This is a genomic window from Pseudomonas sp. BMS12, assembly GCF_001592875.1.
In the GTDB taxonomy this organism is placed as follows: domain Bacteria; phylum Pseudomonadota; class Gammaproteobacteria; order Pseudomonadales; family Pseudomonadaceae; genus Aquipseudomonas.
The window spans coordinates 1-55,015 of sequence record NZ_LSOF01000009.1 but is presented as its reverse complement, the minus strand read 5'-3'; the positions used below and the strand labels follow the sequence as shown (position 1 = coordinate 55,015).

The window sequence follows — 55,015 nt, the reverse complement described above, 5'->3', positions numbered from 1 at the left end:
ACCATTACTTCGACCATGTCCAGGTGCACTTCGCCGCGCTGGTTGAAGTCCAGCAGGCGACCCGGGGTGGCCACGAGGATGTCGCAGTAGCGCGACTCCAGCTGCTTGAGCTGCTTGTCGAAGTCCATACCGCCGACGAACTGCATGACGTTCAGGCCGGTGTACTTGGTGAGATCCTGGGCATCCTTGGCGATCTGCACCACCAGTTCGCGGGTCGGCGCGATGATCAGCGCCCGTGGCTCGCCCATGTAGCGCTCTTTCGGCACCTGGGTCTGCAGCAACTGGGTGATGGTCGAGATCAGGAAGGCGGCAGTCTTGCCGGTACCGGTCTGGGCGCGGCCGATGGCGTCCTTGCCCTTGAGTGTATGGCCGAGGACCTGTGCCTGGATGGGGGTGCAGTAGGGGAAGCCCAGATCGTGGATGGCATGCATCAGCTCTGGCGCCAGGCGGAAGTCGTGGAAGCGGGTCTTGCCTTCCTGCGGCTCGACCACGAAGTCTTCCAGTTTCCAGGTGTCCACCGGCTTGGCCGGGCGTTCGCGACGTGGTTTGTCGGCGCGCGGCTTCTTCGCCTCGGTTGCCACTTGAGCGTCGGGCTTGGCCGCTTTGGCCTTGGATTCGCGGGTGGCGCTAGGTCTGGCGCTGGCGGGGCTGCTGCTGGCGGGCTGTTCGGCTTCGCCCTTGCTGAATATTTTCTTGAGTGCTTTGAGCACGGCCGTCTCGTATTGGTCAAGGAATGAACGGTCGCCAGTGTAAAGCAAGAAGCCCCCGTGGCGAAGTGCCCGGGGGCTTGACACGGCGCTTACTCGGGCAGGCTGGCCAAGAGCAGGCGGCGCACGTTGCCACCCATGATCGCGGCGATTTCCGCCGGGCTGAAGCCGGCGCGTTGCAGCCCTTCGGTGAGCTGGGCCAAGCCGCTGGTGTCGAAGGGGGTGTGCACGGTGCCGTCGAAGTCCGACCCCAGGGCCACGTGCTCGACGCCGACCTTATCCACCGTGTAGCGAATGGCGCGGACGATGGCGCCTACTGAGGTTTCGCAGACGGCGGCGTCCCAGTAGCCGATGCCGATCACGCCGCCAGTCGCGGCGATGCGCTTGAGGTGCTCGTCGGTAAGGTTGCGCGGGCCGGGGCAGGTGCCAGCGACGCCGGTGTGGGAGACCAGCAACGGGCGCTTGGCGATAGCCAATACATCGTCGATCAGCGCCTTGGAGGCGTGAGCCAGGTCGACCAGCATGTGCTTCTCTTCCAGGCGAGCGATGACCTGGCGGCCCAGCGGAGTCAGCCCACCTTTGGCCAGACCGTGGGCGGAGCCTCCGACCTCGTTGTCGAAGAAGTGGGTGAGGCCGGCAATGCGAAAGCCGGCGTCGTACAGGCGGTCGATATTCTCCAGCTTGCCTTCGATGGGGTGCAGGCCTTCGGTGGCGAGCAGTGCGGCGACTCGCTGCGGGTCGCGCTGCCAGGTGTCGAGGAACTTCTGCAATTCACCACGGCTGCGCACCAGCACCAGCCGGCCATCGCTGTTGGCGACTGCATGCTGGAGTTTTCCGGCCTGGTAGAGGGCGCGTTCGAGCAGGCTGCTCCAGGTCGCACGCGGCCAGCGCTGGGCCATGGCCAGCAGGGTGATGTTGTCCGTGTCGGCGCCATTGCTCTCGTAGTTGAGGCCGCGCGGGGTCTTGGTTACGGTGGAGAACACCTGCAGGCCAACATGGCCTTCGAGCAGGCGCGGCAGGTCGGAGTGGCCATAGTCGTGGCGCTGCAGCAGGTCACGTTGCCAGAGCAGGGCATCGTCGTGCAGGTCGGCGACGAACAGGCTCTGGTGCAGCGTCTCGGCGGCGTCGCTAGCCCGGTAGGGTGGTGCATGGGCGACGCTGTTCATCTGGCGATCCACCAGGGTGGGGAGGCCGAAGAAGACTGCGGCGACAATGAGGATGAGCAGCAGGGCGAGCAACAGCTTGCGCATGAGGGCGTCCGTTCTTTGTTGTTATGCGGGCGACTCTAGCAAGTCGAGGTAGCGGCTGGCGATATGGCGGTTCAGCCGAACAGGCGGTTGCGCCCTTGCTGCTTGGCCTTGTACAGCGCGGCGTCGGCCCTGGCGATCAGGCTTTCCAGGCTGTCCTTGGTCTGCATCTGGGCCAGGCCGATGGAGACGGTGACACCCGGCAGGATGCCCATCGGCGAGTAGAAGCTGCTGACCTGTTCCAGGCTGCTACGCAGGCGTTCGCCGATATGGCGTGCCTCGTCGTTGTCGATCTCTGGCAGCAGGATGACGAACTCCTCGCCACCGAAGCGCACCAGGCTGTCTTTGGGGCGCAGCTGCTTGCGCAACGTATGTGCCACCAGACACAGCGCATAGTCGCCGGCCAGATGCCCGTGCTGGTCGTTGTAGGCCTTGAAGTGATCGACGTCCAGCATGAGCATGCCCAGCGGCTGCTGATTGAAGGCGCAGCGGGTGCTCTCGCGCTCGTAGACGTGTTCCAGCCAGCGCCGATTGAAGCAACCGGTGAGGGTGTCGACATTGGCATTCTGTTCGCTGTCGAGGATGATCCGGTTGCCCTGGCGTACCCGGTCGCAGAGCAGTTCCAGCAGGTTCTGCATCATTTCCGGGGATTGCTGAAACAGTTTGACCAGTGACTCGCGATGCAGGCGCAGCACCTGCGACGGCTGGGTCGCCACCACGTAGGCGGAGGGGCGTTCGTTGTCGATGAAGCTGATTTCGCCGGCGCAGTCGCCCGGTTGCAGGGTGCTGACCGGCTGGTTGTCGAGGGAGCCGAGGTAGACCTTCAGCTCGCCTTCGAGCAGCAGATAGAGATGCTGGTTGCGATTGAAAGGGGAGAGCAGGATTTCGCCGGACTCCAGCTCACAGGCACGGAATTCCTGCAACAGGAGTTGAAGGCTGTTGGCGGCGACGTTCTGGAACAGTCGCAGATGGCGGATCTGTTGTAGATCCTGCGGTGTCTGAGCGTTCTTCATCGTATGGGGGAATACGTTGGTGAACGATCTGGAATGGCTGGCATCGCGGAACACTCCCTGTCGTGGGGCGAACACCTCTACCGACCTTATGCCTGGCTACATTGCAGAAGCAATCCTCGGGCCTGGTCTGCCCGACCAGTGGTCGGATCACTCGACTCGAATAGAAGTGGCCGCCGTCTCCTTGACGCCAGCCCCTCTATTTAGCGGCTTGTGGGGCTAATCAGTCGGTTGCTTGACGACTCAGGCGCTGGCCTAGCCAGGCACCGATATCCTGGATTTCGTCCATCACGACTTCATGTCCCATGGAGTATTCCCGCCACTCGACCGTTACGCCGCGTTCGGCCAGGCAATCGTGGGCGTTGCGGCCCATGAAACGCGGTACCACCTCGTCCTGGCTGCCATGCAGACAGAGCACGGGTAGCTGACGGCGCACCTCGTCCAGTTGCAGGTCGTCCGCGAAAGTGGGGGCATAGGTCGACAGAGCGAGCACGCCGCCCAGTGGGCCTTGCCAGCGCAGAAAAGCGGTATGGAACACCACGGCGCCACCCTGGGAAAAGCCGGCGAGAAAGATACGGGCCGGGTCGATTCCGCCGTCGCGCTGCTGCTCGATCAGGTCCATCACGGTTTGCGCCGAAGTCTCCAGTTGTGCCTGGTCGATCGCGCGGGCCGGGCTCATCGCGAGGATGTCGTACCAGCTCGGCATCTCCCAGCCGCCGTTGATGGTCACCGCTCGGCTCGGCGCCTGAGGCAACACGAAACGGGTGCTCGGCAGGTTTTGCTGAAGCATCTCGGCCACGGGCTGGAAGTCGTAACGGTCGGCCCCCAGGCCGTGTAACCAGATGACGCAGGAATCGGCACTGAGAGGGGGCTCAAGTATCAGGGGGGATTGCATATGTGCTCCATTGTGGTGCGTCGTGATCAGTCGGGAGTAGGTGGGGTGCTGACTGTTCGCGGGATAACTTAAGAAGATGTCGCGCTGGTGGAAGTTTACCTATTGACCTGCCGATAAAGCGCTCTTGGTGCGAAGCTGGTACGGGCCTTGCTGTGACTACCGGGTCCGGCGGGGGCCGCCTGGGGCGGAAAGCCGGACATCTGCAGCGTCTCAAAGCCGTAAGACCTACGGTGAGGAGCGAGTCGTTCGCCGGTCAGCGGATCGGCATCTAGACTCTCTTCAGGTTCACTCCCCGGTCGACCCCGTCATGGTGGCGGGATCGAACGTGCCCCACAAGGGTACGGCGGCAGGACCGAGACCCGACCAAACAAGAACACTTGGAGGTTTTGATGAAGATGGTGAAATCCACCCTGGCGGTATTGACCACGGCCGCAGTGCTGGGTGTGAGCGGTTTCGCTCAGGCCGGTGCGACCCTGGATGCGGTGCAGAAGAAAGGCTTCGTGCAGTGCGGTATCAGTGATGGTTTGCCTGGCTTCTCCTACGCCGATGCCAAGGGCAACTACATGGGGATCGACGTGGATGTCTGCCGCGCCGTGGCTGCCGCCGTGTTCGGTGATGCCTCCAAGGTGAAATACAGCCCGCTGACTGCCAAGGAGCGCTTCACTGCGCTGCAATCCGGCGAAGTCGACATGCTGTCGCGCAACACCACCTGGACCAGCTCGCGTGACGCGGCCATGGGCCTGAACTTCACCGGCGTGACCTACTACGACGGTCAAGGCTTCCTGGTGAACAAGAAGCTCGGCGTTTCCAGCGCCAAGGAACTGGACGGCGCCACCGTGTGCATCCAGGCCGGTACCACCACCGAGCTGAACCTGGCCGACTACTTCCGCGCCAACGGTCTGAAATACACCCCCATCACTTATGACACCTCCGACGAGAGCGCCAAGTCGCTGGAGTCCGGGCGTTGCGACGTGCTGACCTCCGACCAGTCTCAGCTGTATGCCCAGCGCATCAAGCTGGCCGCGCCGAACGACTACGTCGTACTGCCAGAAGTGATCTCCAAGGAGCCGCTCGGCCCATCCGTACGCCAGGGTGACGAAGAGTGGTTCGACATCGTGCGCTGGAGCCTGTTCGCCATGCTCAACGCCGAGGAACTGGGTATCACTTCGGCCAATGTCGAAGAGATGGCCAAATCCACCAAGAACCCGGACGTGGCTCGTCTGCTGGGCGCCGAAGGCGACTACGGCAAGGATCTGAAGCTGCCGAAGGACTGGGCGGTCAAGATCGTCAAACAAGTCGGTAACTACGCAGAAATCTTCGATCGCAACGTCGGTGCCGGCAGCGAGCTGAAGATCGAGCGTGGTCTCAATGCCCTGTGGAACAAGGGTGGTCTGCAATACGCGCCGCCGGTGCGTTGACCTCCTGACCATCGCTCCGTTACGGGGCGATGGTGTTCCTGATTCCATGAACCCCGCGTCGCCCACAAGGGACGCGGGGCTTCCATGAGGGCCGTTATGCAAACTCCCGCGAATACTTCGCGCCCACGAGGCTCGGTCTGGACCGATCCGCAGGTGCGCGCTTGGGCTTTCCAGATCCTCGCCGTCATCGCCGTCGTGGCGCTCGGCTGGTACCTGTTCCACAACACTCAGCACAACCTGGCGCAGCGCGGCATCCTGTCGGGCTTCGGTTTTCTCGACAACAGCGCCGGCTTCGGTATTTCCCAGCATCTGATCGACTACAAGGAGAGCGATACCTACGGGCGCGTCTTCGTCATCGGGTTGCTCAACACCCTGTTGGTCTCGGTCATCGGCATCTTCTTGGCCACCATTCTCGGCTTTATCCTCGGCGTTGCCCGGCTATCTCCCAACTGGCTGGTCAGCAAGCTGGCCACCGTCTACATCGAGACCTTCCGTAACATCCCGCCGCTGCTGCAGATATTCTTCTGGTACTTCGCGGTGTTCCTGCCGCTGCCTGGCCCGCGGCAGAGCATGAGCCTGGGGGATGTCTTCTTCCTCAGTAATCGCGGCCTGAACATGCCGTCGCCGACCATGGCCGAGGGCTTCTGGCCCTTCCTGATTGCCGTGGTTGTGGCCCTGGCGGCCATCTTCTACCTGGCCCGCTGGGCCAGCCACCGCTTCGAGGCCACCGGGCGTACCTTCCCCACGCTGATCAGCAGCCTGATCCTGATCGTTGCCCTGCCAGCCTTGGCGATTCTGCTGTTCGGCCAGCCCTTCACCTGGGACATGCCGGAGCTCAAGGGTTTCAACTTCCGTGGCGGCTGGGTGATGATCCCCGAGCTGATGGCGCTGACCCTGGCACTGACCATCTACACCGCAGCCTTCATCGCCGAGAACGTGCGCTCTGGCATCCAGGCGGTCAGCCATGGCCAGACCGAGGCGGCGCGCTCGCTCGGCCTGCCTGCCGGCAAGACCCTGCGTCTGGTGATCATTCCCCAGGCCCTGCGGGTGATCATTCCGCCTTTGACCAGCCAGTACCTGAACCTGGCAAAGAACTCCTCGCTGGCCGCCGGTATCGGTTATCCGGACATGGTTTCGCTGTTTGCCGGCACCACCCTCAACCAGACCGGCCAGGCCATCGAGACCATCGCCATCACCATGAGTGTGTACCTGGCCATCAGCATCAGCATTTCTATGTTGATGAACTGGTACAACAAGCGCATCGCGCTGATCGAGCGGTAAGGAGAGGCGCATGCAAGTACATCAATTCCGACCCGATCTACCGCCGCCAGCCTTGAGCGTCGGTGTGCTCGGCTGGCTGCGAGCCAACCTGTTCTCCAACTGGTTCAATACGCTGCTGACCCTGTTCGCCGCCTATCTGGTCTGGCTGATCGTGCCGCCGCTGCTGCAGTGGGCCATCTTCCAGGCCGACTGGCACGGCACCACCCGTGCCGACTGCACCAGCGACGGCGCCTGCTGGGTGTTCATCAAACAGCGCTTCAGCCAGTTCATCTATGGCTTCTACCCGGAGGCACTGCGCTGGCGGGTCGACCTGACGGTGTGGTTGGCGATTATCGGCGCCTCCCCGCTGTTCGTGCCGATGATGCCGCGCAAGGCCGTCTACGGTCTGGCGTTCCTGGTGATCTATCCGCTGCTGGCCTTCTGGCTGCTGCACGGTGGCACCCTCGGCCTGCAAGAAGTGTCGACCAGCCGCTGGGGTGGTCTGATGCTGACTCTGGTGATCGCCGCTGTCGGCATTGCCGGGGCCTTGCCGCTGGGTATCCTGCTGGCACTGGGGCGGCGCTCCGACATGCCGGCGATCCGCGTCATCTGTGTGACCTTCATCGAGTTCTGGCGTGGTGTGCCACTGATCACCGTGCTGTTCATGTCCTCGGTGATGCTGCCGCTGTTCCTGCCGGAAGGGTTGTCCTTCGACAAGCTGCTGCGCGCCTTGATCGGGGTGATCCTGTTCCAGTCCGCCTATATCGCCGAAGTGGTACGGGGCGGTCTGCAGGCGATTCCCAAGGGGCAGTACGAAGCGGCCGCTGCGATGGGGCTTGGCTACTGGCGAATGATGGGCCTCGTGGTCCTGCCGCAGGCCATGAAGCTGGTCATCCCCGGGATCGTCAACACCTTCATCGCCCTGTTCAAGGACACCAGCCTGGTGATCATCATCGGCCTGTTCGATCTGCTCAACAGCATCAAGCAAGCCACCACGGATCCGGCCTGGCTGGGCATGGCCACCGAGGGCTATGTGTTCGCTGCTCTGGTGTTCTGGATCTTCTGTTTCGGCATGTCCCGCTATTCCATGCGCCTGGAGCGCAAGCTGGACACCGGCCACAAGCGTTAGGAGTGACTCATGACTGAAGCAAACAAGCAGGCTAGCGCCGAGCCGATCATCCAGATGCAGGGTGTAAACAAGTGGTACGGCCAGTTCCACGTGCTCAAGGACATCAACCTCGACGTGCAACCGGGCGAGCGCATCGTGCTCTGCGGTCCGTCTGGTTCGGGCAAGTCCACCACTATCCGTTGCATCAACCGCCTGGAGGAACATCAACAGGGGCGCATCGTGGTCGATGGCACCGAGCTGACCCATGACCTCAAGCACATCGAGGCGGTGCGCAGTGAGGTGGGCATGGTGTTCCAGCACTTCAACCTGTTCCCGCACCTGACCGTACTGCAGAACTGCACCCTGGCGCCGATGTGGGTGCGCAAGATGCCCAAGCGCAAGGCCGAGGAAATCGCCATGCACTTCCTTGAGCGCGTGCGCATTCCCGAACAGGCGCACAAGTACCCGGGCCAGCTCTCCGGCGGCCAGCAGCAGCGCGTGGCCATCGCCCGTGCCCTGTGCATGAAGCCGAAGATCATGCTGTTCGACGAACCCACCTCGGCGCTCGATCCCGAGATGGTCAAGGAAGTGCTGGACACCATGATCGGCCTGGCTGAAGACGGCATGACCATGCTCTGCGTAACCCACGAGATGGGCTTCGCCCGCACTGTGGCGAATCGGGTGATCTTCATGGACCGTGGCGAAGTCGTCGAGCAGAACGAGCCCAACGCCTTCTTCGACAATCCACAGAACGAACGGACCCAGCTGTTCCTCGGGCAGATCCTGCACTGAGGCCGGGTGTAGTGAAAAAGGAGCCTGCGGGCTCCTTTTTTGTTTCTCTGGATCAACGGCTGATTAGAACGGCGCCGGGCTCTCGAAGCGCAGGCGCTCGCCAGTCTGCGGGTGGGTCAGGCTGAGCATGCTGGCGTGCAGGCATAGGCGCGGCCAGGCGGCCAGGGCCTGTTCGTGGGCGTACAGGCCGTCACCCAGCAACGGATGTCCGATGGACAGCATGTGCACGCGCAACTGGTGCGAGCGACCGGTGATCGGCGTGAGTTCGACTCGGCAGTAGTCGCCGCAACGCTCCAGCACACGCCAGAAGGTCAGAGCGTGCTTGCCCAGTTCGTGGTCGACCACATGGCGTGGCTTGGTTGGCGGGTCGTAGCGCAATGGCAGGTCGATGCTGCCGCTGTCCAGCTCGGGCTGGCCCCAGCACAGGGCGGTGTAGGCCTTCTCGGTTTCGCGGTCGTGGAACTGGCGGGACAGCTCGCGGTGGCTGTCGGCATCGCGAGCGAGGACGATGATGCCGCTGGTTTCCCAGTCCAGGCGGTGGACGATGCGCGCTTCCGGGTAGCCATTTTCCTGCAGACGGGTCACCAGGCAGTCGCGGTTGTCCTCGGCACGGCCAGGCACCGAGAGCAGCAGGGTAGGTTTGTTGATCACCAGCAGGGCGGCGTCCTGGTGGATGATTTGCACATTTGACAGCGGCATGGCGTTTCCACAAATGACAACGGCGGCCATGGCCGCCGTTGCTTACCCCGAGCGAATCAACGATCCGGCAGGGTGATGTTGAGTTCCAGAATCGAGCAGCTGCCCTGGTTTTCCAGCGCGACCTGCACCTGATCCTGCTCGATGTTGACGTACTTGCGAATCACCTCGACCAGCTCTTTCTGCAGGGCCGGCAGGTAGTCCGGCTGGCTGCGCTGGCCGCGCTCATGGGCGACGATGATCGACAGACGCTCTTTCGCGATCGAAGCAGGGGTTTCCTTTTTACGTTCGCGAAAGAAGTCGAAAATATTCATTAGCGCGCTCCAAACAGGCGTTGCATGAGTCCCTTCTTTTGCACGTCGAGGAAGCGGTGGGGCACTTCCTTGCCCAGCAGACGGTCGACGGCGTCGCCATAGGCCTGGCCTGCGTCGCTCTGATCGTCGAGGATGACCGGCACGCCTTGGTTGGAGGCCTTGAGCACCGCCTGGGATTCCGGAATCACGCCGAGCAGGTTGATGGCGAGGATTTCCTCGACGTCTTCCACGCCGAGCATTTCACCCTTGGTGACGCGCTCCGGGTTGTAGCGGGTCAGCAGCAGACGCTCCTTGATGGGTTCCTGGCCTTGTTCGGCGCGACGCGACTTGCTGGCCAGCAGGCCGAGCATGCGGTCGGAGTCGCGTACCGAAGACACTTCCGGGTTGGTCACGACGATGGCTTCGTCGGCGTAGTACATGGCCAGGTGGGCACCGGTCTCGATGCCGGCCGGAGAGTCGCAGATCACGTATTCGAAGTTCTGTGCCAGCTCGTCGATGACCTTGCCGACGCCTTCCTTGGTCAGGGCGTCTTTGTCGCGGGTCTGGCTGGCGGCCAGGACGTAGAGGTTTTCCAGGCGTTTGTCCTTGATCAGGGCCTGGGTCAGGGTTGCTTCGCCGTTGATCACGTTGACGAAGTCGTAAACCACACGACGTTCGCAGCCCATGATCAGGTCGAGGTTACGCAGGCCGACGTCGAAGTCGACGATCACAGTCTTGTGGCCGCGCAGGGCCAGGCCGGTACCGATGGCAGCGCTGGTGGTGGTTTTGCCCACGCCGCCTTTGCCGGAAGTGACTACGAGGATCTTGGCCAAGGTGATTTACCCCAAATATATGAAAAATCAGGCAATCAAGAGCCGATAAGACTGGCTTCCTGATGCCCTTTTTGGTCCCTGAAAATTGGCCGCAGTATCCGTTAAAGGCGGGTGATGTTCAACACGTCACCCGACAGGCTGACCAGCACCGATTGCCCCCAGAGCGGATCGCGGCGCAGGTCTTCGGCGGTCTTGTACTGACCGGCCACCGACAGCATTTCGGCGCCCATTTGTTGGCAGAAAATCCGTGCCTTGGCATCGCCTTTGACGCCGGCCAGGGCACGGCCGCGCAGGGGGCCGTACACATGGATATTGCCATCGGCGAGAAGTTCCGCCCCAGCACTGACCGGTGCCATGACCACCAGGTCGCCGCCCTGGGCGTAGATCTGCTGGCCACCGCGTACCGGGCTGGTGATGATCTTGGTCGGTTTGGCCGTCGGCTCGGCAGGTTTTTCCGGCTTCTTGCGCGCTTCCACCGGCTCGACCAGTTTCTCTCTTGCGCCGGAGGGCGGCAGCACCGGAATGTCCAGTGCTTCGGCAGCAGCGATGTCTTCCTCGCGGCTGGCACGAATGGCCAGGGTGCGCAGGCCGTGCTCGCGGCAGACTTCCATCAGCTTGCTCAGGTCGAGCTCGCCTTCGCCTTCCGGCAGTTTGTCCAGGGCCAGCACCAGGGGGATGTTCTGGAAGAAATTCGGCGCCTGGGCGACTTTTTCGGCCAGTTGCCGGTCCAGCCGCTCCAGGTCGTTGTGCGCCAGTTCCAGCACGGTGATGGCGAGCATGCTGCCCTTGAGCTGGAACACGGGATCTTGGTCGAGGAGGTCGGCTTGGCTCATGGTCTGCCCACTGCATTGAATGGGCACGACTTATAGCGAGAAGGGGGCAGCGCCGCAAGCTGAGAGGAGTTCTGTAGAATGCCGGGCTTTATTGCTTGCCCGGAATCATTCATGGATCGTCCGCAATTTCGCGCCTATTTTCTTCATCCGCGTTTCTGGCCCCTGTGGCTGGGCCTGGGGTTGCTGTGGCTGGTGGTACAGCTGCCTTACCCGGTGCTGCTGGTGCTGGGGCGCAGCCTGGGGGCTTTGATGTACCGGGTGGCCGGGTCGCGGCGGCGGATTGCCGCGCGCAACCTGCAGTTGTGCTTCCCGCAGCTGTCGGCTGCCGAGCGGGAGAAGCTGCTCAAGGAAAACTTCGCCTCGACCGGCATCGCCTTCTTCGAAACGGCCATGGGCTGGTGGTGGGCCAAGCCGCGTCTGGCTGGCCTGGGGCGGATCGAAGGGCTGGAGCATCTGCAACAGATCCAGGCGCATGGGCAGGGGGTAATCCTCATGGCCCTGCACTTCACCACTCTGGAGCTCGGCGCCGCGCTGCTCGGCCAGGTGCAGACCATTGATGGCATGTACCGCGAGCACAAGAACCCGCTGTTCGACTTTGTTCAGCGTCGTGGCCGCGAGCGACACAATCTGGATGCCACGGCCATCGAGCGTGACGACATCCGCGCCATGCTCAAGGTGCTGCGCGCAGGAAGGGCCATCTGGTATGCCCCGGACCAGGACTACGGTCCCAAGCAGAGCATCTTCGTGCCGCTGTTCGGCATCCAGGCCGCCACTGTTACCGCGACTACCAAGTTTGCCCGCCTGGGCAAGGCGCGCGTGGTGCCGTTCACCCAGCAGCGCCTGGCCGATGGTTCGGGCTACCGGCTGGTGATCCACCCGGCGCTGGAGGGCTTCCCCGGCGAGAGCGAGGAGGCCGATTGCCTGCGCATCAATCAATGGATCGAGCAGGCCGTCAGCCAGTGCCCCGAGCAATACCTGTGGGCCCATCGCCGCTTCAAGACGCGCCCGGCAGGTGAGCCGAAGCTATACCGCAAGTAGCACGCCTATACTCGCCAGAAAGCTCAAGGAAATGTGCCCATGACTCCAGCCGCAGACGCCGCCAGGCCCATGACCGGGCTGATTCTCTCCGGCGGCGGAGCTCGTGCGGCTTACCAGGTGGGGGTGCTGGCGGCGATCGCCGATCTGCTCGGCGAATCGGCAGACAACCCGTTTCCCGTCATCGTCGGCACCTCGGCCGGCGCCATAAACGCTGTCGGCCTGGCCTGCGGGGCCCTGCATTTTGCCAGTGCGGTGCAGCGTCTGACCCAGGTCTGGCAGGGCTTCCACTGTAGCGACGTGTACCGCAGCGACTGGCCCGGTGTGCTGCGCCAGGCCAGTCGCTTCCTCGGCCACAGTCTGCTGGGTATCGGCAGGGATCAGCCGGTGGCGCTGCTCGACAGCTCGCCGCTCGGCAAGCTGCTGGCGCGCGAACTGGATTTTTCGGGTATCGCCGCTGCGGTGCGGGCTCGTCAGCTGCGTGCGGTAGCGGTGACCGCTTTCGGTTACGAGAGCGGTCAGGCGGTGACCTTCTACCAGGGACGCGCGACCATCGATCCCTGGTTCCGCCATCGCCGTGTCGGCGTGCCGACCCGCCTGGATCTCGATCATCTGCTGGCCAGCGCTTCGATTCCGCTGGTCTTCCCGCCGGTCAAGATCAACCGCGAGTATTTCGGCGATGGCGCCGTACGCCAGCCGGCACCGATCAGCCCGGCTCTGCACCTGGGCGCCAGTCGCGTGCTGGTGGTGGGGGTGAGCGGCAACCCCTTGGGACGAGGTGCCAGCCAGGAGGTGGTGCGGCCGCGCAACGGCCTGCCGCCGAGCCTGGCGCAGATCAGCGGACACATGCTCAACAGCACCTTCATCGATAGCCTGGAAAGTGATATCGAGTTGCTGGAACGGCTCAATCACATGAGTCGCCTGGTGCCCTCGGGCCTGCATCCGCACGGGCTGGGTCTGAAACCGGTGGATGTGCTGGTGATCGCGCCGAGCCAGCCGCTGGACCAGATCGCCGCGCGCCATCGTCACGAATTGCCCAAGGCCATGCGCTTCTTCCTGCGTGGCCCGGGCGCTACCCGCGCGAGCGGCGCCGGGGTGCTCAGCTACCTGTTGTTCGAGCCCGGCTACTGCAACGAGCTGATCGAGCTGGGTTACCAGGACGCCATGGCGCAGAAGGAGGCCCTGCTGCGCTTCCTCGGCGCGACGCCGGTCGAGGCTGACGTGAGCCCGGCATTCGAGCCTTCGAACCGCTGAGGCTTCAGGCTGTCAGGCGATCGTCGCGCAGGTCGCGCAGGGCCTGTTCGATCTCTTCGCGACTGTTCATCACGAAGGGTCCGTACTGCACGATGGGTTCGTTCAATGGCGTGCCGGCGATCAGCAGCACCCGTGCGCCGGCGCCGCTGCTCATCTCGATGGCGCCCTCTTCGGACAACCGCGCCAGGCGGCTGCTGCCGACCGTGTGGCCGTTGACCGCCAGCTCGCCTTCGTAGACGTACAGCAGCACCCGCTGACCGTCCGCCAGGCGCGGCGTGACCCGCGCGCCGGCCGGCAGCTGCAGGTCGAACAGCTGCGGCGCGGTGTGCGGGCGCTGCACGGCGCCGTCCTGCTGGATCTGGCCGTCGTCGAACCGTCCGGCAATCACCGTGACTGCCACTCCTGAGGCGGTGGTGATGCGCGGTATTTCACCAGGGGCATAGTCGCGGTAGCCGGCGTCACCGAGCTTGTCCTTGGCCGGTAGGTTGAGCCAGAGCTGGAAACCACGCATCACACCTTGTTCCTGCTCGGGCATCTCGCTGTGAATGATGCCGCGCGCGGCGGTCATCCATTGCACGCCGCCGCTCTCCAGCAGGCCGACGTTGCCCAGATGGTCTTCGTGGCGCATGCGGCCTTCGAGCATGTAGGTGATGGTTTCGAAGCCGCGATGCGGGTGTGGCGGAAAACCGGCGATGTAGTCGTCCGGGTTGTCCGAGGAAAACTCGTCGAGCATCAGGAATGGATCGAAGCGTTCGATGCCGGCGCCGCCAATGACGCGAGTCAGGCGCACACCGGCGCCGTCGGATGTGGGTTGGCCGATGTGCTGGGCAAGGACTTTGCGGAACGGGGTCATGGGCACCTCCTGAGGTGGAATGTGCCCATGCTAATCCTGTTGATTGGATTGATGGTTGCGAGTTTTACGGGTTAACTATCGATTTTATCGATTACTCGGCGACCTGCAGCTTGCGCGCCTCGCGGTATACGTAGCGCACCTTTTCATACTCGAAGGGGCTGTTGGTCTGACCGTAGCGGAAGTTGGTGGTATGGCGAGTATCCACCGCACGCAGGGCGATGATCTCCGGATGGTCGCTGCTGGTCTCGGCGACGTTCAGGTAGTTGATCTGGCTTTCCGCAGCGAAGTCGAAGACCAGGCCCCCGGTGTCGCGCAGGTTGGAGGGGCCGAGCAGCGGCAGCACCACATAGGGACCGTCCGGTACGCCGTAGAAGCCCAGGGTCTGACCGAAATCCTCGCGCTGCTTGGGCAGGCCCATGCGTGTGGCCGGGTCCCACAGCCCGGCGATGCCGATGGTGGTGTTGACCAGCAGGCGGCCGGTGGTCTGCAGCGAGCGCTTGCCCTTGAACTGCAGCAGGCTGTTGAGCAGGTTGGGCACATCGCCCAGGTTGCTGAAGAAGTTGCTCACGCCGCTACGCACGAAGCCCGGCGTGACGTAGCGATAACCGCGCACCACGGGCAGGAACACCCACTCGTCGAAGCGATAGTTGAAGTGGTAGACCCCCCGGTTCCACGATTCCCAGGGGTCGTAGACCTGCAGGGCGTCGAGGGTCGAGCGCTCGAACTCGCGCTGGTCCAGATGCGGGTTGAACTGCAGTTGATCCAGCGGCCGGGTGAAACCGTCGTCATCGGCCGTCGTCTCGGCTTGGGCCAGGCCGGTGCTGAGCGAAAGAGCGAGCAAGAGAATCCATTTTCTAGCCACGGAAGAACTCCAGCATGGCGTCGCTGTTGACGCGGTAGTTGAGGTTGCCGCAGTGCCCGCCGCGCGGGTACAGGGTCAGGCGCTCACCGAAGGTGCGACGCAGGAAGCCGATGTCGCCGGGGCCGAGGATCAGGTCGTCGGCGTTGTGCATCACCGCCACCTTGTGGCTGCTCTTCAGGTATTGCTCCAGGCTGTACAGGCTGACCTGGTCGATCAGCTGCAGCAGGCTGCCGCCGTTGTACTTGGCCCGCCAGTAGGGCACCAGTTGGTCGACGATGTAGCAGTCGAAGTCGCACTGCAGGGCACGTTTGAAGAAGGGGGTCAGGCTGGTGCCTTCGCTGATCGGGTAGTTCGGCGGGGTGATCAGGCCGCGGCGGTTGATCAGGTCGGCGGTGAAGGCCATGTCCGAGACCGAGAAACGGAACGAGGTGCCGATCAGCATGGCCAGCTGTTCGTTGCTGAGCTTCTGCCCCGACTTCTGGAAGTCGTAGAGCATCGCCTCGTTCATGTCGATCTGGCCGTTTTCCTCGAAGTAGCGCGTCAGCTTCTGTAGCACCAGATCGAAGTAGGTGGTGTGGTTGTCGACGCCAGCGACTCGGGTCTGCACCAGGCGATCCAGGTTGGTCACCGAGGTGTACAGGTTGACCGGCGGGTTGAGCAGCAGCACGCGCTTGAAGTTGAATTGGCGCTGTTGCTCGTCCAGTGCACTGACGAAGGCGGCATGCAGCCCGCCCAGGCTGTAGCCGGTGAGGTAGTAGTCGCTGACCTCGAGCCCCGGATGCTGGGCGCGCACGGCCATCATTACCCGGTACAGGTCTTCGGCGTCGGCGCTGGAAATGCCTGGCGTGGCGGTGCGCGAGGCGGCGCTCATGAAGTCGTAGCTGGTCGGCGAGGACAGCTGCACCACGTGGTATCCAGCGCTGTAGAACAGACGCTTGAGCTCTTCGGTCTTGCCGCTGGCGTAGTTGGCGCCGGTGCCGGAGATGATGAAGATCAGCGGCGCCTTGCCATCCTGGCGGGCCAGGCGATAGCGCAGCTTGGTCACCGGCCAGAAGTTCTCCGGCAGCTCGAACTGGCGCTCGGGGCGCAGCTTGAGGTCGTAGTCGGCCTGGTCGATATCGTCATCGCTGGGCAGTTGCGGCCGCAAATCTGGTGGTGTGCCGGCGATGGTGGCTTCGAAGGGGTTGCTCAGCGGAAAGCCGTAGCTGGCGGCGTCGATGTCGACCGCCAGGGCCGGCGCAGCGCAGCAAAGCAGGCCGCCGAACAGCGCGGGGCGAAGAAGAGAGCGGAGCATGGCCGTATCCCTGTGGCGTGGGGTAGGGGGAGTGAATACTGCCGGCATGACAAGTGCAAGCGTGCCGGCTCAATCGAGAATGCCAAGGCTCTCTACCCAGATCAGCTCGCAGGCGCCATCGCCGGTGTCCTCGCGGCTCAGCGAGCTGAGCCAGGTGAAGCCGTCGCTGCCCTCCACTCGCACCAGTTGGCCGCTCAGGCTGATGGTCTCGCCGGGGGTAATGGCGGCCAGGGTACGCGCCACTTCGGGGGTGGCCGGGATCAGATGCATGTTGGCGCTGTGGGTTTCGATATCCCGACGCGGGATGGGGAACTCGCTGACGCGCCAGCGATACCAGCGGTTGCCCTGGGTGATGCGGATCTGCGCCAGGATCTGCGGTTCGGCCATCGGCCCCCAGCCCAGCGCCAGGTCGGTAGGCGCCACCGCGGCGCCCCGATCGAAGCGGTAGTCTTCACGGCCAAGTACCCGGGCCTGCAGCTCGAACGGTTGCAACGGGGTGATGGTGTAGCCGTTGCGCTGGTAACTGCCAGGTGGCGGGTTGGCCAGTTCTTCTGGCTGGCGCAACCAGTCCCAGCCCAGCGCGAGCAGGCCGAGGGTGACGAAGATGAGCAACAGGCGGCGAAGGTTCATCGGCAAATACTATCCCGCTGGTCTTGCACCCGATGCCGGGCGGATTAAGCTGGGCGACTTTTTCGACCGACGGAATACGCCAATGTCCCGCCCCGTGCCTGTTGTGCTGTTGCTGCTACTGCTGTCGTCGTGGCTGGCGGCCTGCTATGGCGTGCGTTTCGCGCTGATGGAGGATGCGCAGTGGGTGGGGCTGTGCGTGGAGCAGGCCGCGCGCTGGGAGTGCCAGGTGCGCGCCGGTCTCGGCTACCTGATCCATTTCCGGGTGATCGCCTGGGCTTCGCTGCTGGTGGCCGCGCTGGCCTTTGTCCTTCCCGGCAAGGTGGGCCGCGCCCTGGCCGTGCTGGCCCTGCTGCTGGGCTTGCCGGCGCTGGTGCTGTACAGCGCCAGTCTGGCGGTATTCGCCCTGGTGCTGGCGGGGCTGCGCCTGGTGCGGGAGAACCGCTGACCTCACTGCCGGAGGTCAACGCGCTGACAGTTCAGCCTTCGGGCGCAGGGCTCGGTAGGGCACGCAGGCGCTCAGATCGAGGGTCATCAGCGCGAGCAGTAGCAGCCCAGGCATTCTTGTCGCCCGTTCAGCCGCGCGGGCTGCGCAGGCTGCGCCACAGGGCGGCCACCAGCAGGGCACTGGTCAGCGCCCAGCCGATGGCCTGCAGGTTGTGCGGGCCTTCCAGGTACAGCTGCGGAGCGATGCCGGCGCCGATGATGACGGCGAGCAGGGCGATCTCGCGGCGCGGACCGCGCGCCGGGCGGCACAGGTAGACCAGCGCCGGTAGCAGCAGAGCCAGGCTGGGGAAGCTGCGGTAACGGGCGTCGAATACCAGACCGAGCATCAGTACCGCACCGGCGAAACCGGCGGCGGCCAGCCACCAGCCGCCCCGAGCTTCCAGCCAGGCGAAGGCGCGGGCGCGCCAGCCATCGGGCGTCGCCAGCGCCAGCACGGCATGCGCCAGTACCAGCAGATTGAGACCGAGCAGAGCGGCGGCCCACAGCCATTCGCCCCAGTAGCGACTGGTGACCTGGGCCAGCTCGCTCCAGCCCAGGGCGCAGGCGGCGCCGAAGGCGGCGGTGAAGGGCAGCAGCAGGGCGGCGCGAGTCGAGGTCGGGCGCCCTGCGAGAACCAGCGCAGCGAATAGCAGCAGGCCGCTGGCGCCCAGCCACAGTGGCCAGTGCGGCAGGTTGGACACCGGCCCGGCGAGAATGCCCTTGTCCTGGCGATTGGCGTCGAACAGACCCCAGTAGCCACCGACGGCTCCCTCGCTGGCACGCTTCCAGGGTTGGTCGAAAGCTTCGATCAGGTTGTAGCGCCAGCCGTTGTCCTCGGCAAGCTTGACGAAACCACGCACGAACAGCGCCTGGTTGATCCGGCTCGGCAGTGCCGTTTCGCGCTGGCGGCCCTCGCTGGGCCAGCCGGTCTCGCCGATCAGGATGTCCTTGGGCGCGTAGGCGTTGCCGAAACTGCGGCGTACGTTGGCGACCTGGTCCAGCGCGGCGTCGATGCCACTGGGCTCGTCTTCCCAGTAGGGCAGCAGATGGATGGTGATGAAATCCACCGCTGGGGCCACCTGCGGATACTGCAGCCAGAACTCCCAGACGTCCGCGTAGGTCACTGGCTGCGCCACTTCGGCCTTGACCCGCTCGATCAGCCTGACCAACTGCTCGCCGGTGACTTCCTTGCGCAGCAGGGCCTCGTTGCCGACGATCACCGCTTCGATCACATCCGGGTTGGCCTTGGCATTGGCGACCAGCGCCGCGATTTCCCGCTCGGTATCCACCGGGTTGCTGCTGACCCAGGCGCCGGCCAGCATCTTCAGGCCATGTTTGCGGGCCAGTTCGGGCAGCGCTTCAAGGCCGGTCTGCGAATAGGTGCGCACGCAGTCGAAGCGCTTGGCCAACTGGTCGAAGTCGATTTCCACCTGTTCGCGGCGCACCTGCAGCGGCTGGTCGAAGGGCGACTGGTCCTTGCCGAATGGTGTGTAGGAGGCGCATTGCAGCTTGTGCGTTGGCGTGGCGACTGCGGCCAGCGGCAGTGGGCGGCCGACCCAGTACCAGGTGCCGGCGAGGGCAGCCAGTGCCAGCAGAAGGGCGATCAGGTAGGGCAGGAGGAAAGCGCGTGGGCTGTGGCTCATGGCTGCGGCTGCGAGGTGGCAAGGCCGCGCATCTTAGCGGATGCCCCGAGCCGGCGGACAGCCATGCGCATCAGGCGTGGTGGTGCAACCAGGCGTGCTTGGGGATTTCGCGGGGCTTGCCCGGTTTTTCCAAGCGCTGCCAGATCTTTTCGTGGAAGTAGAAACCCACCGAATTGCACAACGGCTCGATGGCCGCGACCAGGCCGCCTGCAGCGAGGCTGCCGGTCAGCGCGTAGGTCACGCTGAAGGCGATACAGAAATGCATGAGGGTGAAGGTGACAGTCTTGAACATGATTGGTCTCTAATGAGAATTGTTACTGTTCAGTGCAAGACTATGCGCTGCTGTTGATGCAGGGAAATACAGGCTCTTCATGGTCGGAATAGCTTTTAAGCATGAGGGGGAGGCAATAATGGTTCTGCGATTGGAACTACTCTCTTGCGCATGCGGCTAACCTGAGAGGGTCGGGTATTTGGCTGGGCGTGCTTGGCGCCCTCATGTTTTCTGGTAGTTGGATATGCATAACAACGACGGTACGCGGCTCAAGATTGCGGTCGACGAGCTGGCTATCGGGATGTATGTGGTCGAGCTGGATCGCCCATGGACTGAAACCGCCTTCCTTTTCCAAGGCTTCCGTATTCGCCAGCAGCAGGAGATCCGCCTGCTGCAGGAGGTTTGCCAGTTCGTCTGGGTAGATGCGCGGCGTTCCATTGGTGTCCGCCAGCAGGCTCGTGAGAATCAGGCGGCGATAGAGCCCGAATTGCAGCCAGTGATCGGCAAGGTTGCCTTCAGTGCCGAGATCGAGCAGGCCGTGCCGGCCTATCAGGCGGCGCGGGATCAATCGCTGCGCATCCTGCAGGCGATCAAGCTGGGGCAGGAGCTGGATGTGGCCGCCGTGAAGGAAGTGGTCAAAGGCTGCGTCGAGAGCATTCTGCGCAACCCGGCGGCGATGCTCTGGCTGGCCAGGATTAAGAACAAGGACGAGTACACCTCCGAACATTCGCTGCGCGTGGCCATCCTGTCGATTGCACTGGGCCGCGAGCTGGGGCTGCTGCCCTTGCAGCTCGAGCAGATTGGCGTCTGCGGCATGCTCCACGATGTCGGCAAGATCAAGGTCCCCGACGAGATTCTCAACAAACCAGGCGCACTGACAGAGGAAGAACTGCAGATCATGCAGAGTCATGCGGCGGAAGGGCGCAAGCTGTTGATGAGCAATCAGCAGGTGACGGCCGCGACGGTCGATGTGGCTTATTCCCACCATGAGCGGCTGGATGGTCGGGGCTATCCGCGTGGCCTGGATGCCAGCAAGATTCCCTACTTCGCCAAGATTGTCGCCGTGGTCGACAGCTACGATGCGATCAACAGTGATCGTGTGTACAGCAAGGGCAAGTCGACACTGGAGTCGCTGCGTATCCTGTTCGATGCACGCGGTAGCCATTTCGATGCGGAAATCGTAAAGGCCTTCGTCCAGCTGATCGGCATCTACCCGCCAGGCGAAATCGTCGAGTTCAGCAATGGCGAGGTGGGCATCATCATCGGCTGTCCACCTGGCAGCAAACTGAAGCCGCGGGTGCTTGTCGTGCTCAACGAGCTTAAGGCTCCCTGCAAGGAGCGGGTGGTCGACCTGCAGGAGTCGCCTCGCGACTCGTGCGGCAAGCCCTACCGGGTCAAGGAAGTGTTCTCCAGCAGTGCCTTTGGCATCGCCATCGACAGTTATCGACAGCGTGGCCTGATCGTTCCGGGACACCTATAGAGATTGCCTGGCGGCGTGCGCAACGATCTCTGCCTCGAGCTTTCGGCACCCTCCAGCGCTCCTGGCGTGCGTGGTGACCCAGAAGAGCACGATGCGGAGATCTGGCCGATATCCGGTTGGTCACCATCGTGCGCAATAACGCTTACCCATGTCTGCAGGTCAGCAGGCTCATGCCCTGGCAGGCCTGACGCAGTATCCAGGCGCCGGTTCTCCGATGAAAAATTCGCCTCGGGATGCTCGTGAAACGATCCGGGCCCAGCCCCATATGTGAAAACATGCATGCCCTCTGCCCTGGGATGATACCGGGCGAGGTCGTCGTGCTTTTGCAGCTCATCTTAGGATTCGCCGGAGCATCAGCAGGTGTCGGCAGATCGCACTGATCTGCCTATTCAGATTCAGACATCGCACCATGAACCCGGCCGGGGGCTTGGCCTCCTCGATAGGGTTCGGGAAGTCCTTAGTGCAGTTGGTCTTAGCAGATGCCGGCGTGGCCGCCTAGACCCCTACGACTTTGGTCGTGAAGCCCCCGCCGATTCGACTAAGGTCGTCTGTCTCGGGCTTTTCAGCGCTTTAGAGTGGCCGCACCGGCAACCCTGCTGAGGAGGACAACAACAATGAACGACAGCGTCTACAAGCGGATTGAAGAGAATCCGCGCTTCCAGGAGCTGGTCGCCAAACGCGACCGTTTCGCCTGGTCACTCTCTGCCATCATGCTGGGCCTGTACCTGGCCTTCATCCTGCTGATCGCCTTCGAGCCGCAGCTGCTCGGCACACCGCTCAGCGCCGGCTCTTCCACCACCTGGGGCATTCCCCTGGGCGTCGGCCTGATCCTTTCGGCTTTCGTGCTGACCGGTATCTACGTCAAGCGTGCCAATGGCGAATTCGACCGCCTCAACCAGGCCGTACTCGACGAGGTGCAACAATGATCTCCCGTATTCTCGGCGCCTGCGGCCTGCTGGCCGTGACGCCCGCGCTGTGGGCCGCCGGAGCCATCGAGGGCGAGGTGCAGCGCCAGCCGCTGAACCTGTCGGCCATCATCATGTTCGTGGCCTTCGTCGGCTTCACCATGGCCATTACCTACTGGGCGTCCAAGCGCAGCAAGTCGACCTCCGACTTCTACACTGCCGGCGGTAGCATCACCGGCTTCCAGAACGGTCTGGCGATTGCCGGCGACTACATGTCGGCGGCGTCTTTCCTGGGGATTTCCGCGCTGGTGTTCGCCTCGGGCTACGACGGCCTGATCTACTCCATCGGCTTCCTGGTCGGCTGGCCGGTGATCCTGTTCCTGATTGCCGAGCGCCTGCGCAATCTGGGCAAGTACACCTTCGCCGACGTCGCCTCCTACCGTCTCGGCCAGACGCAGATTCGCACCCTGTCCGCCAGCGGCTCGCTGGTGGTGGTGGCTTTCTACCTGATCGCGCAGATGGTTGGTGCTGGCAAGCTGATCGAGCTACTGTTCGGCCTCAACTACCACGTCGCCGTGGTGATGGTCGGCATCCTGATGGTCTGCTACGTGCTGTTCGGCGGCATGCTGGCGACCACCTGGGTGCAGATCATCAAGGCCGTGCTGCTGCTGTCCGGCGCTTCGTTCATGGCGCTGATGGTGATGAAACACGTCAACTTCGACTTCGGCCAGCTGTTCTCCGAGGCGATCAAGGTGCACCCGAAAGGTGAGGCCATCATGAGCCCCGGCGGCCTGGTGAAAGACCCGATCTCGGCGATTTCCCTGGGTCTGGCATTGATGTTCGGTACCGCCGGCCTGCCGCATATCCTGATGCGCTTCTTCACCGTGTCCGATGCCAAGGAAGCGCGCAAGAGCGTGTTCTACGCCACCGGTTTCATCGGCTACTTCTACATCCTGACCTTCATCATCGGCTTCGGCGCCATCCTGCTGGTCAGCACCAACCCGGCCTTCAAGGACGCCACCGGCGCGCTGCTGGGCGGCAACAACATGGCTGCGGTACACCTGGCCAATGCGGTGGGCGGTAGCCTGTTCCTCGGTTTCATCTCGGCCGTGGCCTTCGCCACCATCCTCGCGGTGGTTGCCGGCCTGACCCTGGCCGGTGCTTCGGCGGTGTCCCACGACCTGTATGCCAGCGTGATCAAGAAGGGCAAGGCCAACGAGAAAGATGAGCTGCGCGTGTCGAAGATCACCACCGTGGCGCTCGGCGTGCTGGCTATCGGCCTGGGTATTCTGTTCGAGAAGCAGAACATCGCCTTCATGGTCGGTCTGGCCTTCTCCATCGCCGCCAGCTGCAACTTCCCGGTGCTGTTCCTCAGCATGTACTGGAAGAAGCTGACCACCCGTGGCGCGATGATCGGCGGTTGGCTGGGGCTGGTGACCGCCGTAGCGCTCACCGTGCTCGGCCCGACCGTGTGGGTCACGATTCTCGGCAACGCCACGCCGGTCTACCCCTACGAATATCCGGCGCTGTTCTCCATGCTGGTGGCGTTTGCCGGGATCTGGTTCTTCTCCGTCACCGACAAGTCCAGCGTCGGCAGCGAGGAGCGCGAGCGCTTCTTCCCGCAGTTCGTCCGCTCGCAGACCGGCCTCGGCGCCAGCGGTGCCGTCGCGCACTGATGGTGTAATAGCTCCGTGTGATTTGGGCAGCCCAGTGGCTGCCCTTTTTTATGGCTGAACCAATGACGACTTCTGCGTGGGTGCGGTTCTAGCCGCGAATGGGGGCCTTGGCATGGCGCCTTTTTCGGCTAAAGCGGCAGTGCTGCCCAACCGCTCCCACTGAATCGCCCGGTAATACTTGTCGATGCATGGATTTCATGGCGGCGGTGATTGCAGCGGTTATGCTGCGCAGCCGTGCCAGCATTCGGAGGGACCCGTCATGCAACTGCTTGCAGAAGCCAGCACCACCATCCGTTGCTCAGTTGACCAGGTTTTCGCCTTGATCAGCGATATGCAGCGCTTTGCCGAATGGTTTCCCGGCGTGATCGATATCGTCTCGGTCGATACCTTGCCAGTGGCTACGCTCGGCAAGCGTTATCGGGAAACCGTCAGCATTCCGCTGCGCGGAAAACAGCAGATCGAGATCGAAGTGAAGGAGGTCGAAGTCGGGCGGCGTTTCGTCACCGAGGGCAATTTCCCACCACTGCTACCACGCATGGAAATACTGCTGGAGGGGCTCGGGGTCGAGACCCATGTGCAGTGGGCCATGTACAGTCGCAACAATGCCCGTCTGGTTCGCGTGCTTTTGCTGCCGCTGGTACGGCCGACCCTGCAGCGGCGCGCGCAACTGGGCGTGGACCACCTGAAAAGTCTTCTGGAGAGCGCACCTCGCTGAGCGCTTAGCCGGGCGCACATGACGAGGCAGCACGATGCAAACGACCTTTCTGATCATCCCCGGTTACGGCGACTCGGGTCCCGGGCACTGGCAAAGCCGCTGGCAAAGCCAGGACGCCAGTTTTGTTCGGGTACGGCAGCGCGATTGGCTGAACCCGGTGTGCGCCGAGTGGGTGGCGAATCTGGAGGCCGCGGTGACTGAGGCCGGAGCGGGTTGCGTGCTGGTTGCCCACAGCCTCGGTTGCAACCTGGTGGCGCACTGGGCGGCGCAGACCCAACAGCGCGTGCGCGCGGCACTGCTGGTGGCACCGCCCGATCCGCAGGGGCCGGCCGCCGAGCTGAACCTGCAGGGTTTCGCACCACTGCCGGAGCAGTCACTACCTTTCTCCAGCCTGGTAGTGGCCAGCTGCGATGACCCTTACGCGAGCCTGGCATACACCCAGGCCGTCGCCGCGCGGTGGGGAAGTCGCTGGCACAACCTCGGGGTGTGCGGGCATATCAATGGCGATAGCAAGCTGGGTGATTGGCCGCAGGGCAGGGTTTTATTGCAGTCATTGCTGGGTTGAATCGCGGCTGTTTAGCTCGGCTTGCCGGTGCTTGATGGCTAAATCTGGCCATTCGGTCAATGTCAATGTTTTTTGCGAAGTTTGTTGCGACTAATTCCTACGACTTTGGTAGTGTATTGGCCATCTGCCATAGATCTGCCACTACCAATAAAAATCAGGAGTACCTTGCAACATGAACATCAAAGCGCGCGCTCGTCAGCTGGGCCAGGGCATGACCGAGTACATCATCATCGTGGCGCTGATCGCCATTGCCGCCATCGTCGTCTACAACCTGTTCGGCGACACTGTGCGTGGCCAGGTGGGTGATATGGCGGCCGAGCTGGGTGGTCAGACTGCTACCAATCAGGGTGCTGCAGCCGGTACCGAAGCCGGGACCGAGGCGTCTAAAGACTACGACCTCGGTAATTTCCAGCAGTCTGAGAAGTAAACCATTAGCTAAGTACCTACTAAGGTGCGGCTTATCAATCATGCCGCTCAGAAAGGGCAGGCTATCGTCTTTGGCCTGCTCTTTTTAGGTGTGGCCGTGGTGGCGATGTTGCTGGTGTACAACCACGGCATCCTCACCCGCGACCGCGTGCAACTGGAGAACGCGGCCGATGCGGCGGTGTATACCGAAGCCAAGCTGTTCGCCCGCAACCAGAACTTCATCGCCTATACCAACCGCGCCATGGTGGCCAACGAGCTGTCCGTGGGGCAGATGGTGGCGATGCGTTCATGGGCCAAGCGCTACAAGACAATCCCCAGTTGGCTGGACTCCTTTCCTGCCTACCAGATTCCGGTAGTTCCGCCTTCACCTCGGCCCAACCTGGCCGACCTGCTCAAGGCGGTTTACATCCCTTACATCGCCATCGGTTATGGCATCGACGCGGTATCCAACCCGCTGATCGGTTTCTATCCGACCACCGTTTCCTATTTCAACATGGCGCTGTCCATGTTCCAGAAAGCCTTCGCCATGGCCACGGTGGAGGCGCAGATCGAAAGCATGATCGATGTGGTCGAGGCGCATCAGAATCCCACTGATGCCGACCCCAATGACGATCTTTACATCCCGCTACTCGGCTATTACTTCCTGACCCAGAATGCGGCGCTGACTTATTTCGGCGACACCTTCAGCTACGAGAATCTCTACAGCCAAGCCAGCAGCGCCATGAGCAGCAGTGGCGGCGGGGCGGCCGGAGGAGTAGGTGCTGCTGACGAGGAACCTTCGACCACTGATGAAGTTGTGGGCTCCTTTCTCGGTGGCCTCAACGGCCCCGAGACCATGCTGGTGGACACCAACCCCGAGCGCTACAAGAAGAAGGCCGGTGCCAGCGATCCGCCACCCAACGACGATGCCAAGGAGGCCTATAAGCGCTTCGCTGCCATCATCAACGACAACCGCAACGACTGGCTGGCCAAACGGCACTTCAATCTGGGGCCGCCGCCACTGAGTACGCCGGAAATCACCCTGCCGTTGGGGCCGATTCGCATCAGCTTCAGCCTGACCCTGGAAATGGGTTCGTTCAACGATGGCGGCACCGCCTATCGCTACAACCCGCTGCGTACCAGTTCTACCGGCGATGGCATAGAGCGCTATGGCTGGACCTCCATCGACTACACCTCGCTGGGCTTCAAGCTGGATGTGGATATCGTCATCGAGTTGTGCCTGTGGTTCCCAGTGGTGGGTACCAAGTGTTTCACCATTATCGACGGCAATATTCCGCTGGGCTTCGGTATGCCTATCAGTGGTGCCACCGAGCAACTGGTGGCGGAGGATGCCGATGCGATGCGCACTGCGCCTCAGTGGGGCTTTCCTGGCATGGACTCGATGGGTATGGCGCCAGGCATGTACAACGATACCTTCCACATGGTGCATGCCGTGACCTGGTTCTGGGGGCAGGTGCGCAATATCTACGGCACCATTCCGGCCGATGTGAAGACCAACTACGCCGGCCCGCCATCCTTCTTCGCCCTCAACGACTCCTTCGCCGAGTCTGGTACCAGCCACGAGTTCAGTATCGCCGTGGCCAAAAAATTGAAGGACGTGCCGACTACCGACAGCCCGGATGGGCTCAACCTGAATGGCTCCTCCGGCAATAATCTGCACCGCTTCCAGTTGGATACCCAGGGGCCGGTCGACGGCACGCTGAGCAGTGCATACGCCACGGTGATGTGGCAGGAGACTGATGCGCTGATGACGGTGTCCTCGGCGGAAACCTATTTCGCCAGCCCGCGCGCCGACAAGCCCGAGGTGGCCAGCCAGTTCAGCCCGTTCTGGGATGCGCGCCTGCGTGAGCCCAGCGCCATCACCATGATGATTGCCACCGGCGAGATCAATCCCTTTGACCTGATGGAGGAGCTGAATCTGTCCAGCGGCATCATGGGCGTGGCCGAGTGGGTGATCGACACGGCGTTGGAGTCGCTCACCGAACCGGCCAAGGAGCAGTTGCTGAAGAACGTCAAGCCGCCGGTAAAACAGTACGCAGAAGAGGTGGTCGACGAGGTGTTCGACCAGGTCACCGGCACGGCCAAGGATGCCGTACTCAATGAGCTCGGCAATTATGTTCCCTAAGCCAAGATGCGAAGGCCAGGCCATGACCGAGTTCGTGGTGATGACCGCCGGCGTGCTGCTGATCCTGTTCCTGGTGGTGCCAACCCTGGCCAAACTGCTCGACATGAGCTTCCAGACTCAGCAGCTGGCCCGCTATGTCACCTGGGAACGTACGGTCTGGTACGACAATGGCGATCAGCCCAGTGAGACCACCGAGCCTGGCTACGACGTGGCCGTGCGCAGTGACGCAGCAATCAGCGCCAGTGGTGAAAAGCGCTTGTTGACGTTCGCCGCGGCACCTGAAGTCCTTTCCAGTGCTGATGTGTCTGGTATAGCGGCTGGCAGCCAGCACGCCCTGTGGCGCTGGAGCAACGGTGCTCAGATGCTCGGTAGCGGTGGTGCCGACAGTGGCAGTCTCAATCCACAGGGAACACCGTCTTTCGCCTATAAGGTGCTAGGCGTCTACAACGACGGCATGGAGTTGATGATCAGAAAGCCGTTGGACATGCTCAATATTGTTGGCGACGAAGGCTTCCTGAAGGTCGACCATCCTGTCGACAACTACTTCAAACCCTCGGTCAGCATGCAGGTCAACCTCGCCAATACTGGCCTGGAAGCCAACGCCAGCAAAGGTTTTCTCGGGCCAGCATATCTCCCCGATGGCCTGACCATGACCGCCAACGGCGCCATTCTCGCCGACGGCTGGAATGCTCAGGGCGAGCACCATTTTAAGGAGCGGGCAGACGACTTTGCCATCGGTACCATGATGGACAACGCGGTGATCAACGCAGTGATCAGTTTCATCGGCAACTTCGAGCCTACTTTCGGCAAGGTGGACTTCGGCTACGTGGGTACCGAGCCGATCCCCGAGGCCGATGTCGAGTGTGATTTTGGATTCTGTTACTTCGATGAATAAGACCTGTTCTGCTCTGCTGCTTTGCCTTAGCGTGCTGCCTCTGATCGCACGAGGTGACTGCGATTTCGATGACTTTCCACAGATGGATGGCATGCAACTGGCCACCGTGGCCGAAGCCATGCAATGGAACAATACGCCGATGAGCGTAAAGGGTTTCCGTGTAGACGCGAGTTTGCAGGCGGTGCTCGATTTCTATGCTGATCGCTGGGCCGGGGTGGTGGATTTCACCGAATTCGGCGCTTGGCAGCAGGTCATGCACATCAACGATGACTGCATGATGATGGTTCAGGCGCGTATCCAGCAGGCGCAGACCACCGGGCGGCTGATGCTGGTCAATCCTCCGGACAAGGAGTTGGTGGCGCGGCCACTGGGGGCTGGTGTGCCGATGCCGCCGGATGCTGTGGTGGTGACTGATATGCAGAGCCAGGACGAGCACCGCGATGGGCAACTGGTGATGCTGCTGTATCCGCAGGAAATGAGTGGCGCCGTCAGTTGGTACCAGACCGAGATGGTGCGTGCCGGCTGGCAGCTTAGCCGCCGCGCCTTCGCGCAGAACAACGCAACGCTGATCTACAGCAAAGGGCTCGAACAGCTTTCGGTAGTGTTTATGCGTACCGAGGGCGAACAGACCCAGATTCTGCTCAATCGGATGGACCGCTGATGAAGAGGCAGCGCGGGCAGGCGATGACCGAATACCTGGTGGCGCTGGGTATCGGTGGCACCTTGGTCGCCGCGCTGACCTTGGCTCCCTGCGAGCCGGCAGGTAGTAGCAAGGGCTGCATCCCGACCATGCTCGACGCCTTGCATAACAACTACGAAGGCTACTCGGCAGCCATCGGCGATATCCAGGATTACGGCGATATCAAGGTTGCCGCGCCGCCGTCCGACGATGCCGCAGTGGAGGATGACGATGGTATTCCGGGTGACGGCGGCGTGGATGACGATACGCCAGAGTTGGCCGAAACCCTGAACAAGGTCAACTACGTGTACGACTCCCAAGGCAATGTGATCGGTACGGTCAACGGCACCACCATCTATGACCTCAACGGCAACTCCATTGGTACCTACGAATACGATGAGGAAACCGGCCAGCAGGTTGCCGTGATCAACGGTGAAACCATTACCGGTGTGAGTACTGGGAGCGTGTATGTCGACGATGAAGGCAATGCCTTGGCACTAAAGGCTTTTGTGGTCAATGGCAACGTGGTGGGCTTCGGTTACGAGGTCAATGGCAAGTACTACGAGCCGCTCAAGGGCGAGCTGACCAGCAAGGTGCCAAGCAGTGCGGTAGTGGCCGATACACGCCCAGTGCAGGTGCTCGACAGCAGCGGTAACGCCAGTACCTTCGGTTACGAGGTGGATGGCTACATCTACTCCATGTCCAAGGTGCAGGTCTCCGGTGAGACCTACTCGATAGCCAAGGTACCGGATGGCGAGTTGGTGCAGATGGTGCTCAGCCAGTCGTCCACCATCGCCAACTGGGATGGATATTCGCGCTGCATCGTGCGCAGCCTGGACTGGGTCAATAACGAGCTAACGCTGACGGGATATTCCGGCAGCGGGATTGTCAGTTTCGACAAGACCGAGGACGACGGCTCCGGCAATCAGGTGACCACCACCAACAACGCCATCGTCGAGTCGCCTACCAACAACCTTGGCTATATCTCCAGCGCGGATCAGGGCAGTGGCGGCTGCCAGGGACGCTGGATTCTGACCGAGGGTGCAAGCGACTGGACACTGAGCGGCCCCTACTGAGGCCGCGCATAACAAGAGAACCGGCCCGCAGGGCCATAGAAAAAGAATTTGATTCGCTAGGGGAAAGGGTATGCAACCGGTTTCGGGGAGCAAGTTGCTGATCATCGCGGTGATTTGCGGCGCATTGGCGGGCGGGGCGGCCTGGCTGTACTTGAAGAGCAAGGAAGCGCAGTACCGCGAGGCTTACAAGCCGCCGGTGGAGCGCAAGGTAGCGGTCATCGTGCCGCGCAAGGACCTGGGCAAGGCCGAGGTGATCGGCAAGGAAAAAGTCGCCGTGCTGGAAGTGCCGGCGCAGTTCGTGCCCTCCGGCGCGGTGCTGGCGCAGGACTGGAAGAAGCTCGACGGGCGCATGGTCGAAGCGCCGCTGCAGAAGGGTAAGCCGATTGCCTGGAGCTCGGTGGAGGGCAGCGCGGTCAGCCGTTTTTCCGAGAACGTCGAACTGGGCAAGCGCGCCAAGACGGTGAAGATCAGCAAGGTCAATTCCTTCGACGGCCTGCTGCGCCCCGGTGACCATGTCGACTTGCTGGGCAGCTTTGCCGCCACCGACATCGGCCTGCAGGAGCAGCCGAATCTGGCCGACGACGTGGTCATGACCGTGCTGGAGAACGTGGTGGTGGTTGCCGCCGGCCGCGAGGACTCCAGCGGGCGCAAGTACGAGACCTTCTACGACCAGAACTCGGCCGACGGTTTCAACATGAACTTCTCCACCGTCAGCCTGATGCTCACCCCGCAGCAGGTGGCCCGCGTGGAGCTGGCCGAGCGCAGTGGCGATCTGGTCGCCGTGCTGCGTCATCCCAAGGACACCAGCTTCGCCAAGCTCGGCCAGATTACCGTGGCCAACCTGCTGGAGCCGCCACCCACCGAGAAGGCCGATGTGGTGCTGGATGCCAACGGCAATCTGGTCGGGCGCATCGTCGGCGACAACGTGGTCGATGCCCAGGGCCGCATTGTCGGCAAGGTAGTCGACGGCAAGCCGGTGACCTTCGATGGCAAGGCGCTCGGCCGGGTGGTCAAGGACGTGGCTGCCGACGATCCGCTGCTGCGCGTGCGCGAGCGTGCCGACGTGGTGCGCGATGCCGACGGCAAGGTGATCGGCCGGGTAGTCGACGGCAAGGTGCTGGATGCCGACGGCAAGGTCATCGGCGTGGTGCGCAACGGTCAGGCGGTTGGCCTCAAGGGCGAAGCGCTGGGCAAGGTCGAGCGCAATGCGGCGCTGGATGCCAACGGTCGGGTGGTGGACATGAGCAAGTCCAACGCGCAGCCGGAAGCCAAGTCCCGTGGCAGCGAGCAGCAGGTGGTGCGCGATGCCAACGGCAAGATCATCGGCCGGGTAGTGAATGGCAAGGTGGTCGATGCCGACGGCAAGGTCATTGGCGTGATCAAGGACGGCAAGCCGGTCGGCCTTGAGGGCAATTCGCTGGGCAAGGTCGAGACCGCGCTGGTGGATGCCAACGGCAAGGTGGTCGGGCAGATGGGCGAAGTGGTACGCGACGCCAACGGCAAGATCATCGGCCGGGTGGTCGACGGCCAGGTGGTCGACGCCTCGGGCAAGGTGCTTGGCGTGATCAAGGACGGCAAGGCCGTCGGTGTCGACGGCAAGGTGCTGGGCCAGGTCGACAAGGTGCTGCTGGACGAGAACGGCAAGCCCAAGGACGACGCCGTGCGCGTGGTGCGCGATGCTTCCGGCAAGGTGATTGGCACCGTAGTCGGCGACAAGGTGCTCGATGCCCAGGGCCGAGAAGTGGGCAGGGTGGTCGACGGCAAGGTGGTCGGCAACGACGGCCAGGCCATCGCCGGCGCTCAGGTCGAGGTGCAGCAGGATGCCGTGCGCGTGGTGCGCGATGCCTCCGGCAAAGCCATCGGTACGGTCAAGGGCGACACCGTGTATGACGCCGACGGCAAGGTGGTGGGCAAGCTGGTGGATGGCAAGGTGGTCGATGCCAACGGCAACGTGGTGGCCTCCGGCGTCAGCGCCAGCGTGCAGAGCCAGTCCAGCGCCGATACCGCGCTGGCGGCCGGTGATGCCTCCCAGGAGGGCGAAGCGCAACAGGCCAGTCGCATGGTGCAGTTCATTCCGGGCGGGACCGGCAAGAACGGCATCATCCCGGTGCAGAACATCCGCGTGGAATAAGGCGCGGGTGGCTGCACGGCCGACGCAAAAGAAGAAAATTCAGGCTTCGAGACAATAACGATGAAAGCAAGATGGTTGATGACTTTTCTGGGGATGATCGCAGCATCGCTGGCGCAGGCCGCCGACAGCCTGCCGGCCCAGCTGACGCTCTATAAAGGTGATGTGCGGGTACTGGAAGCGCCGGGCATCGAGCGCCTGGCAGTCGGTAACGTCGAGCTGCTCGGCGCCACCTTGTTGAAGAACCAGGAGATGGTGCTGACCGCCGAAACCGAGGGCGAAACTACGGTGCAGGCCTGGTTCACCGATGGCCACCGCGAGCAGATGGACGTGGTGGTGGTGAAAGCCAACGGCTACCGGCAGATCGGCGAGCTGCGTGCGCTGCTCTCGGATATCCCCGGCCTGAAGATTCGCACCGTAGGCCGTCAGGTGGTGCTGGAAGGCCGGCTGCACACTCAGGACCTGGCCCGTGCCAAGGATGCGGTGAAATTCTACGACAACGTGCTGGTACTGGCCGAAGAGCAGAGCGGCGCGGCGACCAAGTCCGACTCCGGGCTGATGCTGGAGGAAGTGCGCGCCATGCTCGGGCAGATTCCGGGCATCTCTATCAAGCCGGTAGGGCGGCAGATCGTGGTCGATGGCGATCTCAACGAGATCGACATGGAACGCATCAAGCTGCTGCAGGAGCGCTACCCGGACCTGCTGGTACTGGCCCAGCCGATGTCCGAATTCGTCGCGCCGATGATCTATTTCGATGTGCGCATCACCGAGTTCGCCAAGGACGACGTGGAGGAGCTGGGCGTCAACTGGAGCACCAGCATCAACGGTCCGAGCTTCGTGTTCTCCTCGGACAAGCGCAGCAACCCCTACTTCCGCGGCCAGTTCCCCAGTGACAGCGGCACCTTCGACGACCTCAACGATGCCGTCGGAAATACCGGCACCAATGGCTACTGGGGTATCGCCACCGAAATCACCTCGCGCATCAACCTGCTGGAGGCCAACGGTTCGGCCCTGACCCTGGCTTCGCCGCGCCTGTCCGCACGCAGTGGCGGCAATGCCGAGCTGACCGTGGGCGGCGAAGTGCCGGTGGTGACCAGCAGCGTCAACGGCCCTTCGGTGGAGTACAAGGAGTTCGGCATCATCCTCAACATCAAGCCGCAGATCTACGGTACGGACCGCATCGCTGCGCAGGTGATGGCCGAAATCAGCCAGCTGGACAAATCCAACCAGGTCGGCGACTACCCGGCGTTCAAGACCCGCCGTACCGACAACGAGGTGCAGCTGCGGGTGGGTGAGACGCTGGTGCTGTCCGGCCTGGTCAACCGCGACAACCAGGCCACCTACGAAGGCATCAAGTGGCTCAAGGACATCCCAATTCTCGGGGCGTTCTTCCGCAACAAGAGCTTCAAGGGCAGCCAGAGCGAGATGGTGATCTTCATCACCCCCGAGCTGATGCGCGGCCCTGGTACTACCGTCAACCAGCGTGAGCTGGATCGCGCCGAACGCCTGCTGGAGGACTTTGAGAAGTCGACCCAGGCCGGCCTGCTCGACTGAGGAGCTAGGCATGTTCGAGTTGCAAGTCACCTACCGCAACGGTCAGCCGGTCGACAAGCTCACCTGCGCCACCACCCAGTGCGAGCTGGGTAAGGCGCGTACCTGCATCCTGCGTCTGCGCGGCTGGCGCGTGGCGCCGATCCATGCCCGCATCGAGCAGTCGCTGGCCGGGTTGTTCGTCGAGGATTTGAGCCGCGGCTACGAGCTGGAAGTCAACGGCAAGCTGGTAGGGCGTTACGGCCCGCTGGGCGAAGACGATGTGATCGGCATCGGCGGCTATCTGGTGCGGGTGCGCCCGCTGCTGGCCGAAACCGACGACATGCCGCCCACCGACAGCGACCTGCCGTTCAACGAGGAAGAGGCCGCCGGCGTGGTGAGCCACGACCAGGCCGCCTACATGGAGTGGTCCAAGTACATCCATGCCGAACTGTTCCGCTCCATGGACCTGCGCCGCATGGATCTGGAAACCATGGCACCGGACGAGGTGCGCGCGCGCCTGTCGGAGCTGGTCGACGAGATCATGGAGCAGATCCGCGGGCGTCTGCCCAAGTGCATCGACTGCGACGTGCTGCGCAAGATCGTGCTGGACGAGGCGGTGGGCCTGGGGCCGCTGGAAGACCTGCTGGCCGACGAGAGCGTTACCGAGATCATGGTCAACCGTCACGACGACATCTATGTCGAGCGCGCCGGCTGCCTGGAGCGCACGACGGTCAACTTCAGCTCCGACGCCACGGTGATGGCTACCATCGAGCGGATCATCTCGCCACTCGGCCGGCGTATCGACGAGAGCTCGCCGATGGTCGACGCGCGCCTCAAGGACGGTTCGCGGGTCAACGCCATCATTCCACCGCTGGCGCTCAAGGGCCCGTGCCTGACCATCCGTAAGTTTTCCCAGCACAAGCTGACCACCGACGACCTGATCCGCTACGGCTCGATCAACGAACCCATGGTGACCTTCCTGCGCACGGCGGTTGAGCAGCGTCTCAACGTGGTGGTGTCCGGCGGTACCGGTTCGGGCAAGACCACCTTGCTCAACATCCTCTCCAACTTCATTCCGTCGGAGGAGCGGGTGGTCACGGTGGAAGACGCCGCCGAGCTGAAACTGGTGCAGCCGCACGTGGTATCGCTGGAGTCGCGTCCGGCGAACATGGAGGGCAAGGGCCAGGTGACCATTCGCGACCTGGTGCGCAACTGCCTGCGGATGCGCCCCGACCGTATCGTGGTCGGCGAGTGCCGCGGTGGCGAGGCGCTGGACATGCTGCAGGCGATGAACACCGGCCACGACGGCTCGCTGACCACCGGTCACGCCAACTCGCCGCGCGACATGCTGCGCCGTCTTGAGGTGATGGTGCTGATGGCGGGCATGGACCTGCCGGTGCAGGCAATCCGCGAGCAGATCTCCTCGGCGGTCAACATCATCGTGCAGCAGACCCGCTTCGGCGACGGCTCGCGACGCATCACCAGCATCACCGAGGTCACCGGCATGGAGCAGGGCACTATCCTGTTGAACGAGATCTTCTGCTTCCGTCAGCAGGGGTTCGACCAGAATGGCCGGGTCAAGGGACGCTATCTGGCCACCGGCCAGGTGCCCGAGTTCTACGAGGAGCTGCGTAGCCGAGGCATTCCGGTGGATATGAGCATCTTCAGCACCAATCAGGAGGTCTGATATGGGCGGCTTGCTGTTCATCCTGTGCGTGGCGTCGATTGCCATGAGCGTGTTCTGCCTGGCGCTGATCTTCGGCCGGGTGATTCTCGCCAACCTGGGCTTCTATCGCCGCCAGTTCAGCGCCAGCGCCGAGGTGGAGCTGGCCGACATGTTCATCTTCGCCAGCGGTCAGCAGCTGTTCGTGTTCAACCTGATGCTGTTGGTGCTGGTGCCGCTGTTCCTGCATGTGCTGTTCCAGATCACCGTGATCACCATCGCCGGGGCACTGGTGTCGCTGTTCGTGCCTGGCATGGTGTTCAAGATGCTCAAGCGCAAGCGCCTGCAGAAGTTCGAGGAGCAGCTGCCGGACGCCTTCATGTTGCTGTCCAGCAGCCTGCAATCCGGCGCCAGCCTGAACATGGCCCTGGAGAACGTGGTGCAGCAATCGCCGGCCCCGCTGAGTCAGGAATTCGGCCTACTGGTGAAGAAGCTGCGTCTGGGCGTGACCCTGGAGGATGCCCTGGTGAAGATGGAGGAGCGTATTCCCCTGCCCAGCTTCATCATGGCCAGCTCTGCCGTGCGTATCAGTCGTGAGGTGGGCGGTAACCTGGTCGAGACCATCAACGGCATGGCCACCACTCTGCGGCGCAAGAAGGTGATGGAAGGCAAGATCGACAGCCTGACCTCGCAGGGACGTGCGCAGGGCATCTTCATGGCCATGTTGCCGATCTTTCTCGCCGGCATCCTCAGCGCCATCGAGCCCGAGGCCATGAGCCAGCTGTACACCACACGCATGGGCCTGATGGTTCTGGCGGTGATGGTGGTGATGGAAGTCCTCGGTTTCACCTTCATCAAGAAAATCACCCGGATCGACGCCTGATGAGCGAACTACTTGCCTTGTTCAGCGGTGCCGGCACGGGCGTTGCGGTGACCTGCTTCATCCTGGTGTTCATGGCCCTTTTCCGCTATGTGCCGGACGAAAGTCGTGCCTACATGGACCCGGTGCCGCCGCTGATGAAGCCGGTCTGGCCGCTGGTGCGGCTGGCCTCGTATTTCCTCGGCTCCATGCTGCCGCCCAAGTTTCTCGACAAGCTGGATCACCGCCTGCAGCGCACCGGCGCGCTCTATGTACTGACGCCCGAGGATTACTTCGGCCTGTGCGTGACCCTGGCACTGTTGCTGCCGCTGATTGCCCTGATGCCCATGCTCAGCGGCAAGAGCGGGGTGATGTGGTCGGTGTTGCTGCTGATGTTCTGTCTCGGCGCGGTGTTGCCGGAGCTGTGGATCAACGACACACGCAACCGCCGCGACCGCGACATCGTGCGCAACCTGCCGGTGTTCCTCGAATACCTGACCATGTGCGTGGACGCCGGCCTGAACTTCCTCGGCGCCCTGCAGCAGGCGGTGGACAAGGGGCCCAACGGCGCGATGAAGAACGAGTTCCGCATCGTCCTGCGCGATATCCGCTCCGGCCTGCCGCGGGCCGAGGCACTGACGCGCATGGAGCAGCGCGTCAACCTCAAGGACATCAGCACTTTCGTGCGTGCGGTGGTACAGGCCGAGAAGATGGGCTCCAGCCTCAAGGGCACCCTGCAGATCCAGGCCCAGCAGCGCCTCGAAGAGCGCTTCCAGCGTGCCGAGAAGACCGCCATGCAGGCACCGGTGAAGCTGATCATTCCGCTGATCCTGTTCATCTTCCCGCTGACCTTCGTCATCCTGTTGTTTCCCATCGTGGTCAAGTTCATGGGGCAAGGCTGATGGCCAGACATGTTCGCGCCAGGGTTAGCCGTGATGGCGTCACGCTGACCGAGCTGTGTCTGCTGGCGGCCTTCGATGTGCTGCGCCGGGCCCGCGGGTTGCTCGGGCGGCCGCAACCGCTGCCGCAACAGGGTATCTGGCTGAGGCCCTGCAATGCGGTGCACTGCTGGTTCATGGGCTATGCCATCGATGTGCTGTTTCTCGATGCCAGTGGGCGGGTGCTCAAGCGTGTGGACAATCTGGCCCCATGGCGCATGTCGGCTTGCCGTGGTGCGCGCAGCGTAATCGAGCTGGCCGCCGGCGAGGCCGGCAGACTGAATATTGGCGAAGGAGATGTATTCGAATGCGTGCCCTGATCATCCTGTCCCTGCTACTGCTCGGAGGCTGCAGCGGCCTCGGCGGCCAGCATGGCGATCTGTTGGCGGTGCAGCGTGAAGCCGCCCAGGCCTACACCGATGGCGACTATGCACGCGCCACCCGCGACTATCGCGAACTGGCGCAAGCGCTGCCGAGCGATGCCGACATGCGCTACCGCCTGGGCAACAGCCTGGCCAAGCAGGGTGATGTGCAGGGTGCCATGGCCGCCTACCGCGAGGCGGTGCTGCGCGACTCCGGCCACGCCAAGGCCTGGCACAACCTGGTCTACCTGCAGTTGCAGGGCGTTGGGCATACCGTGGCGGAAATGTACCTGCACCTCGATCGCAACGATCCGCGCATTGCGCCGGTGGCGAGCAAGGCCGAGGCCGTGCTCAAGGCCTTCGACGTACCCGTGGTGCAACAGGAGCCCTGATGAGCACACGCCGCGAATCCGGTCAGGCCCTGGTGGAATACGTGATCATTCTGCCGGTGCTGGTGATGCTGATCTTCGGCACCATCCAGGCCGCCTTCATATATTCGGCGAAGAACAGCCTCAACTACGCGACCTTCCAGGGCGCGCGCATTGGCGCTCTCAACGGGGCCAGCTACGAAGGTATCCGCCGGGGCCTGATCCGTGGCCTCACGCCGCTGTTCGTTCACCACAACACCGATGCCGACAAGGAGCGCGCCTTCGAAGAGGCGGGGGCGGAAGTGGACAACTACGCCGTGGTGACCCGTATCAGCCCGAGCCTGAACAACTTCAGCGCCTATGGCGAGTGGGACAGCGACGAATCCGACTACGCCATCCCCAACGACAACCTGATGTACCGCCCGGGCACCGGTATCCAGGATGCCAACCTGCTGAAGATCCGCGTGCAGTACTGCCTGAAGCTGGTGGTGCCGATCGTCGATCGCCTGCTCAGTGCGGCTTCCAGTTTCAACGATTCGGATATCGAGGGCAGCTTCAGCGAGGCGTCGCGCGATGCGGTAGCGGACTACGCCGATATCTGCCAGGCCGGCCGGCGCGGCATCGTCATCACTTCGGAGGCGCTGGTGCGCATGCAGTCGCCGCCGCTACGCGACTCCGACGCCTGCGGCGCGGATATGGAATGTTTATGAGAGCCAATGAAAAAGCCCCGCAGATGCGGGGCTTTTCAGTACTGAACGACGGTTTACTCGTCCATCTGCGACTGCAGGTAGTTTTCCATGCCGACCTTGTCGATCAGGCCCAGCTGGGTTTCCAGCCAGTCGATGTGCTCTTCCTCGGATTCGAGGATGTCTTCCAGCAGCTCGCGGCTGCCGTAGTCGCCGACCGACTCGCAATAGGCGATGGCGGCCTTGAGGTCAGGTAGGGCGGCCTGTTCCAGCTTGAGGTCGCTGGTCAGCATTTCCTTGGTGTTCTCGCCAATGTGCAGCTTGCCGAGATCCTGCAGGTTGGGCAGGCCTTCGAGGAAGAGGATGCGCTTGGTCAGCTTGTCGGCGTGCTTCATCTCGTCGATGGACTCGTGATACTCGTGCTCGCCGAGCTTCTTCAGGCCCCAGTCCTCGTACATGCGCGCGTGCAGAAAGTACTGGTTGATCGCCACCAGTTCGTTGCCGAGGATCTTGTTCAGGTGCTGGATGACTTTCTTGTCGCCTTTCATGACTGGCCTCGAAGTGGGTGGGTGGTCGATAGCGCAAAAGTGTGCGCCCGATGTTGTTCCCCGTCAAATGTAAGTTATTGAATTATATATAAAAATAAATATAAATAAGAACGTTTAAGTTGTGCATCTCGGCGCTAACTTGTTGAAAGTTCGCGATAAATTTTCAGCGCTCGGATAAGTTGCAGTCATCCCAGCCCATTGATCATCTAAGGGTAAATTGCATGTTCTTGCGTCTGGCGGCCGATGCGGTGGTGCTGTTGCATCTGGCCTTCATTCTTTTCGTTCTGCTGGGCGCCCTGGCGGTGCTGCGTTGGCCGCGCCTTGCCTGGCTGCATCTGCCGGCGGCAGCCTGGGGCGTGGCGGTGGAGCTATTGCACCTGTACTGCCCGCTGACGCCCCTGGAGAACCAGCTGCGCCAGGCCGCCGGGCAGGCCGGCTATGCCGGTGGTTTCGTCGAGCACTACCTGATTCCGCTGATCTACCCGGCCGGGCTGACCCCGCAGATTCAGCTCTGGCTGGGCGCAGTGGTCGTGCTGATCAACCTGCCGATCTACCTGTGGTTGTTGTGGCGTGGATGGCGGCATTGATGACTATCGCCAACTGCTCTAACGCGACTGGCCAGCGGGCCTAGTTTTATCGGTAGCGGTGCCCGTTTTGCACTTGCCGTGGCGTGGTCCTGAGGGGCGCGCCTGGTGCTGGGATCAACTCAGTCCGGCAAGGAGCGCGTCATGCCCACTTCAACCATTCTCCTGTTGCTGCTCGCCGGCATTGCGCTGGTGGCCGGTTCGTTGCTGCTGCGGGTGTTTTCCGCCGGCAAGTACGAGATCAAGACCATCGACCTGGTATTCCTGGTCATCCCGCTGCTGCTGGTGGCCCTGGCCACCGGCAAGCTCAAGGGCATCGATATGTTCGGGGTCAAGGCGGACCTCAGCGAGCTGCTGACCGATGCCGCCAAGGGCAAGATCAAGGAGCAGGTGGCACCGTCCGAGCAACTCACGGTGCAGGATGCCGTGCAGGTGGTGGAGATGGCCGGCAAGGGCGGTATCCAGCAGTTGCGAGTGCTGATCGAGCGCAGGATCGAGGCTCTGGAGCTACGCCTGGGCCACGGTGGCTATTACGGGCCGGCGCTGAAGACCTATTTCGAGGCGCTGTCCGGCAGCTCCTACCTGCGCGTGGTGGTGGTCAACCAGCCCGATGGCAAGCTGTTCGGCATGTTCAATGCGGCCAACCTGATCAGCTATCTGCGGGTGGCGGGAGATGGCGGCTACCAGCAGTTCCAGCAGTTGCTCAACAGCAGCAGTGCCAGCAATTGGGCCGAGCTGAGCAAGCTGCCCGGCTTCGTCGCGGTGCAATCGGCGGTGACCAGCACCACGTCGCGTCGCGACGCACTGGAACGCATGGAAACACTGCGTACCGACAGCCTGCCGGTGGTCAATCAGGATGGCTATTTCATGGGCACGGTGGAGCGCAGCAAGCTCACCGCCAGCCTGATTCTGGCGGTAACCCGCAAGCTCGATGGCGAGGCTCCGTGAAGTGGCTTGGGCCGCGACATTCATCCGCCTGATGCAGCGCCGCACCGGGGCGCGGCTTGGCTACACTCGCGGCAACCTCACTACCGAACAAGGCAAAGCAGTATGCACAATCGCATGATGATCACTGGGGCAGGCTCCGGCCTGGGACGCGAAATCGCCCTGCGTTGGGCCCGCGATGGCTGGCGTCTGGCGCTGTGCGACGTCAACGAGCCCGGTCTGGCGGAAACCCTCAAGCTGGTGCGTGAAGCTGGCGGTGATGGCTTCACCATGCGCTGCGACGTGCGTGACTACAGCCAGCTGACCGCCGTGGCGCAGGCTTGCGAGGAACGCTTCGGCGGCCTCGATGTGCTGGTCAACAACGCAGGCGTAGCGGCTGGCGGCTTCTTCGCCGACCTCAGCCTGGAAGACTGGGACTGGCAGCTGTCGATCAACCTGATGGGCGTGATCAAGGGCTGCAAGGCTTTCCTGCCGCAGCTGCGCGCCAGCCAGGGCAAGATCATCAACATCGCGTCAATGGCCGCGCTGATGCAGGGCCCGGCCATGAGCAACTACAACGTGGCCAAGGCCGGTGTGCTGGCGCTGTCGGAAAGCCTGCTGATCGAACTCAAGTCGGAAAACGTCGGCGTGCACGTGGTCTGCCCGTCGTTCTTCCAGACCAATCTGCTGGACTCGTTCCGCGGCCCCAACCCGAACGTCAAACAGCAGGTCGGCAAGCTGCTGGAGAACAGCCCGATCAGCGCCGCGGACATTGCCAACTACATCCACGACGAAGTGGCCAAGGGCGAATTCATGATCCTGCCGCACGAACAGGGGCGCATGGCCTGGGAGATCAAGCGCAAGAACCCGCAGGCGATCTACGACGAGATGGCCGTGATGAGCGACAAGATGCGCGCCAAGGCCGCGCAGTAAGCATCGCCAGTAATAGAAAAGGGCAGCCTAGGCTGCCCTTTTTGTTATGCGCGGTATAGGCGGGGGATTTAGCCCGCCACCAGCACGCGAATCGCTTCCAGGCGCAGGGCTGCCTTGTCGAGGAAGGCCAGGCCGCTCTCGCGCTGCTTGCGCAGGGCTTCGATCTCGCTGTCGCGCACGGTCGGGTTGACCGCCTGAAGGGCGGTCATGCGCGCCAGCTCCTCTTCCAGATTGGCATCGAAGCGCTGACGGGCCTCTTCGACCCGTGCATTGTGGCGTGGCGCAATCTTCGCCTCGGCGGCGTTGATTTGCTTGGCCAGCACATCACGCTGCGCCTGCACGAACTTGTTGGCACTGGCCCGTGGCACGCTTTCCAGCTGATCGTTGAGCGTGTCGAAGGCGACCTTGCCGGCCAGGTCGTTGCCGTTGCCATCGAGCAGGCAGCGCAGGGCGACCGGCGGCAGGTAGCGGGCCAATTGCAGGGCCCTGGGCGCCACCACTTCGCTGACGTAGAGCAGCTCCAGCAGAACGGTGCCGGGCTTGAGCGCCTTGTTCTTGATCAGCGCTACCGAGGTGTTGCCCATCGAGCCGGACAGCACCAGGTCCATGCCGCCCTGCACCATGGGGTGTTCCCAGGTGAGGAACTGCATGTCCTCGCGGCTCAGCGCCTGGTTGCGGTCGTAGGTAACGGTCACCGCTTCGTCGTCGCCCAGGGGGAAGCTGGCGTCCAGCATCTTCTCGCTGGGGCGCAGTACCAGGGCGTTCTCGGAGTGGTCTTCGCTGTCGATGCCGAAGGCGTTGAACAGCTCTTCCATGAAGATCGGCAGGGCGAACTGATCGTCCTGTTCGAGGATGTCCTCGACCAGTTGCTCACCTTCGCCGGCGCCGCCGGAGTTGAGCTCCAGCAGGCGGTCGCGGCCGCTGTGCAGCTCGCCTTCCAGGCGTTCGCGCTCGGCCTTGGCTTCGTCTAGCAACTGCAGCCAGGCGTCGTCACCGTTGCTTTCCAGCAGGCTCAGCAGGCGCGGGCCGAACTGGTGCTGCAGAGCGTTGCCGGTCGGGCAGGTGTTGAGGAAGGCGTTGAGCGCCTGGTGGTACCACTGGAACAGATGCTCCTGCGGGCTGTTCTCCAGGTAGGGCACATGCAACTGGATGGTGTGCTTCTGGCCGATGCGGTCGAGGCGGCCGATACGCTGCTCCAACAGGTCCGGGTGGGCCGGCAGGTCGAACAGCACCAAGTGGTGGCTAAACTGGAAGTTGCGGCCTTCGGAGCCGATCTCGGAGCAGATCAGCACCTGGGCGCCGAATTCCTCGTCGGCGAAGTAGGCGGCGGCGCGGTCGCGTTCGAGGATGCTCATGCCTTCGTGGAACACCGTGGCCGGGATGCCGGAGCGCACGCGCAGGGCGTCGGACAGGTCCAGGGCGGTTTCGGCGTGGGCGCAGATCACCAGCACCTTGAACTTCTTGAGCATCTTCAGGGTGTCGATCAGCCAGTCGACGCGCGGGTCGAGCTTCCACCAGCGCTCTTCTTCGTCGAGATCCTGCTGGGCCTGGTAGCTGACTTCCGGGTACAGCTCGGCGTGTTCGCCCAGCGGCAGCTCCATGTATTCCGACGGGTTGGGCAGCGGGTAAGGGTGCAGCTGGCGCTCGGGGAAGCCCTGTACGGCGGCGCGGGTGTTACGTAGCAGCACGCGGCCGGTGCCGTGGCGGTCGAGCAGTTCGCGGATCAGGCGCGAGCGGGCGTCTTCGTCGCCGCTGGCGATGGCGTCCAGCAGCTCGTTGCCTTCGCTGCCGAGGAAGCCCTCGATGGCGGCGCGGGCCGCCTGGCTCAGCGTGCCCTGGTCGAGCAGCTCTTGCACGGCCTCGGCCACCGGGCGGTAGTTGGCGCTCTCGGCGCGGAAGGCGGCGAGGTCGTGGAAACGGTCCGGGTCGAGCAGGCGCAGGCGGGCGAAGTGGCTTTCCAGGCCCAGCTGCTCGGGGGTGGCGGTGAGCAGAAGCACACCGGCGATGGCGCCGGCCAGTTGCTCGACCAGGCGGTATTCGTCACTGGCCTTTTCCGGGTGCCAGACCAGGTGATGGGCCTCGTCCACCACCAGCAGATCCCAGCCGGCGTCCAGCAAGGCCTGTTGCACGCGCTCGTCGTCCTTGACCCACTCCAGGGCCAGCAGGGCCAGCTGGGCGTCTTCGAAGGGATTGTCGGCATCGCTCTCGGCGAAGCGCTCGGCATCGAACAGTGCCACTTCCAGGTTGAAACGCCGGCGCATTTCCACCAGCCACTGGTGTTGCAGGTTCTCCGGCACCAGGATCAGTACCCGGCTGGCACGGCCGCAGAGCAACTGGCGGTGGATCACCAGGCCGGCCTCGATGGTCTTGCCCAGGCCCACTTCGTCGGCCAGCAGTACGCGCGGGGCGATGCGGTCGGCCACTTCGCGGGCAATGTGTAGCTGGTGGGCGATTGGCTGCGCGCGGGCGCCGCCCAGGCCCCACAGGCTCGATTGCAGCAGGCGGCTCTGGTGTTCCAGGGTGTGGTAGCGCAGGGCGAACCAGCTCAATGGGTCGATCTGCCCGGCGAACAGACGGTCGCTGGCCAGGCGGAACTGGATGAAGTTGGACAGCTGGGTTTCCGGCAGGCTGTAGGGTTCGTGCTGGGCGTTGAAGCCGTGGTAGACCAGCAGGCCGTCGACGTCCTCGACTTCCTGCACGGTCAGTTTCCAGCCTTCGAAGTGGGTGATCTCGTCGCCCGGGGCGAAGCGCACGCGTGTCAGCGGTGCGTTGCGCAGGGAATACTGGCGGGTTTCCCCGGTGGCCGGGTAAAGCACGGTGAGCAGACGCCCGTCGGAAGTGAGGATGGTGCCGAGTCCGAGTTCCGCCTCGCTGTCGCTGATCCAGCGTTGTCCCGGTTGATACTGCACAATGCCACTACTTGCCATGGAAAGCCCCAGCTGCGAAAAAAGCCGCGTATGTTAGCGGAACGCTGCGCCGAGAGCGACGTCCGTACTGAATCAATACGTGCGTCCCGAGTCGAAAGTGTAGCGAGTGCCGGCTCAAGTAGGAGTCCGTCCGGCCGACAGTTGGGTTAACCAGGGAGATTCCCACGATGCTGCCGCCCATTCCCCATAGCTTGGCCCCGGTGACCGCCCAGCAGGACGTGGTCAAGCCGCGTCCGGATATTCCGCCTGTCACCCCGGCCAACGAAAGTTCCAAGGAAAGCGCGGTAGAGCTGGACAAACGCCACCCCCAGGAGGCGGAAATGCTCTTGCGCGAGGAGCAGAAGCGCCGCCAGCGCCGTGGCTATACGGCCGAGGAGATGGCCGAGGGCGAGGTCACTGAAGACGAGGAGTCTCTGGAAGAAATGCCCCGCCAGGGCTTGTGGGTGGATGTCGAGGTCTGAAGCCAGGACAATCCCCTTACCTTCTTCGCTGCCATTATCCGCCATGGATCTGTTCGATCACCCGCCGCTGGATCTACCCAATGCGACGCTGGACTACCGGCCACGCTGGCTGGATGTGGCTCGCGCCGACGCCTGGTTCCGCCAGTTGCGCGACGCAACGCCCTGGGAGCAGCCGCGGTTGCATATCCACGGGCGAGACGTTCCGGTGCCGCGTCTGCTGGCGTGGTATGGCGATGCCGAAGCCAGCTACCGCTACTCCGGCCTGACTCACCTGCCACTACCCTGGACGCCACTGCTGAGCGAAATCCGTCAACAGGTGGAGCAAGCCGTAGGTCAGCGCCTCAACGGCGTGCTGCTCAACTATTACCGCGACGGCCAGGATTCCATGGGCTGGCATAGTGACGACGAAGACGAGCTCGGTCGCGAGCCGCTGATCGCCTCACTCAATCTGGGCGGTACGCGGCGCTTCGATCTGCGGCGCAAGGGCAGCAGCCGCATCGAGCATTCCCTGGAACTGGAGCATGGATCGCTGCTGGTCATGGCCGGCGCAACGCAGCATCATTGGCAGCATCAGGTGGCCAAGACCCGCAAAGCGGTGGCGCCGCGCATCAACCTCACCTTTCGTCTGATTCGAGACTGACCATGAGCGACGACAAGCTGATCGACTTCGGAGTCGAGCGTAGCAAGCGCATCCACGACCTGCATGACAAGAAACTGGACGAGATGCGCCAGGTGTTCGAGCAGGTGCTGCCCCTGGGCAAGGCCAAGAAAAAGACCAAGAGCAAGCCCAAGAAGCGCTGAGCTCCGGTCCTCGCTCTGGGGCGTTGGCCTATCCGTTCCTCTGCCTGCGGCGGCCTGTCGCGGCACCAGCCTCCCTGCTATTGATCCTGATCAATATCCGCTGCCCCGCCTCCGATAGTCTGTAGCCATGCAAGACAAGGCTCATACAGGAGGCCGCCATGTTTCTCGACACAGTAGTCATCGCCGGTATCGGCACCGTAGTACTGATGCTCGCTTTCTTTGGCGGCGTCGGGCTGTTCATCTGGAAGGACTCACACAAGAAGGCCGTAGCCAAGGCCAAGTGATTCTTCCTGCACAGTGCACGCAAGGCATTTTGGGCGACTTCGGTCGCCCATTTTTTTGTCTGGCTTCAGGAAGTGCCTGGCAGTCGCTGCACTGGTGTAAGGATATCCTTCGGATGCCCGTGCTTTCGTGTGTCCCCAATGGGGTGAGGTCAGGTTGCCTTGCCGGATAGAACAAGCCCCGCATATGCGGGGCTTGTTGTTACCAGCGGCCGTAGTGCCTGTAATGGTGCTTGTGTCCGTGGCGATAACGTGGAGGTTTCGCGACGTAATATACCGGGGCGGGACGGTAGTAGACCGGCTGAGGTTGAACATATACCGGCCGTGGCTGCACATACACAGGAGCAGGATAGTAGGCCACTGGTGGTGACTGATACACGACTGGCGCTGGTTCGTAGACCTGTACCGGGCGCTGGCTGGCCAGTACACCGCCGATGATGGCACCAACTGCGACACCTGCGGCTACATCGCCATGGTCTGCTGCTTGCGCCTGCTGCTCTGCTCCGAAGACGAGGCTGGCGGCCAGTCCGGTGATGAGAGATAAACGCGAAATCATGGGCGAGACTCCTATGCTGCCGGACTATCCCGGTTACAGCCTTCGACTGTACGCAGCAGGGTACATTTCATGCGGAAATGTAAAACCTCGGTAAAGCTTCTGGTGTGCGGCTGTCCTATCGGCACCACGTGCCCTCCGACACGGCAGTAGCCGGCAATTGTGCGCTTTACTGCAAGGTACCGGAGGCACTGAGTGGGCAGTCATGGGGGCGAAGGTAATCGACGGCTATCGCGGGCTGGTGCTGGGCTTGGCGCTGTTGCTGACGTTGGGTGGCTGCACCGGGCGCCTGGATCACGCCAGCATCATCAACAAGACGGCGGAGCTGAATCCGCGCGAGTTGCTGCAAAGCGATGTCGACCGCATGGCCACCCTGGCCATGCGCAACAACCTCAACAGCCTTTATCGCCTGCTGGACAAGCTGTACCAGCGCAATCCCAAAGAGTGGCGCAAGACGGGACTGGCCAGCCGTTCAGAGGCTGAGCAGGCCATCCAACGGGCCATCGAGAACAACCAGCCGATGCCACATTTGGGTGGGCGGCGTGACGTGGCGGCGCTCAGCTATGCGCTGGGCCCGGACTTCCACGGCGACCGGGTCGGTGCCTTCATCTATGCATTGGGCAGCATGCTGATTACGGCGCATGGGGGACGCACCGAGTTCTATCTCACTGACTCCTTCAATGCCGAATTCATTCATAACGCCGCGCGCAACATCGAGAAGGCCGCTTGGATGCTGGGGCAGCGTCGTGACGAGCAGGGGCGGCCATTGCTGCTGTCCAATGAGGGCGGCAACCTCAGTTATGCGGTGGAGTTCGGCAAGATGGTGGCGCGCCTGGATTTGCTCACTCATGTGCTGGAAGAACGCTACCGGCGCATGGGAGCCAACTATGCGCAGAGCCTGCTGTTCATCAATTTTCTACCGGTGCAGTAGCGCTCACTCTTCCCACTTGCGCAGGATCGTATCCAGTTCGCCGCGTTCGCGCAGACGTTCGAGCGCCTGGGAAAACTGTTCCGCACGCGTTGTGTCGCCCTTGCTGAAGGCGACGTAGCGCGGCATCTCCACTAGCGGCCTGGGCAGTAAGCGCACCTGTTGTTGGGCGCGTTGTTCCTGCACGAAATAGAGCAGTTGGGTGCGGTCGCCGACGATGATGTCGATGCGTCCGGCAAGCAGCATGGAGACCAGCTGGCGCGGGTTCTGCGCGCTGGTGTCGCGGCCGAGGTCGGCGTTGTCGAAGCTGGACTCGTAGGCGTAGCCGCGCACCTGGCCGATGACGAAGGGGGTGAAGTCGTTGAGACTTTGCCAATCGCTGATGCGGGTCTTGTGGGTGGTCATGAAGACGGTGGAACCGGTACGCAGTGGGCCGACCAACTCGTATTGCGCCTGGCGTTCAGGCGTGCCGGCGAACTGGAAGGCCATGTCCGCCTCGCCCCGTTCGAGCATGCGCTTGACCCGTTCCCAGGGATACAGGCGCAGCTGGTAAGCCACCTTGGCTTCCTTGAGAACCGCCTCGATCATCTCCACGTCGACACCACGTGGTTGATCGCTGTCGAGGGTGACAAAACTGTAGGGGGCGAACTGTTCGTCGCCGACCACTTTCCAGGTTTCCGCGTGCAGCAGTGGGCTTAAGAGCAGCAGCAGGGCAAGCGACAGGGTGCGCATGGCTCCTCCCGACGTGGCAGAGGGGCGCGTTGCGCGCCCGCTCTGTTGAGCCTAGTCGAGAGTCGGGCTTCAGACCTTGCGCACGAATTCCGATTTCAGCTTCATTGCACCGATGCCATCGATCTTGCAGTCGATGTCGTGGTCGCCGTCGACCAGTCGGATGTTTTTAACCTTGGTGCCGACTTTGACCACCAGGGAGCTGCCCTTGACCTTGAGGTCCTTGATCACGGTCACGGTATCGCCGTCCTGCAACAGATTGCCGACCGAGTCCTTGATCACCCGAGCGTCTTCATCGCCCTGGGCTGCGGCATCGGCCGACCATTCGTGTGCGCACTCCGGGCAGACCAGCTGGGCGCCGTCTTCGTAGGTGTATTCGGACCCGCACTTGGGGCAGGGCGGCAGGGTGCTCATGATGAACCTCGACGGTGTGGCTGCGAAAAGCCGCGCATTGTATAGGGTTTTACCCGGCTTTAGGGCGTATTGGCGGTTTGCGGCCAGTTGAGCGTGCCGGCGCTGTTGAAGCGGGCGGTGCCGAACAGGCCGCCACCGAGCTTGCCGCGCAGCTCGTAGGGCAGGTTGCGGCCCTGCTGGTAGCCCGCAGCGGCCCAGGCCTGGCGCATCACCGAGAAGGCCGAGATGGTCACCGGGATTTTCAGCAGCGCCTCGCCGAAGCGCGGTACCTGGCCGCTGGCATCGCTCACGCCGCTGGCCAGGGGCTGGTGGTTGACGTCCAGTTCCACGGACAGGCCGTTGTAGTCGATCACACTGTCGTTGGGGTTCTGCACCCGCAGCACCACGGCGAAGCGCATTTCCATGCCCTGCGCCGGTAAGGGCTCCAGGCCGACCAGGTCGATACGCAGCGGGTCGCTTGGACTGAGCATGGTGCAGCCGCTCAGGGCAAGCACAGCGATCAGGCAGATAAAGGACTTTAAGGGCATCAGCGATTCCAGGGCTTCAGAGGGGCCATGGCCGCGTAGAAACTACCTCCCCAGAACAGGGGAGGAACTGGAGTCTCAGAGCGTGGCCGGGTTGCCGGCATTGCTCAGGCGGCGGGCCTGCTTGAGATAGAGGGTCAGTTCGCGGGCGGGTAGCGGCTTGCTGTACAGGTAGCCCTGACCCTCGTTGCAACCCTGGGTGATGATGTAGGCCTCCTGCTCGGCGGTCTCCACGCCCTCGGCGATGACCTGCATACCCAGGCTCTTGCCCAGCTGGATGATGGCGCGAACGATGGTGGCATCGTCCTCGTCTTCCAGCAGATCCTGGACGAAGCTCTTGTCGATCTTGATCTTGTCCAGCGGCAGGCTCTTCAGATAGCTCAGCGAGGAGTAGCCGGTACCGAAGTCGTCGATGGCGATCAGGGCGCCGGCGCGGCGCAGGCTGAGCAGGTTCTGCGCGGCGGTGCTGATGTCTTCCATCAGGCCGGTTTCGGTGACTTCCAGCTCCAGGCTGCGCGGCGGCAGGCGGTAGACCTGCAGCAGATTGCTGACCATGCGCGGCAGCTCGTTGTGGTGCAGCTGCACGGTGGAGAGATTGACCGCCATGCGCAGTTCGCTGAAGCCCTGGTCGTGCCATTCGCGCAGCTGGCGGCAGGCCTGGTCCAGCACCCATTCGCCGATGGCGATGATGGTGCCGTTCTGTTCGGCCAGCGGGATGAACAGGTCTGGCGGCACGAAACCGTGCTGCGGATGCTGCCAGCGGATCAGTGCCTCGACGCCGACCACGCGGTGGTCGCGGTAATCGACCTGGGGTTGGAACACCAGGTGCATCTCGTTGCGGTTGAGTGCCTCGCGCAGCTCCTTCTCCAGCTCGCGGCGGCGGCGCATCTCGCTGTCGACGCTGGCGATGTAGAACTGGTAGCGATTGCGCGAGCGGCTCTTGGCCAGGGTCATGGTCTGTTCGGCTTTCTGCAGCAACTTCTCTGTGCTGTCGCCATCTTCCGGGAACAGGGTGATGCCGATGGTGGCGCGCAGGCGGACTTCCTGTTGCTCCAGGGTGAAGGGCGTGTCCAGGTTGTCGAGGATGCTCTGCGCCAGTTCGGCGGCCTCGTAGGGCTGTTCGATATCAGCCTGGACCAGGGCGAACTGGTCGCCGCCGAGGCGGGCCAGGGCGCCGAGGCGACCGCTGTGGCTGCGCAGGCGGTCGGAGAGGGCCAGCAGCAACTGGTCGCCGGTCTGGTAGCTGAACTGTTCGTTGATGCCCTTGAAGTCGTCCAGGCCGACGCAGAGGACGGCCACGCGGCGTTGCAGGCGCCCGGCGTCGTCGAGGATCTGGTCGAGCTGTTGCTGCAGTTGCTGGCGGTTGGGCAGGCCGGTGAGGAAGTCGTACTGCGACATGCGCAGCAGGCTGTTTTCCGCCTCGCGGCGCAGGTGGGTGTTGCGCTCGATGGACTCCAGCAGCTGGTTGGCGGTGTTGATCCACAGCCCCAGCTCGTTCTTCTCGTTGCCCTTGAGCATGGGCAGCTTGTGCTCGCTGGGGCGGTCCGGATTGATGTTGGTGAGGTACTCGATGATCTTCGACAGCGGCTTGGTCAGCAGCCAGTGGTAGACCATGTACAGCACCATGGCCATGGCCAGGGCGCGCAGCACACCGGAGATGAAGATGATCACCGAGGTGGTGATGAAGTTCTCGCCGTAGCTGGCGGTGTCCAGGGTGATGGTGAGGTCGCCGTAGTACTCGCTGTACGGGCCGCGACCGACCAGTTGGGTGGTGAAGGTCTGTTCCTTGCCGAGGATGGGGTCGGTGATCCAGCGGGTCGGTGAATCGGTCAGCGGGCGCGAACGTTCGGCGAGCATGGGTTCGTTGGGGTGGCCGATGGCGGCATGGCGCACCGCTTCATGCTGGAACAGGCCTTCGACCACCTGCATGCCCATCTCGCGGTCGAGGCTGTAGACGGCCTGGGTGGAGGGGTCGCGGAACATGCCGAGGATACGCTGGGCGTCGTTGGCCACAGCCTGGCGGGTCTTGTGGATGTCGAAGACGATCTGCCCGCAACTCAGCACGACGCCAACCACTAGCGCCGACAGCAGGACTACTCGCAGCAGTTTCAGCGACAGGCTGTTTTTCAGTTCCAGCTTCAAATGGGGATTCCTTGTTCGCCGCCGGAGGCTTGTGACCGTTGAGAGTATTGGCAAATGCGCGATTGCCGTCAAAGGGCCATTACGCCATGAGTGAGTTTTTTTGCGCCTGTGCTGACTTGGCGCATTTCGCCGGGTCGCCACGGTCACTTTGCTTCGTGCTGGTGCGAGGAAACCGTGGCAAGTCATCCTGACAGGTAAATAGTCTGGCACAAGAGTTGCGTTGCCTCGGCATCACCGTGCTGGGAGATTCGCCATGAAACTCTACCTGTTGTCGCTGTGTGCCCTGCTGTTCTCGCCCTCCACCCACGCCGCCGACGGTAGTGCCGAACTGGCCATGAATACCGCATGGGTGGTGTTGGCCAGTGCCCTGGTGTTCTTCATGCAGGCAGGTTTTGCCTTGCTGGAGAGCGGCATGTCTCGGGCCAAGAATGCCGTCAACGTGATGATGAAGAACTACATGGACGGCTGCGTCGGTGGCATCGTCTTCTGGCTGGTGGGCTTCGGTCTGATGTTCGGCGCCAACGCCACCGGCTGGTACGGCATGAGCCACTTCGCCCCGCACGAGGGAGAGCCCTGGGACTTCACCTTCCTGCTGTTCCAGATGATGTTCGCCGCCACGGCAGCAACCATCGCCAGCGGTGCCATGGCCGAGCGCACTCGCTACAGCGCCTACCTGGTCGGTGCCATCGTCATCAGCGGCTTCATCTATCCGGTGTTCGGTAGCTGGGTCTGGAGCGGCGCCTACGGCGGCCAGGGCTGGCTGGCCAAGCAGGGCTTCATCGATTTCGCCGGCTCCACCGTGGTTCACAGTGTCGGCGCCTGGTGCGCCCTGGCTGGCATCCTGGTGCTGGGGCCGCGCATGGGGCGCTTCGCCGCCGACGGCACGCCCCGGGTGATCCCCGGGCATAACCTGAGCCTGGTGGCGCTGGGCGGCTTCATCCTCTGGCTGGGCTGGTTCGGCTTCAACGCCGGCAGCACCCTGGCGATGAACGCGAGCCTCGGCCTGATCGCCCTCAACACCCACCTGGCGGCTGCCGCCGGCGCGCTCGGCGCGGTATTGGCGCTGCGCGGTACGGCCAGCCCGGTGCTGCTCAGCACCACGGTGAACGGCTCGCTCGGTGGCCTGGTCGGCATCACCGCCGGCTGCGCCACCATGCATCCCGGCTATGCCCTGGTGACCGGACTGGTGGCGGGCTTCGTGGTGGTGTTCGGCATGCGTCTGATGGATCGTCTGCGCCTCGACGATGTGGTCGGCGCAGTGCCGGTGCACGGTCTGGCCGGTGTCTGGGGCACCGTCGCCGCGGGCCTGTTCTACAGCGGTGATCTGTTCAGTTGGACGCGGGTCAGCGTGCAGCTGATCGGTGCTGGCGCGGCCTTTCTCTGGGCATTCCCGCTGGCCCTGGCGATGTACCTGATTCTGGCCAGAACCGTGGGTCTGCGCACTTCCACTCAGCACGAACAGCGCGGTCTGGATTATTCCGAGCATGCCGAAGCCGGCTATCCGGAGTTCAATCAGGCGCTGACCTACGACGGCAGCGAACTGGCGCGGAGGGCCTGAGATGAGTCTGACTACCCGCCGTCGCGCCATCTATACCGGCCTGGTCGGCCACTTCCCCGAGGAAGAGGTGCTGCCGCTGCTGTCTTTGTGGGAGGCCAAATACGCCGACAAGCCACCGTTCGCCCTCAATGAATTTCTTGCCGAGGTGGTGCAGCGCACCGGGCGCAAGCTGGAGCGTGCGCGGCTGTACCGCGAGCTGGTCGGCGCGCTGACCGGCCCGCCCAGCAACCTGCTGCCGGACCCGGCGCCGCGCCTGCAGGCCTGGCGCCAGGGCGAGGGGGTAGTGGCCGAAGAGGTTTCCGGCCCGGACGCCCTGGCACGGCAGACCTTCGAGCTGCTCAGCCGCGAGCTGTTCGGCCTGCTCGATGCCGACATGGTGCCGCGCCTGCGCCGCTTTGCCGCTGGCAACCTCACCGGCATGCAGGTGGAAACCGAGTTGCGCCTGCGCCTGCGCGGTTGGCTGGAGCAGGGCGGTTCGCTGGGGCTGACGGCGCTCAACCTGGAGCAGCTGCGCATGTTGCTCAATCTGCTCTATATAGGCCTCTGCGAATTCCTCGGGCCGGTCACTGCCGATCAGGTGCTGACCCGCGCGGTGCAGAAGACCGAGCGGCACAATCTCAAGCTGCCGCCGCAGAAACTACTCTGAGGCTGCTCAGGCATGGCTGGCGTGGCGCAGTGAGGGGAAGCGGTTGAGCAGGCGGTGCAGAACGAACACCGCGACCAGGGTGACCAGCACCGCCACGCACACCGAACTCAGGCGGTAGGCCACTGCGTAGACCGCATCATGTTGCGGACTGAGGTACTGGCCGAAGACGATGGCCAGCGTGGTCAGGGCGCCGAAACCGACGCCCTGGGCACCTTCCAGCGTATGCAGGCGCGCGCAGCAGAAGGCTGCTAGCCAGTACAGCAGGGTCACCAGTGGCAGCACGTCATAGTGGTTGTAGAGCAGCAGTTGCAGGCTCAGGCCGACCAGACAGCCGAGCAGGGTGCCCAGTGCGCGGATGCGCCCGGCGAAGTGGATGCCGTGCCAGTGCATGGGAAACAGCACCAGGATCGAGGCCACCTGGGCCGACAGCGAATCCTTCAGATCCAGGCTCTGGAACAGGATGAACGACAGGGTGGCGATGCCAGCGCCGAGCAGTGCCTCGTGGCGCTGGCTGGGCAGGTCCTTGGATGCCGCTGCGCGTGGCGCTCGCGCTTCGGCGTCGGGAAACAGCCAGAACATCAGCCAGGCGATCAATACCGTCAGTGCGGCGGCCACCAGGTTGCTGGTGACCTGGTCGAGCAGGTGGGTATCCGGATAGCTGGCGAAGTGCAGCTGGATGGAGAGGAACACGCAGCCCAGGGCGCCGAACATGAACAGCGGGCCGCGGGCCATCAGGCGAAAGCGCCAATAGAAAGACAGGAAGGCCAGCGGTGCCATCAGCAGCGGGCGGTCGCCGAACAGGCCGTAGATCAGCAGCACTTCCAGGCTGACCACAATTGCCTGGGCGAGAAACTGGCGCACCACATGGGCATTGATACTGGGCGTGAGGCCGAGCAGCAGCATGGGGTAGACGCAGAAGAACGAGCCATAGTCCCAGCCCATCAGCTTGCACAGGAACAGCCCCAGCGTGCCGCCGCCGGCCAGGCGCAGGCACTGGCGCAGATCGTTCTCGCTCAGGCTGCGGTGGCTCATCAGTAGATGTAGTGCAGCAGGCTGATCAGGCGGATCTGCACCCGGCCGAGCAGGCTGGCCAGCGATGCTTCGTGGGGGAACAGCTGCACCGTGGCCTTGGCGCCGCTGGGCAGGGCGCGCGGTAGGGCTTGGTCGAGGCTGATGTGCAGGCGTTGGCGCTGGGCGTCGCGCACCCAGCGGTCGGAGATCACCGGCGCGGCCAGATCGCCATTGGCGTCCAGCTGGCCCTCGCGCACCCCGGCATCCAGCGCGCCGACATGGGCGGCGAACACCTCGCCGGGCAGGGCGTCGAAGACCACTGCGGCGGCGTCGCCCTGAGCGATGTAGCGCAGCGCCTTCTCGCGGAAGTCGGCGCTGATGTCGGCGTCGTCGGCGACCAGTGCGGCCACCGCCTCGCCAGCCCCCAGGTAGGCACCGACCGACAGCTGCAGATTGCTCATGACACCAGCACGTTCGGCGCGCACTTCGCTGTAGGCCAGCTGCAGTCGTGCCTGCTGCAGGGCGTTGCGCGCCTGGCGCAGGCGCAGGTTGTCG

The 55,015-nt window shown here is 63.1% G+C and carries 57 protein-coding genes and 1 pseudogene (1 of these 58 cut by a window edge); 35 read left to right on the top strand and 23 right to left on the bottom strand.

The features are described 5' to 3' along the window. The 4 genes from rhlB to AYB31_RS09325 form a co-directional block, all read right to left on the bottom strand. Window positions 1-710: the 5' portion of an ATP-dependent RNA helicase RhlB gene (gene rhlB, locus AYB31_RS09340; protein WP_068827979.1), read on the bottom strand. It extends 703 nt beyond the left edge of the window; 710 of the gene's 1,413 nt are visible here — the first part of the coding sequence; the start codon lies at window positions 708-710; its stop codon lies off the left edge, out of view. 89 nt (window positions 711-799) lie between these two features. Further along, on the bottom strand, window positions 800-1,957 hold the full coding sequence (locus AYB31_RS09335; RefSeq protein WP_068827978.1) for a dipeptidase: 1,158 nt from the start codon (window positions 1,955-1,957) through the stop codon (window positions 800-802). Between the two features lie 71 nt (window positions 1,958-2,028). Next, on the bottom strand, window positions 2,029-2,967 hold the full coding sequence (locus tag AYB31_RS09330) for a GGDEF domain-containing protein (protein ID WP_068827976.1): 939 nt from the start codon (window positions 2,965-2,967) through the stop codon (window positions 2,029-2,031). Between the two features lie 220 nt (window positions 2,968-3,187). Then, the gene (locus tag AYB31_RS09325) at window positions 3,188-3,859 is read right to left on the bottom strand and encodes an alpha/beta hydrolase (RefSeq protein WP_068827975.1); all 672 of its coding nucleotides are present in this window, start codon (window positions 3,857-3,859) and stop codon (window positions 3,188-3,190) included. Between the two features lie 389 nt (window positions 3,860-4,248). Between AYB31_RS09325 and AYB31_RS09320 the strand changes: the two genes are divergently transcribed. The 4 genes from AYB31_RS09320 (at window position 4,249) to AYB31_RS09305 (ending at window position 8,437) form a co-directional block, all read left to right on the top strand. After that, complete coding sequence (locus AYB31_RS09320; RefSeq protein WP_068827973.1) at window positions 4,249-5,277, top strand: amino acid ABC transporter substrate-binding protein; 1,029 nt, start codon at window positions 4,249-4,251, stop codon at window positions 5,275-5,277. Between the two features lie 96 nt (window positions 5,278-5,373). After that, window positions 5,374-6,558, top strand: a complete 1,185-nt coding sequence (locus tag AYB31_RS09315; RefSeq protein WP_068827972.1) for an amino acid ABC transporter permease — start codon at window positions 5,374-5,376, stop codon at window positions 6,556-6,558. A 10-nt stretch (window positions 6,559-6,568) separates the two neighbouring features. Next, window positions 6,569-7,666, top strand: a complete 1,098-nt coding sequence (locus tag AYB31_RS09310; protein ID WP_068827970.1) for an amino acid ABC transporter permease — start codon at window positions 6,569-6,571, stop codon at window positions 7,664-7,666. A gap of 9 nt (window positions 7,667-7,675) precedes the next feature. Further along, window positions 7,676-8,437 carry an amino acid ABC transporter ATP-binding protein gene (locus AYB31_RS09305; RefSeq protein WP_068827968.1) on the top strand — a complete coding sequence of 254 codons (762 nt, stop codon included), beginning with the start codon at window positions 7,676-7,678 and terminating at the stop codon, window positions 8,435-8,437. 63 nt (window positions 8,438-8,500) lie between these two features. Here AYB31_RS09305 and AYB31_RS09300 read toward each other — a convergent pair whose 3' ends face one another. The 4 genes from AYB31_RS09300 to minC all read right to left on the bottom strand — a co-directional run bounded on the left by AYB31_RS09300 (window position 8,501) and on the right by minC (window position 11,092). Next, a complete protein-coding gene (locus AYB31_RS09300; RefSeq protein ID WP_068827966.1) occupies window positions 8,501-9,136 on the bottom strand; it encodes an RluA family pseudouridine synthase in 636 nt (211 codons plus the stop codon). 56 nt (window positions 9,137-9,192) lie between these two features. Continuing rightward, entirely contained in the window at window positions 9,193-9,447 is a 255-nt protein-coding gene (gene minE, locus AYB31_RS09295) for a cell division topological specificity factor MinE (protein ID WP_021701941.1), read from the bottom strand. Next, window positions 9,447-10,259, bottom strand: a complete 813-nt coding sequence (minD, locus tag AYB31_RS09290) for a septum site-determining protein MinD (RefSeq protein WP_068827964.1) — start codon at window positions 10,257-10,259, stop codon at window positions 9,447-9,449. Before minD ends, minE begins: the two co-directional genes overlap by 1 nt. Before the next feature lie 101 nt (window positions 10,260-10,360). Further along, window positions 10,361-11,092 (bottom strand): septum site-determining protein MinC, encoded by a 732-nt coding sequence (gene minC / locus AYB31_RS09285; RefSeq protein ID WP_068827962.1) that lies wholly within the window; start codon window positions 11,090-11,092, stop codon window positions 10,361-10,363. 111 nt (window positions 11,093-11,203) lie between these two features. On the opposite strand from minC, the gene AYB31_RS09280 reads away from it, so the two are divergent. Together AYB31_RS09280 and AYB31_RS09275 are read left to right on the top strand one after the other, a co-directional pair. After that, window positions 11,204-12,130 (top strand): lipid A biosynthesis lauroyl acyltransferase, encoded by a 927-nt coding sequence (locus AYB31_RS09280; RefSeq protein WP_068827960.1) that lies wholly within the window; start codon window positions 11,204-11,206, stop codon window positions 12,128-12,130. 39 nt (window positions 12,131-12,169) lie between these two features. Continuing rightward, window positions 12,170-13,381: a patatin-like phospholipase family protein gene (locus AYB31_RS09275; protein WP_068827959.1), complete on the top strand. Its 1,212-nt coding sequence runs from the start codon at window positions 12,170-12,172 to the stop codon at window positions 13,379-13,381. Between the two features lie 4 nt (window positions 13,382-13,385). Here the strand turns inward: AYB31_RS09275 and AYB31_RS09270 are convergent, their stop codons facing one another. The 4 genes from AYB31_RS09270 to AYB31_RS09255 form a co-directional block, all read right to left on the bottom strand. Continuing rightward, the gene (locus AYB31_RS09270; protein ID WP_068827958.1) at window positions 13,386-14,234 is read right to left on the bottom strand and encodes a pirin family protein; all 849 of its coding nucleotides are present in this window, start codon (window positions 14,232-14,234) and stop codon (window positions 13,386-13,388) included. A gap of 91 nt (window positions 14,235-14,325) precedes the next feature. Continuing rightward, complete coding sequence (locus AYB31_RS09265; RefSeq protein ID WP_442961803.1) at window positions 14,326-15,081, bottom strand: MlaA family lipoprotein; 756 nt, start codon at window positions 15,079-15,081, stop codon at window positions 14,326-14,328. 7 nt (window positions 15,082-15,088) lie between these two features. Further along, window positions 15,089-16,390: a serine/threonine protein kinase gene (locus AYB31_RS09260; protein ID WP_068827954.1), complete on the bottom strand. Its 1,302-nt coding sequence runs from the start codon at window positions 16,388-16,390 to the stop codon at window positions 15,089-15,091. Between the two features lie 69 nt (window positions 16,391-16,459). Next, window positions 16,460-17,020: a hypothetical protein gene (locus AYB31_RS09255; RefSeq protein WP_068827952.1), complete on the bottom strand. Its 561-nt coding sequence runs from the start codon at window positions 17,018-17,020 to the stop codon at window positions 16,460-16,462. An 82-nt stretch (window positions 17,021-17,102) separates the two neighbouring features. On the opposite strand from AYB31_RS09255, the gene AYB31_RS09250 reads away from it, so the two are divergent. Next, window positions 17,103-17,465 carry a hypothetical protein gene (locus AYB31_RS09250; protein ID WP_068827951.1) on the top strand — a complete coding sequence of 121 codons (363 nt, stop codon included), beginning with the start codon at window positions 17,103-17,105 and terminating at the stop codon, window positions 17,463-17,465. Window positions 17,466-17,592: 127 nt separating this feature from the next. Here AYB31_RS09250 and AYB31_RS09245 read toward each other — a convergent pair whose 3' ends face one another. Continuing rightward, window positions 17,593-19,146, bottom strand: a complete 1,554-nt coding sequence (locus AYB31_RS09245; protein ID WP_068827949.1) for a glycoside hydrolase family 17 protein — start codon at window positions 19,144-19,146, stop codon at window positions 17,593-17,595. 70 nt (window positions 19,147-19,216) lie between these two features. Then, window positions 19,217-19,438 (bottom strand): DUF2061 domain-containing protein, encoded by a 222-nt coding sequence (locus AYB31_RS09240; protein ID WP_068827948.1) that lies wholly within the window; start codon window positions 19,436-19,438, stop codon window positions 19,217-19,219. A 223-nt stretch (window positions 19,439-19,661) separates the two neighbouring features. Between AYB31_RS09240 and AYB31_RS09235 the strand changes: the two genes are divergently transcribed. From AYB31_RS09235 to AYB31_RS09150, 18 genes are all read left to right on the top strand, one after another. Further along, on the top strand, window positions 19,662-20,897 hold the full coding sequence (locus AYB31_RS09235; RefSeq protein ID WP_068827946.1) for an HD-GYP domain-containing protein: 1,236 nt from the start codon (window positions 19,662-19,664) through the stop codon (window positions 20,895-20,897). A gap of 614 nt (window positions 20,898-21,511) precedes the next feature. Next, window positions 21,512-21,823, top strand: a complete 312-nt coding sequence (locus AYB31_RS09230; protein WP_068827945.1) for a DUF485 domain-containing protein — start codon at window positions 21,512-21,514, stop codon at window positions 21,821-21,823. Then, complete coding sequence (locus tag AYB31_RS09225; protein WP_068827943.1) at window positions 21,820-23,478, top strand: cation acetate symporter; 1,659 nt, start codon at window positions 21,820-21,822, stop codon at window positions 23,476-23,478. The genes AYB31_RS09230 and AYB31_RS09225 overlap by 4 nt, the downstream gene beginning before the upstream one ends. Window positions 23,479-23,737: 259 nt before the next feature. Continuing rightward, complete coding sequence (locus tag AYB31_RS09220; protein WP_068827942.1) at window positions 23,738-24,193, top strand: SRPBCC family protein; 456 nt, start codon at window positions 23,738-23,740, stop codon at window positions 24,191-24,193. A gap of 34 nt (window positions 24,194-24,227) precedes the next feature. Next, entirely contained in the window at window positions 24,228-24,758 is a 531-nt protein-coding gene (locus AYB31_RS09215; protein WP_068827940.1) for an RBBP9/YdeN family alpha/beta hydrolase, read from the top strand. A 172-nt stretch (window positions 24,759-24,930) separates the two neighbouring features. Further along, window positions 24,931-25,185, top strand: coding sequence for a hypothetical protein (locus AYB31_RS09210; protein WP_068827939.1), 255 nt, complete (start codon window positions 24,931-24,933; stop codon window positions 25,183-25,185). Between the two features lie 96 nt (window positions 25,186-25,281). Further along, window positions 25,282-27,309: a hypothetical protein gene (locus AYB31_RS09205; RefSeq protein WP_068827938.1), complete on the top strand. Its 2,028-nt coding sequence runs from the start codon at window positions 25,282-25,284 to the stop codon at window positions 27,307-27,309. A gap of 22 nt (window positions 27,310-27,331) precedes the next feature. Then, entirely contained in the window at window positions 27,332-28,204 is an 873-nt protein-coding gene (locus AYB31_RS09200) for a hypothetical protein (RefSeq protein WP_068827936.1), read from the top strand. A gap of 91 nt (window positions 28,205-28,295) precedes the next feature. After that, complete coding sequence (locus AYB31_RS09195; RefSeq protein ID WP_153020678.1) at window positions 28,296-28,865, top strand: hypothetical protein; 570 nt, start codon at window positions 28,296-28,298, stop codon at window positions 28,863-28,865. Further along, window positions 28,865-29,959, top strand: coding sequence for a hypothetical protein (locus AYB31_RS09190; RefSeq protein WP_068827933.1), 1,095 nt, complete (start codon window positions 28,865-28,867; stop codon window positions 29,957-29,959). The genes AYB31_RS09195 and AYB31_RS09190 overlap by 1 nt, the downstream gene beginning before the upstream one ends. Window positions 29,960-30,029: 70 nt before the next feature. Further along, on the top strand, window positions 30,030-32,090 hold the full coding sequence (cpaB, locus tag AYB31_RS09185) for a Flp pilus assembly protein CpaB (RefSeq protein WP_068827932.1): 2,061 nt from the start codon (window positions 30,030-30,032) through the stop codon (window positions 32,088-32,090). Window positions 32,091-32,168: 78 nt separating this feature from the next. Next, window positions 32,169-33,641, top strand: coding sequence for a type II and III secretion system protein family protein (locus AYB31_RS09180; protein ID WP_068827930.1), 1,473 nt, complete (start codon window positions 32,169-32,171; stop codon window positions 33,639-33,641). A gap of 10 nt (window positions 33,642-33,651) precedes the next feature. After that, on the top strand, window positions 33,652-35,307 hold the full coding sequence (locus AYB31_RS09175) for an ATPase, T2SS/T4P/T4SS family (RefSeq protein ID WP_068827929.1): 1,656 nt from the start codon (window positions 33,652-33,654) through the stop codon (window positions 35,305-35,307). Window position 35,308: 1 nt separating this feature from the next. Beyond that, on the top strand, window positions 35,309-36,166 hold the full coding sequence (locus AYB31_RS09170) for a type II secretion system F family protein (RefSeq protein ID WP_068827927.1): 858 nt from the start codon (window positions 35,309-35,311) through the stop codon (window positions 36,164-36,166). Beyond that, window positions 36,166-37,044, top strand: coding sequence for a type II secretion system F family protein (locus tag AYB31_RS09165; protein ID WP_068827925.1), 879 nt, complete (start codon window positions 36,166-36,168; stop codon window positions 37,042-37,044). The genes AYB31_RS09170 and AYB31_RS09165 overlap by 1 nt, the downstream gene beginning before the upstream one ends. Beyond that, window positions 37,044-37,400 carry a DUF192 domain-containing protein gene (locus tag AYB31_RS09160; protein WP_082805256.1) on the top strand — a complete coding sequence of 119 codons (357 nt, stop codon included), beginning with the start codon at window positions 37,044-37,046 and terminating at the stop codon, window positions 37,398-37,400. Before AYB31_RS09165 ends, AYB31_RS09160 begins: the two co-directional genes overlap by 1 nt. After that, window positions 37,388-37,834, top strand: a complete 447-nt coding sequence (locus tag AYB31_RS09155; RefSeq protein ID WP_068827923.1) for a tetratricopeptide repeat protein — start codon at window positions 37,388-37,390, stop codon at window positions 37,832-37,834. Before AYB31_RS09160 ends, AYB31_RS09155 begins: the two co-directional genes overlap by 13 nt. Next, on the top strand, window positions 37,834-38,520 hold the full coding sequence (locus tag AYB31_RS09150) for a TadE family protein (RefSeq protein ID WP_068827921.1): 687 nt from the start codon (window positions 37,834-37,836) through the stop codon (window positions 38,518-38,520). The genes AYB31_RS09155 and AYB31_RS09150 overlap by 1 nt, the downstream gene beginning before the upstream one ends. 53 nt (window positions 38,521-38,573) lie before the next feature. Here the strand turns inward: AYB31_RS09150 and bfr are convergent, their stop codons facing one another. Continuing rightward, complete coding sequence (gene bfr, locus AYB31_RS09145; protein ID WP_068827919.1) at window positions 38,574-39,044, bottom strand: bacterioferritin; 471 nt, start codon at window positions 39,042-39,044, stop codon at window positions 38,574-38,576. A 221-nt stretch (window positions 39,045-39,265) separates the two neighbouring features. Between bfr and AYB31_RS09140 the strand changes: the two genes are divergently transcribed. The 3 genes from AYB31_RS09140 to AYB31_RS09130 all read left to right on the top strand — a co-directional run bounded on the left by AYB31_RS09140 (window position 39,266) and on the right by AYB31_RS09130 (window position 41,485). Beyond that, complete coding sequence (locus tag AYB31_RS09140; RefSeq protein ID WP_068827917.1) at window positions 39,266-39,631, top strand: DUF2784 domain-containing protein; 366 nt, start codon at window positions 39,266-39,268, stop codon at window positions 39,629-39,631. Between the two features lie 141 nt (window positions 39,632-39,772). Beyond that, the gene (locus AYB31_RS09135; RefSeq protein ID WP_068827915.1) at window positions 39,773-40,576 is read left to right on the top strand and encodes a CBS domain-containing protein; all 804 of its coding nucleotides are present in this window, start codon (window positions 39,773-39,775) and stop codon (window positions 40,574-40,576) included. A 102-nt stretch (window positions 40,577-40,678) separates the two neighbouring features. Continuing rightward, the gene (locus AYB31_RS09130; protein ID WP_068827913.1) at window positions 40,679-41,485 is read left to right on the top strand and encodes an SDR family oxidoreductase; all 807 of its coding nucleotides are present in this window, start codon (window positions 40,679-40,681) and stop codon (window positions 41,483-41,485) included. A 68-nt stretch (window positions 41,486-41,553) separates the two neighbouring features. Here AYB31_RS09130 and rapA read toward each other — a convergent pair whose 3' ends face one another. After that, window positions 41,554-44,412 carry an RNA polymerase-associated protein RapA gene (rapA, locus tag AYB31_RS09125; protein WP_068827911.1) on the bottom strand — a complete coding sequence of 953 codons (2,859 nt, stop codon included), beginning with the start codon at window positions 44,410-44,412 and terminating at the stop codon, window positions 41,554-41,556. A 167-nt stretch (window positions 44,413-44,579) separates the two neighbouring features. Between rapA and AYB31_RS09120 the strand changes: the two genes are divergently transcribed. The 4 genes from AYB31_RS09120 to ccoM all read left to right on the top strand — a co-directional run bounded on the left by AYB31_RS09120 (window position 44,580) and on the right by ccoM (window position 45,958). Further along, on the top strand, window positions 44,580-44,873 hold the full coding sequence (locus AYB31_RS09120) for an aspartate-semialdehyde dehydrogenase (protein WP_068827909.1): 294 nt from the start codon (window positions 44,580-44,582) through the stop codon (window positions 44,871-44,873). A 43-nt stretch (window positions 44,874-44,916) separates the two neighbouring features. Then, window positions 44,917-45,513 carry an alpha-ketoglutarate-dependent dioxygenase AlkB family protein gene (locus AYB31_RS09115; RefSeq protein ID WP_068827907.1) on the top strand — a complete coding sequence of 199 codons (597 nt, stop codon included), beginning with the start codon at window positions 44,917-44,919 and terminating at the stop codon, window positions 45,511-45,513. A 2-nt stretch (window positions 45,514-45,515) separates the two neighbouring features. Continuing rightward, complete coding sequence (locus AYB31_RS21825) at window positions 45,516-45,674, top strand: hypothetical protein (protein ID WP_177332290.1); 159 nt, start codon at window positions 45,516-45,518, stop codon at window positions 45,672-45,674. A 158-nt stretch (window positions 45,675-45,832) separates the two neighbouring features. After that, a complete protein-coding gene (ccoM, locus tag AYB31_RS22115; protein WP_269085702.1) occupies window positions 45,833-45,958 on the top strand; it encodes a cytochrome c oxidase subunit CcoM in 126 nt (41 codons plus the stop codon). 199 nt (window positions 45,959-46,157) lie between these two features. Here ccoM and AYB31_RS21420 read toward each other — a convergent pair whose 3' ends face one another. Then, window positions 46,158-46,511: a hypothetical protein gene (locus AYB31_RS21420; RefSeq protein ID WP_153020677.1), complete on the bottom strand. Its 354-nt coding sequence runs from the start codon at window positions 46,509-46,511 to the stop codon at window positions 46,158-46,160. A 202-nt stretch (window positions 46,512-46,713) separates the two neighbouring features. On the opposite strand from AYB31_RS21420, the gene AYB31_RS09110 reads away from it, so the two are divergent. Then, the gene (locus AYB31_RS09110; protein ID WP_068827905.1) at window positions 46,714-47,439 is read left to right on the top strand and encodes a hypothetical protein; all 726 of its coding nucleotides are present in this window, start codon (window positions 46,714-46,716) and stop codon (window positions 47,437-47,439) included. A 3-nt stretch (window positions 47,440-47,442) separates the two neighbouring features. Here the strand turns inward: AYB31_RS09110 and AYB31_RS09105 are convergent, their stop codons facing one another. From AYB31_RS09105 to AYB31_RS09090, 4 genes are all read right to left on the bottom strand, one after another. Further along, window positions 47,443-48,168, bottom strand: coding sequence for a substrate-binding periplasmic protein (locus AYB31_RS09105; RefSeq protein WP_068827902.1), 726 nt, complete (start codon window positions 48,166-48,168; stop codon window positions 47,443-47,445). Between the two features lie 69 nt (window positions 48,169-48,237). Continuing rightward, complete coding sequence (locus tag AYB31_RS09100) at window positions 48,238-48,579, bottom strand: zinc ribbon domain-containing protein YjdM (protein ID WP_068827899.1); 342 nt, start codon at window positions 48,577-48,579, stop codon at window positions 48,238-48,240. Window positions 48,580-48,638: 59 nt separating this feature from the next. After that, on the bottom strand, window positions 48,639-49,106 hold the full coding sequence (locus tag AYB31_RS09095) for an LEA type 2 family protein (RefSeq protein ID WP_068827897.1): 468 nt from the start codon (window positions 49,104-49,106) through the stop codon (window positions 48,639-48,641). Between the two features lie 75 nt (window positions 49,107-49,181). Continuing rightward, complete coding sequence (locus AYB31_RS09090) at window positions 49,182-51,245, bottom strand: putative bifunctional diguanylate cyclase/phosphodiesterase (RefSeq protein ID WP_068827895.1); 2,064 nt, start codon at window positions 51,243-51,245, stop codon at window positions 49,182-49,184. Between the two features lie 253 nt (window positions 51,246-51,498). Between AYB31_RS09090 and AYB31_RS09085 the strand changes: the two genes are divergently transcribed. Together AYB31_RS09085 and AYB31_RS09080 are read left to right on the top strand one after the other, a co-directional pair. Further along, window positions 51,499-52,803: an ammonium transporter gene (locus AYB31_RS09085; protein ID WP_068827893.1), complete on the top strand. Its 1,305-nt coding sequence runs from the start codon at window positions 51,499-51,501 to the stop codon at window positions 52,801-52,803. Between the two features lies 1 nt (window position 52,804). Further along, window positions 52,805-53,449 (top strand): hypothetical protein, encoded by a 645-nt coding sequence (locus AYB31_RS09080; protein WP_068827891.1) that lies wholly within the window; start codon window positions 52,805-52,807, stop codon window positions 53,447-53,449. Window positions 53,450-53,455: 6 nt separating this feature from the next. Here the strand turns inward: AYB31_RS09080 and AYB31_RS09075 are convergent, their stop codons facing one another. Next, entirely contained in the window at window positions 53,456-54,481 is a 1,026-nt protein-coding gene (locus AYB31_RS09075) for a DUF2955 domain-containing protein (protein ID WP_153020676.1), read from the bottom strand. After that, a pseudogene (locus tag AYB31_RS09070) lies at window positions 54,481-55,015 on the bottom strand (HlyD family secretion protein); the annotation flags it as partial. The gene AYB31_RS09075 and the pseudogene AYB31_RS09070, both read right to left, overlap by 1 nt.

Bases quoted from the DNA above. Each gene is read 5' to 3' on its own strand.
- AYB31_RS09335 (WP_068827978.1), bottom strand. From the start codon at position 1,957: ATGCGCAAGCTGTTGCTCGCCCTGCTGCTCATCCTCATTGTCGCCGCA.
- AYB31_RS09330 (WP_068827976.1), bottom strand. From the start codon at position 2,967: ATGAAGAACGCTCAGACACCGCAGGATCTACAACAGATCCGCCATCTG.
- AYB31_RS09325 (WP_068827975.1), bottom strand. From the start codon at position 3,859: ATGCAATCCCCCCTGATACTTGAGCCCCCTCTCAGTGCCGATTCCTGC.
- AYB31_RS09320 (WP_068827973.1), top strand. From the start codon at position 4,249: ATGAAGATGGTGAAATCCACCCTGGCGGTATTGACCACGGCCGCAGTG.
- AYB31_RS09315 (WP_068827972.1), top strand. From the start codon at position 5,374: ATGCAAACTCCCGCGAATACTTCGCGCCCACGAGGCTCGGTCTGGACC.
- AYB31_RS09310 (WP_068827970.1), top strand. From the start codon at position 6,569: ATGCAAGTACATCAATTCCGACCCGATCTACCGCCGCCAGCCTTGAGC.
- AYB31_RS09305 (WP_068827968.1), top strand. From the start codon at position 7,676: ATGACTGAAGCAAACAAGCAGGCTAGCGCCGAGCCGATCATCCAGATG.
- AYB31_RS09300 (WP_068827966.1), bottom strand. From the start codon at position 9,136: ATGCCGCTGTCAAATGTGCAAATCATCCACCAGGACGCCGCCCTGCTG.
- minE (WP_021701941.1), bottom strand. From the start codon at position 9,447: ATGAATATTTTCGACTTCTTTCGCGAACGTAAAAAGGAAACCCCTGCT.
- minC (WP_068827962.1), bottom strand. From the start codon at position 11,092: ATGAGCCAAGCCGACCTCCTCGACCAAGATCCCGTGTTCCAGCTCAAG.
- AYB31_RS09280 (WP_068827960.1), top strand. From the start codon at position 11,204: ATGGATCGTCCGCAATTTCGCGCCTATTTTCTTCATCCGCGTTTCTGG.
- AYB31_RS09275 (WP_068827959.1), top strand. From the start codon at position 12,170: ATGACTCCAGCCGCAGACGCCGCCAGGCCCATGACCGGGCTGATTCTC.
- AYB31_RS09270 (WP_068827958.1), bottom strand. From the start codon at position 14,234: ATGACCCCGTTCCGCAAAGTCCTTGCCCAGCACATCGGCCAACCCACA.
- AYB31_RS09260 (WP_068827954.1), bottom strand. From the start codon at position 16,390: ATGCTCCGCTCTCTTCTTCGCCCCGCGCTGTTCGGCGGCCTGCTTTGC.
- AYB31_RS09255 (WP_068827952.1), bottom strand. From the start codon at position 17,020: ATGAACCTTCGCCGCCTGTTGCTCATCTTCGTCACCCTCGGCCTGCTC.
- AYB31_RS09250 (WP_068827951.1), top strand. From the start codon at position 17,103: ATGTCCCGCCCCGTGCCTGTTGTGCTGTTGCTGCTACTGCTGTCGTCG.
- AYB31_RS09245 (WP_068827949.1), bottom strand. From the start codon at position 19,146: ATGAGCCACAGCCCACGCGCTTTCCTCCTGCCCTACCTGATCGCCCTT.
- AYB31_RS09240 (WP_068827948.1), bottom strand. From the start codon at position 19,438: ATGTTCAAGACTGTCACCTTCACCCTCATGCATTTCTGTATCGCCTTC.
- AYB31_RS09235 (WP_068827946.1), top strand. From the start codon at position 19,662: ATGCATAACAACGACGGTACGCGGCTCAAGATTGCGGTCGACGAGCTG.
- AYB31_RS09230 (WP_068827945.1), top strand. From the start codon at position 21,512: ATGAACGACAGCGTCTACAAGCGGATTGAAGAGAATCCGCGCTTCCAG.
- AYB31_RS09225 (WP_068827943.1), top strand. From the start codon at position 21,820: ATGATCTCCCGTATTCTCGGCGCCTGCGGCCTGCTGGCCGTGACGCCC.
- AYB31_RS09220 (WP_068827942.1), top strand. From the start codon at position 23,738: ATGCAACTGCTTGCAGAAGCCAGCACCACCATCCGTTGCTCAGTTGAC.
- AYB31_RS09215 (WP_068827940.1), top strand. From the start codon at position 24,228: ATGCAAACGACCTTTCTGATCATCCCCGGTTACGGCGACTCGGGTCCC.
- AYB31_RS09210 (WP_068827939.1), top strand. From the start codon at position 24,931: ATGAACATCAAAGCGCGCGCTCGTCAGCTGGGCCAGGGCATGACCGAG.
- AYB31_RS09200 (WP_068827936.1), top strand. From the start codon at position 27,332: ATGACCGAGTTCGTGGTGATGACCGCCGGCGTGCTGCTGATCCTGTTC.
- AYB31_RS09195 (WP_153020678.1), top strand. From the start codon at position 28,296: ATGCAACTGGCCACCGTGGCCGAAGCCATGCAATGGAACAATACGCCG.
- AYB31_RS09190 (WP_068827933.1), top strand. From the start codon at position 28,865: ATGAAGAGGCAGCGCGGGCAGGCGATGACCGAATACCTGGTGGCGCTG.
- cpaB (WP_068827932.1), top strand. From the start codon at position 30,030: ATGCAACCGGTTTCGGGGAGCAAGTTGCTGATCATCGCGGTGATTTGC.
- AYB31_RS09180 (WP_068827930.1), top strand. From the start codon at position 32,169: ATGACTTTTCTGGGGATGATCGCAGCATCGCTGGCGCAGGCCGCCGAC.
- AYB31_RS09175 (WP_068827929.1), top strand. From the start codon at position 33,652: ATGTTCGAGTTGCAAGTCACCTACCGCAACGGTCAGCCGGTCGACAAG.
- AYB31_RS09170 (WP_068827927.1), top strand. From the start codon at position 35,309: ATGGGCGGCTTGCTGTTCATCCTGTGCGTGGCGTCGATTGCCATGAGC.
- AYB31_RS09165 (WP_068827925.1), top strand. From the start codon at position 36,166: ATGAGCGAACTACTTGCCTTGTTCAGCGGTGCCGGCACGGGCGTTGCG.
- AYB31_RS09160 (WP_082805256.1), top strand. From the start codon at position 37,044: ATGGCCAGACATGTTCGCGCCAGGGTTAGCCGTGATGGCGTCACGCTG.
- AYB31_RS09155 (WP_068827923.1), top strand. From the start codon at position 37,388: ATGCGTGCCCTGATCATCCTGTCCCTGCTACTGCTCGGAGGCTGCAGC.
- AYB31_RS09150 (WP_068827921.1), top strand. From the start codon at position 37,834: ATGAGCACACGCCGCGAATCCGGTCAGGCCCTGGTGGAATACGTGATC.
- bfr (WP_068827919.1), bottom strand. From the start codon at position 39,044: ATGAAAGGCGACAAGAAAGTCATCCAGCACCTGAACAAGATCCTCGGC.
- AYB31_RS09140 (WP_068827917.1), top strand. From the start codon at position 39,266: ATGTTCTTGCGTCTGGCGGCCGATGCGGTGGTGCTGTTGCATCTGGCC.
- AYB31_RS09135 (WP_068827915.1), top strand. From the start codon at position 39,773: ATGCCCACTTCAACCATTCTCCTGTTGCTGCTCGCCGGCATTGCGCTG.
- AYB31_RS09130 (WP_068827913.1), top strand. From the start codon at position 40,679: ATGCACAATCGCATGATGATCACTGGGGCAGGCTCCGGCCTGGGACGC.
- rapA (WP_068827911.1), bottom strand. From the start codon at position 44,412: ATGGCAAGTAGTGGCATTGTGCAGTATCAACCGGGACAACGCTGGATC.
- AYB31_RS09120 (WP_068827909.1), top strand. From the start codon at position 44,580: ATGCTGCCGCCCATTCCCCATAGCTTGGCCCCGGTGACCGCCCAGCAG.
- AYB31_RS09115 (WP_068827907.1), top strand. From the start codon at position 44,917: ATGGATCTGTTCGATCACCCGCCGCTGGATCTACCCAATGCGACGCTG.
- AYB31_RS21825 (WP_177332290.1), top strand. From the start codon at position 45,516: ATGAGCGACGACAAGCTGATCGACTTCGGAGTCGAGCGTAGCAAGCGC.
- ccoM (WP_269085702.1), top strand. From the start codon at position 45,833: ATGTTTCTCGACACAGTAGTCATCGCCGGTATCGGCACCGTAGTACTG.
- AYB31_RS21420 (WP_153020677.1), bottom strand. From the start codon at position 46,511: ATGATTTCGCGTTTATCTCTCATCACCGGACTGGCCGCCAGCCTCGTC.
- AYB31_RS09110 (WP_068827905.1), top strand. From the start codon at position 46,714: ATGGGGGCGAAGGTAATCGACGGCTATCGCGGGCTGGTGCTGGGCTTG.
- AYB31_RS09105 (WP_068827902.1), bottom strand. From the start codon at position 48,168: ATGCGCACCCTGTCGCTTGCCCTGCTGCTGCTCTTAAGCCCACTGCTG.
- AYB31_RS09100 (WP_068827899.1), bottom strand. From the start codon at position 48,579: ATGAGCACCCTGCCGCCCTGCCCCAAGTGCGGGTCCGAATACACCTAC.
- AYB31_RS09095 (WP_068827897.1), bottom strand. From the start codon at position 49,106: ATGCCCTTAAAGTCCTTTATCTGCCTGATCGCTGTGCTTGCCCTGAGC.
- AYB31_RS09085 (WP_068827893.1), top strand. From the start codon at position 51,499: ATGAAACTCTACCTGTTGTCGCTGTGTGCCCTGCTGTTCTCGCCCTCC.
- AYB31_RS09080 (WP_068827891.1), top strand. From the start codon at position 52,805: ATGAGTCTGACTACCCGCCGTCGCGCCATCTATACCGGCCTGGTCGGC.
- AYB31_RS09075 (WP_153020676.1), bottom strand. From the start codon at position 54,481: ATGAGCCACCGCAGCCTGAGCGAGAACGATCTGCGCCAGTGCCTGCGC.